This window comes from Planomonospora sp. ID82291, from assembly GCF_015711645.1.
Classification (GTDB): Bacteria; Actinomycetota; Actinomycetes; order Streptosporangiales; family Streptosporangiaceae; genus Planomonospora.
Window position 1 is genome coordinate 1,998,529 of record NZ_JABTEX010000001.1, and the last position, 57,671, is coordinate 2,056,199.

A 57,671-nucleotide genomic window follows, 5' to 3' on the forward strand; every position below is an offset into this window, starting at 1 on the left:
CCGTGCCGAGGCCGCAGGACGGGTTCGAGTCCCGTCACCCACTCGCCGCCCTGGCCCAACCGGCAGAGGCGCCGCGCTCAGGTCGCGGAGGATCCGGGTTCGAATCCCGGGGGCGGCACGACGACCCCGTATCCCGGGTCCCCGCGAATCCGGGATCCGGGATCCGGGATCCGGGATCCGGGATCCGGGGATGTTGGGGATCCGGGGGATGCGGACGCTCGACGAGGCGGGCGGCCGACGCCGCCTACGCGACGTCGGGCCGGGTCATCAGCGGCGACCGCAGATGCACCACCAGATCGGGGCCGGTCAGGGGCACGGTGTTCCACGTCGCGACCGCCGTGCCCGCGGCGGCGTCGAGCGTCAGCCGGACCCGGTGCGGGGTGGTGATGACGTAGAGGTCGGCGGTGAACGTATCCCCCCGCCAGGCGCCGGCCGCGACGACCGGACGGCCGAGTGGCGAGCTCTCCCGCCAGCCGCCATGGCCGGCCTCGACGTCGAAGGACGACCCGAACCGCAGGAGCCATCCGCCGTCCACGGGATCGACGGTCACCGTGGTCCCGTCGGGCAGCGCCGCGTCCTCGGCGGAGGCGTCGAGCCGCGCCTTGGCCGAACGCTCCGGGGCGGCCGAACCCGGAACCGGCGCGAGGGACAGCCGCCGCAGCCGACCGGCGAGGAGCTCGTCGTCGCGGGCGCTCCCCGCCCGGTCCAGACCGGGCAGCAGGCATTCCCACAGAGGACTGAGCACTTCCTCGATCTGCGTCACCGCACCGGTCACGGCGACCACGAGATCGTGCGACGGGACGACCGCGCACAGCTGGCCGAAGGCGCCTTGGCCGTGGTAACCGTGACGCGACATCCAGAACTGGTAGCCGTATCCGCACAGCGCGTCGGGGTTCTCCGACCAGCCCTCGATCTGCGGGGTGTCGATGTGCCGTCGGGTCGCGAGCTCCACCCATTCGCGCGGGACGAGCTCGCGGCCGTCCCAGAGGCCCCCGCGCAGCAGCAGTTCGCCGAAGGCGGCGACGGCCTCGGTCGTGAGGTGCAGCCCGTGGAAGCCGAAGGCGGCGCCGCTCGCCACCCGGTCCCACTCGGCGTGGTCGACGCCCATCGGCCGGAAGAGGCGCTCGTCGAGCAGCTCCGGCAGCCCGCGGCCGGTGACCCGCTCCACCATCCGGGCCAGGACGAAGGTGGTCGCGTTGTCGTAGGCGTGCCGGGTCCCCTCAGGCGCGGGGAACGGTACGCGCAGGAAGCCCTTGACCAGATCGCCCGGTTCCAGCCGCCAGGCCTCGTCGAGGCTGTCCGTGCCGTGCCCGGCCGTCATGGACAGCAGGTGGTGCACGGTCAGGCGGCGTCCCTGCTCGGAGACGTCGGCCGGAACGTGGTCGGGCAGCACGTCCACCACCCGGTCGTCCAGCGAGAGCAGCCCGTCAGCGATCGCGAGCCCCACGGCGACCGAGGTGAACGACTTGGTCAGCGAGTAGAGCAGGTGCGGGCGTCCGGCCGAGTACGGAGCCCACCAGCCTTCGGCGACGACGTGACCGCGGCGCACGATCATGATCGAGTGGAGCTCGACGGACCGCTCTTCGAACCGGTCCAGCAGCGCGGCGATCGAGCGGGACGAGATCCCCGCGGACGCCGGTGTCGAGCGCGGCAGCAGGGCACGCGGAGAGGGCATGCGGGCACATTAACGAATCCGGCCGATACGCCCCATCGATTTACGAGGCGCGGCTCGGGGCCCGCTCATCCGCCCCTGCCGCCCACCCCGCCCTGCCCTCCGCCCCGCCCCGCCACCCGCCCGTCCCGCTCACCCGGCCCTGTCACGACCCTGTCACCCGGCCCTGTCACGGCCCTGTCACGGCCCTGTCACCCGGCCCTGTCACGGCCCTGTCACGGCCCTCCGATCAGTGAGCACTCCCGCACCTCGCCGGCGTCCGGGCGGACCGCCACGTTGCCGCCGGAGAGGACGGCCGCCACGGGCCCGGCGGGCAGCGCGGCCCGGTGGGCGAAGTAGGCCGCGGCGGCCACCGCGCCGCTGGGCTCGGCGCGTTCCCCCAGGTCCCGCCAGAGGACGTCGGCGGCGGCCTCGATGCCGTCCTCGCTCACGGTCACCATGTCGTCCACGTACCGGCTGATGTGCTCCCAGGCCAGAGCGCCCAGGACCGGGGCGCGCAGGCCGTCGGCCCGGGTGCGGTAGGTCTGCTGCACCGGCCACGCGGTGCGCCGGCCCGAGCGGAAGCTGGCCGCGCCGTCGGCGGCCAGCTCGGGCTCGACGCCGATCACCCGGACCGCCGGGGCGACGGCCTTGGCCGCGACCGCGATCCCGGCCAGCAGGCCGCCGTTGCAGACCGGCACCAGGATCGTGCCGACGCCGGACAGGTCCAGGCCGATCTCGGCCCCGGCGCTGCCGTGCCCGGCGATGACGTCGAAATCGTCGGAGCGGACCACCGTCGCCGCGAGCCGGTCGGCCAGGGCCAGGCAGGTGACCTCCCGCAGCGCCGGTGGCACGATCACCACCTCGGCACCGAGCCCGCGGGCGGCCGCCACCTTCAGTTCCGGCGCGGTGTCGGGCAGGACCACGGTCGCCCGCAGGCCGTACCGTCCGGCGGCGTACGCGACGGCCTGGGCGTGGTTCCCGGAGGACTGGGCGATGACGTGCCCGACGCCCCGCTCGGCCAGCCGCCCCACGGCGTTCAGCGCGCCCCGCACCTTGAACGAGCGGGTGGGCTGCCGGTTCTCGGGCTTGATCCAGAGCCGTTCGCCCGGCAGGCGCAGCAACGGCGTGCGCCGTACGAACGGCGCGATCCGGATCGCGGCGGCGGTCACGTCGGCCGCCGCCACCAGGCCCGTCTCCCCGTCCAGCAGGCTCGCCTCTCCCGCCACCAGGCTCATCTCCCCGTCCAGCAGGCTCGCCTCTCCCGCCACCAGGCCCGTCTCCCCGTCCAGCGGCCTCATCTCTCCAGCACCTCGGCCTGGATGGCGTCCAGATCCGCCGCGGCCTCGGGCGGCGGGGCGGCGTCGGGGACCAGGTCCTCCAGGCGGTGCAGCGGGCGGTACCGCAGCCCGAGCAGCCCCCAGGCCACCAGGAACACGCCGCTGACCAGCAGTACCGCCGCCGCGCCCCGGCCCGGTCCGGAGACGTGCTGCTGGGCCCAGTCGGCCAGCGGGCCCGCGGCCAGGAAGCCCAGCGGCTGCATGGCCGTGGCCAGCATGACGTTGACGGCCAGCACCCGGCCCTGCAGTTCCGGCCCCACCTTCACCTGGATGATGGACAGCCAGTGCGCGTTGCCGATGCTCATGCAGGCCAGCCGGAGGAACAGACCGGCCGCGATCAGCCACACCGCCGGCCAGGCGCCCATCAGCACCACGCCGACGCCGGATCCGATCACGAAGCCGACCATGCCGGTGGCGCGGCGCCGGGTCCCGCCCCAGACCAGCACCACCCCGGTGCCCACGGCCGCGCCGAGGCCGCCGACCGCGGTCACCGTCCCCAGGGCGGCCGGAGAGCCGATGGCCAGCACGACCGGGGTGATCAGCACCCACATCAGCGCGGTGCAGAAGTTGACCACCGCGAAGTAGAACGCCATCACCAGCAGCGGCCGGCGCCGGTTCAGGAACCTCCAGCCGCCGGTCAGCGCCGCGCGGAACGTCTCCTCCTGCCGGTGGAACAGCCGGTCGGGGAAGCGGACCGCCAGCAGCGTCACCACGCCCACCCCGAACGAGACCACGTCGATGGCCACCACTGCCGAGAGCCCGAACACGCCGATCAGCGCGCCGCCGGCGAGCGGCGCCACCACGTTGCCGATCCCGAAGCCCAGGTTGGCCAGGGCGTTGGCCTGCGGGAGGTACGGCTTGGGCACCAGCTGTGCGATCGCGGCCAGGTAGGCGGGTTGCTGGAACGCGGTGACCATCGAGGTGACGCCGACGATGGCGCACACGCTCCACAACTCCAGCCGTCCGGTGACCAGCAGCAGCACCAGCGCCGCCGTGACCAGTCCGGAGACCGCGTCGCAGGCCAGCATGACCCGCCGCCGGTCCACCCGGTCGGCCAGCGCGCCGCCCAGCGGCGTGAGGATCACCGCCGGGATCTGGGAGAGCATCACGATCAGGGCCAGGTCCAGGATCCGGCCGCTGAGCTGGTAGGCCCAGACACCGAGGGCGAACGAACTCAGCGCCGTGCCCACCGCCGACACGAACTGCCCGCCCGCCACGGTGTAGAAGGGGCGCAGGCCGGTCCGCTCGGGTGGACGCACCGGGTCGGGCAGCCGTCCCGACGACCAGCGCAGCAGGTGCTCGACCACCAGGGCGGCCAGCGGTTCGGCCTGGTGCCGCAGGAAGTAGTGGCCGGCGCGGGGCAGCACGGCCGGTTCCACCCGGGGCGCGAAGACCGCCCACTCGGCGTACCGCTCCTCGTGCAGCTCGGTGGCCCGGTCCCGTTCCCCCACCACGCACAGGATCGGGGCGCGCAGCGGCGCCCCGCCCCCGGTCAGCTCGCGGCCGAACCACTCCCGCGCCTCGGTCGCGTCGTGGCGCATCGCCCGCACCGCGGCGCGCACCGCGGCCTCGTCCATGTCGTCCTGCAACCCGCCCGTGGCCCGCAGCGCGTCCCGGTACATCCGGTCGGAGACCCAGCGGTCGCCGCGGAAGAACCGCCGGGTCAGGCCGGGCAGCCGCTCGGCGGCGGGGAAGCTGCCGCCCGCGATCACCCCCAGGACGGGGACCCCGTCCGCCTCCAGCCTGCGAGCCAGGGCCACCGCGAGCGCGGAGCCCACGCAGTGGCCGTAGACCGCGATCGGCCGGGACGCCGTACCGGACACCTCGGCGGCCAGGATCTCCACCAGCCGCTCCAGCGGCAGCGGCGCCTCGTCCGGCCGGGCCGGATCGTGTCCGGGCAGCTCCGCCGCGAGCACCTCCACCCGGTCGCCCAGCGCCCGGGCCAGCGGCTGGTACACCGCCGCCGACCCGCCGCCGTACGGCACGCACACCAGGGTGAACTCGCTGGTACGGCCCCCGCCCAGACGGTGCAGGAGCCCGCCCCCGTCCTCGTCCCCGAGGAAGGCCGCCAGCTCCGCGACCGTGGGCCGGGTGAACAGGTCGATCACCCGCAGCCCGCCGCCGATCTCCTTGACCGCGCGCACCGCGGCGAAGGAGTCCCCGCCCAGGGCGAAGAAGTCGTCGTGCGCCCCGACCTCGGCCACGCCGAGCACCCGGGCCCACACCCGGGCGACCAGTTCCTCGGCGGCGGTGGACGGCGGCACGAACGCGACGGTCTCCGGTTGCGGCTCGGGCAGGGCCGCCCGGTCGATCTTCCCGTTCGGGTTGAGGGGGAGCCGGTCGAGTACGACGAACTGGGTGGGCACCATGTAGTCGGGCAGCCGCTCCCGCAGCGCGGACCGGACCGCCGCCGTGTCCACGACGCCCCGGAGATCCCGGACGTCTCCGGCGTCGCCGATCGCTCCGGCGTCCCCGGCCTGCCCGGCGTCCCCGCCGACGTCCTCAGCGCTCCCGGCGCTCCCGGCGCTCCCGGCGCTTCCGGCGTCCCCAGCACTTCCGACACTTCCGGTGCTCTCGGTGCTCCCGGTGCTCCCGGTGCTCCCGGCACTTCCGGCCGACGGGGTCACCCAGGCGGCGAGCTGCCGGGCCCTGCCCTCGCCCACCGGCAGCACCACGGCCTCGGCGATCTGGGGCAGGGCCCGCAGCGCGGTGACGACCTCGCCCAGCTCGACCCGGTACCCGCGCACCTTGACCTGGTCGTCCACCCGGCCGCGGAACTCCACCTGCCCGTCGGCCGTGACCCGCAGCAGGTCGCCGCTGCGGTAGCAGCGCCCCCGCCCGGTCAGCGGGTCGGGCACGAACCGCTCCGCGGTCAGCTCGGGCAGGCCGATGTAGCCGCGGGTGACCCCCGGGCCGCCGACCACCAGCTCCCCCGGCACACCGGGCGGCACCGGCCGCAGCCTCGCGTCCACCAGGTGCCCGTACACCCCCGGCAGCGGCCGGCCCAGCGGGACGATCCCGGCCCGGCGCGCGGGCTCGATCTCCTCGGTCTCGCAGACCAGGCAGATCATCGTGGACTCGGTGTGCCCGTAGTGGCTCTGGATCCGCAGCCCGGGCCGCGCGGCCCGGGCCCGTTCCACCAGGTCCCACGGGCAGGCCTCCCCGGCCAGGATCAGCAGCTTCTCCGGCAGCACCGCGGCCAGGTCGCCGCCCGAGGCCAGCAGCTCCAGGTGGCTGGGCACGCATTTGACCACGTCGACGCGGTGCGCGCTCAGATATCCGGCGAACGCGTCGGGGTCCATCGCGGTCTCCCGCGGCACCAGGTGCACCGTACCGCCCGTGGTCAGCGCACCGAACACGCAGGTGAGCCCGAAGTCGGCGGCGGGTGTGGAGACCACCGCGTACGAGCCGCCCGGCACCCCGATCCGCGGCAGCATGCCGCTCAGGTAGCTCGTCACGCCCGCGTGCTCGACGGCCACGGCCTTGGGCGTGCCGGTGGACCCGGAGGTGAAGATCACGTGGTGCAGGTGCTCGGGCCGCACGTCGGTCTCCGGCCGGGTCTCCGGCAGGGACGGCAGGCGGTCCAGTTCCAGCACCCGGCGGCCCGGCCCGATCAGACCGGCGAACCCGGCCGTGGTGATCACGGCCCGCACCCCGGCGGCGTCGAGCATGGCGGCGATCCTCGCGGCCGGATAGGCCGGGTCCATCGGCAGGTAGCCGCCGCCCGACTTCTGGATCCCGAACAGGGCGCAGGCCAGGCCCGCCCCCGGTTCCAGCAGCACGCCGACCGGCTCGTCGGCGCCCACCCCGGCGGCCAGCAGCCAGTGGGCGATCCGGTTGGCCGCCGCCTCCAGCTCCGCGTAGGTCAGGCTGCGGTCCGCGCCCACCACGGCCGGCGCGTCGGGGGAGGCGTCCACCCAGCGTTCGATCAGCCGGTGCACCGGGACGCCCGTCGCGGTCGGCGGCCGTCCCGCCACCCCGCCGGACACCGTCGGAGCACCGGACACCGTCGGAGCACCGGACACCGTCGGAGCGTCCGCCGCATCCGGCAGCAGGTCCCCGGCGATGACCGGGCCCGTCACCGGCTCCAGCGGCTGCGCGCCCACGGGGGCGTCCAGATCGGCCAGCATCCCGTCCAGCAGCGCCAGGTACCACCGGGTGAGGCGGGCCGCCGTGGCCGCGTCGAACAGGTCGGTGCGGTAGCCGAGCCCGCCGCGCAGCGGCCGGTCGGGCCCGTCGTCGACCACGTACCAGTTCAGGTCGAACTTCGCCGTCCGCTCGGGCGGCTCGATCCCGGTCGCCTCCAGACCGGGCAGCTCCGGCCGTCCCGCGCCGGGGACGTAGTTCAGCATCACCTGGAACAGCGGGGTCGCCGACAGGTTCCGCTCCGGCCGCAGCCGGTCCACCACCCGGTCGAACGGCGCGCTCGCGTGGGCGAAGGCGCCCAGCGCGGACTCCCGGACCCGGGCCAGCAGCTCCCGGCCGGTCGGGTCGCCGCCCACGTCGGTGCGGACCACCACCGTGTTGAGGAAGCACCCCACCACGCCCTCGGTGGCGGGGTGGTCCCGGCCGGCGACCGGCACGCCGACCGCGATGTCGTCACCCGCCGCCAGCCGGGACAGCAGGGCCTGCAGGGCGGCCAGCAGCACGATGAACGGCGTCGCCCGGCAGGCGGCGGCCACCGCCCGGACCCGCTCGCTCAACTCCGCCGGCAGCTCCAGGTCCACCGAGGCGCCGCCCGGATCGGCCACCGCGGGGCGCGGCCGATCGGTGGGCAGGTCCAGCACCGGCGGCAGGCCGCGCAGCCGCTCGGCCCACCAGTCCAGTTCGGCCAGGTCGGGGACCGGTGCCACCTCGGCGTACTGGGCCGGCGGCGGCTCCGGCGGCGGGCGCAGCCCGAGCCGGGCGGCGTACAGCGCGGCCAGCTCGGACAGCAGCAGCCCGCGGGTCCAGGCGTCGGTGGCGATGTGGTGGAAGGTGAGCGAGAGCACGTGCTCGGTGTCGCCGATCTTGAGCAGCACCGCCCGCATCGGCGGTTCGCGGTCCAGCGCGAACGGCGTGGCCAGGTGCGCGGCCACGGCGTCCTCGACGTCCTCGGCGCGCTCGACGTCCTCGGCGTCCTCGACGTCCTCGGCGCGCTCGCCCTCCGGTCGGCCGACCCGGACCGTGGACACCGGCACGTCCTCGGCCGGCCGTACCACCAGGACCGGTTCGGCGCCGGAGTCGTCGATCACGCTGCGCAGCACGTGGTGCCGCTCGGCCAGGTCCCGCACCGCGCCCAGCAGCGCCTCCGCCTGGAGCGGCCCGCGCAGCCGCAGCGCCACCGGCACGTTGTAGGCCGCGCTCTCCGGCTCCAACTGGGCCAGGAACCAGAGCCTGGCCTGCACCCCGGACAGCGGGACCGGCCCGTCCGCCCGCTCCCGGCGTACGGCGGGCGCCGCGACCGGGTGGGGCAGGGCGGCGGCCAGATCGGCGAGCACCGGGTGCTCGAACAGCAGCCGCACCGCCACCGGCGCGCCCAGGCGCTCCCGCAGCCTGCCGACCACCCGGGTCGCGGCGAAGGAGTGCCCGCCCAGGGCGAAGAAGTCGTCGTCCGCCCACACCTGCGGCAGGTCCAGCACCTCGGCCCAGACCTCGGCGACCAGGCGCTCCCGCGGCGTGCCCGGCGGCACCCGCACCGCCGGAGCGGTCTCGGGGACCGGCAGCGCCGCCCGGTCCACCTTGCCGTTCGGGGTGAGCGGCAGCGCGTCCAGCACGCCGATCGCGGACGGCACCATGTAGTCGGGCAACCGCTCGCGCAGCGCGGCCCGGACCGCCGCGACGTCCACGCCGTCCACGCCGTCCGCGACGCCCGCCGCGCTCTCCGCGTCGCCGGCGTCCCCGGCGACCCCGGCGACCCCGGCGACCCCGGCGACCCCGGCGACCCTGACATCCCCGGCGTCCCCGCGGAAGGGAGTCACCCAGGCCGCCAGGCGGCGCCGCGCCCCGGAGCCGACCGGCTGCACGAAGGCCTCCGCCACCTGCGGCAGGGACCGCAGCGCGGCGGTGACCTCACCGAGCTCCACCCGGAACCCGCGCACCTTCACCTGGTCGTCCGTCCGGCCCAGGAACTCCACCAGCCCGGCCGGGTTCACCCGCACCAGGTCCCCGGTGCGGTACCAGCCGTCCGTGAACCGCTGCGCCGTCAGGTCGGGCCGTCCCAGGTAGCCGCGGGCCACCCCGGGGCCGCCGATCCGCAGCTCCCCCGGCACGCCGTACGGCAGCGGCCGCCCGGCGGGGTCCGTCACCCGGCACCGCACGCCGGGCAGCGGCCGGCCCAGCGGCGCCGCGCCGGATGCCGTCTCGGCCCCGTCGCAGCCCAGTGCCGACACCGTGGTCTCGGTGGGCCCGTAGTGGATCTGCACCTCCAGGGACGGCCGCGCCGCCCGCACCTGCTCCACCAGGTCCCGCGGCACGGCCTCGCCCGCCAGGATCAGCAGCCGCTCCGGCAGCACCGCGGCCAGGTCGCCGCCCGAGGCGAGCAGCTCCAGCTGGCTGGGCACCATCTTGACCACGTCCACCGGGTGCGCGGCCAGGTGGGCGGCGTACGCGGCCGGGTCGGTGGCCGTCTCGTGGTCGACGAGGTGCAGGGCGGCGCCCGAGGTCAGCGCGCACAGCACGTTGGTCAGCCCCAGGTCGGCCGCGGCGGTGGACACCAGCGCGAAGGAGGCGGCCCCCTCGGGCAGGCGCCCGGCCACCGCGTCCAGGTAGTGGGTGATCTGCCGGTGCTCGACCGCGACGCCCTTCGGCTCCCCGGTGGAGCCCGACGTGGAGATCACGTACGCCAGGTGGTCCGGCGGCACGGCCACCTCCGGGCGGTGCGCGGGCCCGTCCGCGGCGTCGGCGAGCCCGGCCTCGGTGAGCACCGTCCGGACGCCGGCGGCGGCCAGGACGGCCTCGGTCCGCCGCGCCGGGTAGACCGGGTCCAGCGGCAGGTAGGCCGCACCGGCCTTGAGCACGCCCAGCAGGGCGACCGCCAGCTCCGGCCGCCGCTCCATCAGCACTCCGACCGGCTCCTGGGGCCGCACGCCGCGGGCCAGCAGCCAGTGCGCCACCTGGTTGGCCCGCCGCTCCAGCTCTGCGTAGCGGATCGGCGCGCGGCCGGGCGACACGACCGCGACCGCGTCGGGGGAGGCGTCGGCCGCCCGCTCGATCAGCGCGTGCAGCGGCGCGCCCGCCGGCGGGCGCGCGGCCGGGCCGTGCAGGTCGGGGTCGGCGGGCAGCAGGACCGGCGCGTCCGGGTCCGTGAGCATCCCGTCCAGCAGCGTCAGGTACCAGTCCACCAGCCGCCGGACGGTCGCCTCGTCGAACAGGTCGGTCCGGTAGCGCAGCTCTCCGGCGAACCGGTCCCCCTCGTCGCCGAGCGTCAGGTTCAGGTCGAACTTGGCCGTCGGCACGGCCGGCGGCTCCGGCCGGACCTCCACGCCGGGCAGGGCCGGCGGCGCGCCCGCGTCGTACACGTTGAGCATCACCTGGAACAGCGGGGTGACCGACAGGTTCCGCTCCGGCCGCAGCCGCTCCACGATCCGCTCGAACGGCGTGCGGGCGTGCGCGAACGCGTCCAGCGCGGCCGCGCGGGCCCGGTCCAGCAGTTCGGCGCCGGTGGGGTCGCCGGAGGTGTCGGTCCGCACCACCAGGGTGTTGATGAAGCAGCCCACCACGCCCTCGGTGTCCGGGTGGCGGCGGCCGGCGTCCGGCACCCCGACGGCGATGTCGTCGCCGCCGGACAGCCGGGACAGCAGCGCCTGCAGACCGGCCAGGAACACCATGAACGGCGTGGTGCCCGCCACCGCGCGCACCTTGGCGGACAGCGGGCCGGGCACCGCGAACGCGACCGCGGCCCCCTCCCAGGTGGGGACGGCCGGGCGGGGCCGGGCGACGGGCAGCTCCAGCACCGGCGGCAGACCGGCCAGGCGCCGCGTCCACCAGTCCAGGTCCTCCTCGGACGGCCCGGCCGCGGCCTCCCACGCGGCCACGTCGGCGTACTGCAGGGCCGGGGGCTCCGGCTGCGGCGCCAGGCCGAGCCGGGCGGCGTAGAGCGCCGCGAGGTCCTGCAGCAGCAGCCGTTCCGACCAGGCGTCGGTGGCGATGTGGTGGAAGGTGAGCGAGAGCACGCACTCGTCCCCGCCGAGCCGGAACACCGCCGCCCGCATGGGGGGTTCGGCGTCCAGCCGGAACGGGCGCCAGGCGTGGCCGGCCAGCTCCCGCTCCAGCGCCGCGGGCTCCACGTCGACCACGGAGACGGGCACGCCGCCGACCGGCCGGATCCGCGTCCCGTCGACGACGCCGCGCAGGATCCAGTGCCGCTCGGCCAGGTCGGCCACCGCGGCGGTGAGGGCCGCGACGTCCACCGGCCCGCTCAGCCGCAGCACCAGCGGCACGTTGTAGGCGGGGGTGTCCGGCTCCAGCTGGGCCAGGAACCACAGCCTCTCCTGGGCCGGGGACAGCGGCATGTCCGCCGCCGACAGCGCCGGGATGCCCGCGGCGCCGGGGTATCCGGTGCCCTCCGGAGTCCCGGGGGTGCCGGGGGTCCCGGGGGTGCCGGGGGTCTCTGCGGCGGCGCGGGCCGCGGCGAACCGGGACCGGACCGCGTCGGCGATCCGGTCCTGAGTGACCTCGGTCATGCGTCGCTCCCGTTCGTCAGTTCAGCGAAGATCAGTTCTTCCAGCGCGGCGGCGAAGTCGGCGAGCACCGGCCGCTCGAACAGCAGCCGCACCGGAACGGTCACCAGCAACGTCTCGCGGAGCCGGCCGACCACCCGGGTCGCGGCGAAGGAGTGCCCGCCCAGGGCGAAGAAGTCGTCGTCGGCCCAGATCGGGGAGCGCTCCAGCACGGCGCTCCAGACGGCGGCCACCAGGCGTTCGGGGTCGGTGCCGGGTGCGACGCGCCCGGCACCGGGGTCGTCGGCCGGGTCGGGCAGGGCCCGCCGGTCCACCTTGCCGTTGGGCAGGGTGGGCAGGGCCGGCAGCGTCACCCACCGCCGGGGCACCATGTGGCCGGGCAGCCGCGACCGCAGATGCCGCTCGGCCGCGGCCGGGTCGGCCGTCTCCGGCGCGAGGTAGCCGACCAGGTGGGCCTGCGCGTCCGCACCGGCCACGGCCACCGTCCCGTCGGCCACCTCGCGCAGCACCGCCTCGATCTCGCCCAGCTCGATCCGGTACCCGCGCACCTTCACCTGGTGGTCCCTGCGGCCGTGGAACTCCAGCGTCCCGTCCGGCCGCCGGCGCACCAGGTCGCCGGTCCGGTAGCACCGGCCGCCGGGGGTGAACGGGTCGTCGACGAACGCGGCCCCGGTCAGGTCGGCCCGCCCCCGGTAGCCCCGGGTCACCCCGGCGCCGCCCAGCAGCAGCTCGCCCACCGCGCCCGGCGGCACCAACCGCAGCGCGGAGTCGACCACGTAGGCCCGTTCCCCGGGCATCGGCAGCCCGATCGGCACCGGGCCCGGCTCGTGCGGGCGGACCCGGTGCTGGATCGAGGCGACGGTGGCCTCGGTGGGGCCGTAGGTGTTCCACAGCTCCCGGACCCGGGGCAGGATCCGCCCGGCCAGGGCCGGATCGAGGGTCTCCCCGCCCGCGATGGCCAGCAGCCCCGGGTCTCCCGCCCAGCCCGCGGCCAGCAGCATCCGGTAGGCGGTGGGCACCAGGTCGACCACCGTGGCCCCGCACTCCGCGATCCGCCCGGCCAGCGCGTGCCCGTCCACCGCCGTGGCCCGGTCCACCACCACGCAGGTGCCACCGACGCTCAGCATGCTCCACAGCTCGGACGCGGAGGTATCGAAGGTCAGGGGCGCCACGACCGGCTGGACGTCCCCGGGTCCCAGTCCCAGTTCGGACGTCAGTCCCGCCACGTAGGCGGCCAGGTTGCCGTGGGTGACCTCCACGCCCTTGGGCGTCCCGGTGGAGCCGGAGGTGTACAGCACGTAGGCCAGGTCCCCGGCCCGCACCTCCGGCAGCTCCGCCGACCCGCCGCGGGCGGCCAGGTCGTCCGCGTCCAGCACGATGAGACCGGGCGCGGCCGCCGCGTCCGGCACGCTGACGCCGGGTACGGCCGCCGCGTCCGGCACGCTGACGCCGGGTACGGCCGCCGCGTCCGGCACGCTGAGACCGGGTACGGCCGCCGCGTCCCGCACCTTGACGCCGGGTACGGCCGCCGCCGCCCCGCCCCGGGTGAGCACCACGCGCGCCCCGGCGTCCTCGGCCAGCAGGCGCAGCCGCTCGGCCGGATGCTCCGGATCCAGCGGCAGGTACGCCGCGCCCGCCCGCCAGACCGCCAGCAGCGCCGCCGGCATCAGGTGGTCCCGGGGCAGGCAGACGCCCACCACCTCGCCCGGCGCCACGCCGTACTCCAGCAGCGCCGCCGCCACCCGGCCCGACCACTCGTGCAGTTCCGGATAGCCGATCGAAGCGCCGTCCGGCCCGACCACGGCGGTCCCGCCGGTATGGGCGGCCAGCGCGTGCGGCACCGTCTCGGGGAACTCCGGCACCGCCGGTCCGGCCGCGGTGGCCAGCAGGGCGGCGCGTTCGTCCGGCGTGACGAGTTCGAAGGCCGACAGCGGCCGGTCCGGGTCGGCCGGCGCGCACCGCAGCAGCCACATCAGCCGGTCCAGGTACGCCTCGGCCCGCACCGGGTCGAGGCGGGCCAGGGCGTACTCCAGCTGCAGCTCGGCGCCGTCCGCCGTCCGGTTGACCAGGACGGCGAGCTCGTGGCCGGTGGCGCCCGACCCCAGGTCGGTGAGGAGTTCCAGGCCGCCCAGGCGCACCGGCACCTCGGCGTGCTGCACCGCCAGCAGCACCGGCGCGCGGGGCAGGTCCTCGACGGGGACCTCCTGGTGGACCAGCGCCCGCGTGGCCGCGTCGGCGGCCTGCCGGACCAGGTCCCGGAAGGTCGGCGCGCCGGCCGGCCGCACCCGCACCGGCAGCGTGTCCACCAGCGGGCCGATGACCCCGGTCAGCTCCGGCCGGGCCCGCCGCGCCGCGACCACCCCGACCAGCGTGTCGGGCTCGCCGCCGGCCAGGGCCAGCCCGGCCAGGTACACCGCGAACGGCGTGACCCCGCACTCCCGGGCCAGCGCGTCCACGCCCGCCTCGAACTCCCCGGACAGCGGCCGGATCACCCGGCCGGCCGTCAGGTCCGCCGGCGCCGGGTCCGCCACCGGCGCCCCGGCCAGCTCCTCCCGCCAGAACTCCCGCAGCCGCACCGGGTCCGGCCGCTCCTGCTCCTGCACGGCCACGTCGCCGAACTGGACGGCCGGCCCGGGGACCGGCTCGCCGGCCAGCTCGGCGGCCAGCTCGCCCATCAGCACCGCGACCGAGCCGCCGTCGAAGGCGAGGTGGTCCACCACGACCACCAGCTCGGCCTCCGCCGCGCCCAGCCAGCACAGCTCGGCCCGGAGCAGCGGCACCTCGCCCGTCAGGTCGAACACGTGCGCCGCGGCGGTCCTGGCCACCTTCTCCGGGTCCTCGCCCACGGGGTGCTCGACCAGCGGCACGGCCACCAGCGGGCGCACCACGGCGTACGGCACGCCGTCCGCGTCGACGGCGATCGTGCTGCGCAGCACCTCGTGCCGGCGCACGACCGCGTCCAGGGCCGCCCTCAGCGGCGCGGCCTCCCGCAGACCGCGCACGCGCAGCCGGATCGCCAGCGTGGTGACCGGGCTGTGCGGGTGGAGCCGGCTCAGGGTCCAGAACTGGCGCTGCATGCCGGTGAGCGGATACCGGGTCCGGCCGCTCCGCCGTACCGCCTCCGGACCGGCCCGGTCCAGCGCCGCGGCCAGACCGGCCGCGGTGGGGGCGGCCAGGAAGTCCGCCAGGGGCACGGTCCGCCCCAGCCTGCGGGACAGCTCGGTGACCACTCTGGCCGCGGCCAGGGAGTGGCCGCCCAGGTCGGTGAACCGGTCGTGCACGCCGACCCGGGGCAGGCCGAGCACGCCGGCGACCACCTCCGCCACCAGCCGCTCGTCCTCGGTGCGGGGCGCGACCGGCGCCGCGCCGGCCGGCCGGGCGGCGCCCAGCGCGGGCAGGGCCGCCCGGTCCACCTTGCCGTTGGGGGCGAGCGGGAGCTCCTCGGCCACGCCGATCCGGGTCGGTACCAGGTGGTCGGGCAGCCGGGCGCGCAGCCAGTCCCGCAGCTCCGGCTCGCCCACCCCGGAGGCCGCGACGTGACCGGCCAGGTAGGCGGTCCCGTCGTCGTCCGCGGCGGCCAGCACGACGGCCCGGCGCACCGCGGGGTGGCGGCCCAGCACGGCCTCCACCTCGCCCGGCTCCACCCGGTAGCCGCGGATCTTGACCTGGTCGTCGGCCCGGCCCGCGTAGTGCAGCGCGCCGTCCACCCGGCGGACCAGGTCGCCGCTGCGGTAGACCCGGGCGCCGTCCGGCCCGGTGCGGAAGGCCGGCGACTCGCGCCCGAGGTAGCCGCGGGTCACCCCGGGCCCGCCGATCCACAGCTCACCCAGCTCGCCGTCCGGGACGGGGTTCCCGTCCGCGTCGCGCACCGAGAGCACCGCACCGGCCATCGGCGCGCCGAGCGGCGGGTCGCCCTCGTGGTCCCGGCCCACCTCCGCGACGGTGCAGGAGGTGGTGCACTCGGTCGGGCCGTACAGGTTCAGCACCCGGCGCACCCCCGGGTTGGCGTAGATCCGCCGGACCAGGGCGCCGGTCAGCCGCTCGCCACCGGAGAAGACCGCGCGCACCCCGCTCGGCAGCGGCTCGCGCAGCAGCACCGCCAGCGCGGAGGGGACCCCGTAGACCGTGGTCACCTCCTCCCTCGCCGGCAGGGTCGGCAGCGCCAGCACGTTGTCGGCCAGGATCACCGTCCCACCGGTGATCAAGGGCAGGAAGAGCTGGGTGATCGACGCGTCGAAGCAGACGGAGGCGCCGGCCAGCATGCCGCGCAGCTCCTCGGCGGTGTACGCCGACGCCTCCCAGTTCAGCAGGTTCATGGTGTTGCGGTGCTCCACCACCACGCCCTTGGGCGTCCCGGTGGAGCCGGAGGTGTAGATGACGTACGCCGCGTCCCCCGGGTCCCCCGGGTCCCCCGCCACCCGGAAAGCCCCCCCGCCCGGCTCCACGTCGTCGACGAGTACGGCCTCGGCCCCGGTCAGGGCGGCGGTACGGCGCAGCGCGGCCGAGGTGACCACCGCGGCCACCGCGGCGTCCTCGGCCATGAACCGCAACCGCTCGGCCGGGTAGGCGGGGTCCAGCGGCACGTAGGCCGCGCCCGACTTCCACACGCCCACCAGCGCCGGGACCAGCCACGCGTCGCGTTCCAGGCAGACGCCGACCAGGTCGCCGCGCCCGATGCCGCGCCCGGCCAGGGTGCGTGCGACGTCGTCGGCCCTGCGGTCCAGTTCGGCGTAGCCGAGGCGGTCGGTGCCCGCCACGACGGCGACGCGCTCCGGAGTGCGCCGGGCCTGCGCCTCTATCGCCTCGTGGACGCGACCCGGCGCTCCGGTCCCCGCGGTCCCCGCGGCCCCCCCGGCCTCCGCCGGGGCGGGACGGCCCGCCGCGTCGATGCGTTCCCTGTCAACGGTCACTTCGTCCTCTTCTCCAGCCGAGATCACACCCGGTGATGAGAAATCTCTGGAATCGTCTGATCGATCGGCGCCTATGGCCGAGAGCATGATTCAGCCGACTTGCGGCCGTCTTGCGATCGACTTGGGTTCGCGCCCACGGAGGCGGATATTCGTGTTTTCCCAGATGAACGCATCAGGGACCGTGGGAATGACGGATTCATCCGGCGCGGGACCCGCGCCGACAAGTGTCCATAATATGAGAATCCGGGTTCCGGCGCGATCTCCTCCGCCCCCGTCCGCCACCGGGAGACGGGCGCGCGCGGCAGGTGCCCTCCGTCCAGAACCCCTTGTTCTCCGGGGTTCCAGCGGATGAGGGCCCCGGACGCCGCCCGGCCGCGCGGTCGCACCCGAGGGCCGCCACCCGGGTCCGGCGACCGGGCGGAGGGAAGCGGCATCCGTATCGAGAATGCGGCGTTCACCGCGGCGCCGGTCGTCTCCGGAACGGCGGAAACGACGGTCGGGTGGATGCGTCGATTCCATGGACGACAGCGGGAAAAGGGCGCCCGACAACGGCGGATAATCCGCGCGGACGATTTCGGCCAGCCGCACACGATGACGCTGCGGAATCCATCCCGTACTCGGCGTGGGCCTTCGCGAAAGGCGGATCTACGAGATCGCGGCCGAGCGGGCGGGGGCGGTCACCGCACCCGGCTCTCCTCGAACGGTTCCGCACTCCAGCGGAACCACGCCTCGTCCTCCTCGATGTGCAGGAGGAACTCCGCGACGGGACCGGACGGCGCCGCCATGGAGACGGCCTTCCGGATCTCTTCGTACACCTCCTCCCATTCGTCCCACCTCCCCTCCTCCATCAGTTCGAGATCGCGATCGAACAGCGGCTTCACCTCGGCGAACGCCGGACCGGGAGTGAAGTGCCCGCCCAGCCACGGGAAGTCGGCGTCCTCAATGGTGATCTCCCCGACGAGCTCCCGCCCGCGCAGCACCCGCCAGATCCCGCCCACGAATCCCATGCCCGCCCTCCATTGCAGCCGATCGGGGCCGTCACGGCTCAGCGTCCCAGACGTCTACGACAGCCGAGCGCGCCGATCGGCCCGCCTGGCCGTACCGCCGACCGTTCCCGTTCACGCGATCGACAGCGACGCGATCACGGGCGTCGAACCACCGGCGCCCCAGGTCAGAGTGATGCCTGCCGACGTATGACCAGCTGGTGCGGCTCGTGCGCAGAGGATCGGCTGGGTGCAGGTGAGGACGTTGTACGACGTACGACCAGAGCGCGACTCCAGCCTGTGAACAGCCATGTTTTCGTTCACGAGATCCCGCCGGAGATCCGCGTCCCAGTACGATGACGAATCCGATGTTGAACCTGCAGGATCCCTGGTCGTACCACTTCACCCATGTGGACAACCTGCCGGGAATCACGGCCGAGGGGTTGCTGGCGGATGGCCGCAACCCCCACGTGTCAGTCGAATGCGCCGAGCCGGGAATCAAGGAACGCCGCAGGTTGAACCGTGTGCCGATCGGGCCCGGTGGCGTGGTCGCCGACTACGTCCCTTTCTACTTCGCACCTCGGTCTCCGATGCTGTACCGCATCCACAAGGGTGGCGTGAGCGGATACCAGCGGAGCCAGGACGAGCTGATCTACCTCGTGACCCGGCTCTCCCGAGTCCAGGCGTACAACCTGAGCTGGGTGGCCAGTGATCTCAACGCCGCGCTGGCCACGGCCACGTTCACCGATCAGGTCGCCGGACTCGAGACTCACCTCGACCGCGAAGTCCTGGAGGCCAGGCTATGGGCCAACACACCAGAGGACGGTTCGCGGATACTGAGCCGATCGTAAGTTCTGATACTTGGCCGGGGGCGGCGGGAGATCGGATCCCGGCGGGGGCATGCTGGAAGTATGGCCAGGAAAGGTCGCAGAGCGACGTTCGAGGAGAAGGTCTTCGCCCTCCGGCTGTTGAAGCAGGGAATGTCGCCGGATCGGGTGGCCGACGCGCTGGACGTGGGTCGCGAATCGGTGTTCCGGTGGAAACGCCAGGCGCGGACGGGCGGCACTGAGGCGCTGCGGATCAAGAAGGCGCCGGGTCGGCCGCGGAAGCTGAGGCCCGGCCAGGAACAGAGCGTCCAGGCGGTGGTGCGCGATGCCACGCCCCGCCAGGTGCTGGGCACGGCGGTGGTGCTGTGGACACGGGCACTGGTGGCGATGGTGATCGCGGCCTGGTTCGGCATCGGGATGTCGGTGGCGGCGGCCGGGCGACTGCTGCACGATCTGGGCCTGTCGGTGCAGCGTCCGGTCTACCGGTCGCCGCGGCGTGATGAGGCGGCCGTCACTTCCTGGGTGAGCACACTCTTCCCGCGGGTCCGCCGCAACGCGCAGCGGCGCGGGGCGGTGGTGCTGTTCGCTGATGAGATGAGCATGCGCGTCGATCACCGTTCGGGCACGACGTGGGGGTTGGTCGGGCGGACCCCGATCGTGCAGGCGGGGGCGGGCCGCCGGTCGGTGAAGATGTTCTCGGCCATCGGCGTCGATGGCACCCTGCGTTATCGGTTGGCGCACGGGTCAATGGATCGGTGGGCGTTCCTGGGTTTCTGCGCGCAGTTGCTGCGCACCATCCGTCGGCCGATCGTCCTGATCGTCGACGGCTCCTCCATCCACACCGCCCGAGCGGTGCGCGATTTCGTCGCGCGGACCGGCGGTCGGCTGCGGCTGTTCTTCCTGCCGGCGTACGCGCCGGATCTCAACCCCGATGAGTGGGTCAATCAGAACGTCAAGGCCCGGGCGGCTCGTGAGGCGGTGGCCGATGAGCATGAACTGGCCGCGGCTATGCATTCCAGCCTGCGCCGGCTGCAAAAGTGCCCGGGCATCGTCCGGGCCTTCTTCGCCGACCCGCATCTGTCCTACATCAGGCCGTAGCGCTGATAGTCCCAGAACTTACGATCAGCTCAGTACCAGGACTTGAACCTGGGACCTCTTCCTTATCAGGCAAGGCCGGTGGGAGCGGGACCATGGATCACACCCGCTCCCACCTGCGCGTACGGTCCACGGTGATCCACCGCCGTCCGGCAATGTCCAGGACGGTTGTCACTCAGTTCGTCACCCAGTGACCATCATTCGGCAGGCTCGTCAGAAGCCCGTCTCCGACCGCTCGGCATGGTCCATCTCGTACAAGGTCTTCTCGATGCGATACACGGACCAGCCGTTTCCCGCCCGCTCCACACCCTGTTCGGCGTAGTCGTCCACATCCCACCCGTCCAGGTCGAACAATGTGTTCATCGCCCCTTCGGGAGAGTCGGTGTGGTCCACCGCCTGTTGCTCGTCCCAGTCGTTCTCGATCAGACGCTGACAGACGTAACGCATCAGGGCGTCGGGGTTCTCCACCACGAAGTCCCATCGCGCTTCCAGGCTCACCCTCAGCGCGGCTTCAGGGGCGGTAAACGTCTCCTCACTCTCATCGTCATCTTCGTCTTCATCCTTGTAGATGTCGGCGAAGACGTTGCCCCACCCTGTGGAATCGAAGATCGCGTCCGTGTACGAGCGTGCGGCTGATCTGACCTCTTGGATGGCGGAGGCCACCGTCGCCGATGAGGCGTCGCTCTGGGACAGCACGGCAGCATGATCACGAAGCGCCTTCACGAGTTGCTCGCAGGCAGGGTCGATATCGGTGGACACGACCAGAACCTATCGAAGATCAGGACTCCCTCAGAAGCAATCATCATTCGCCTGTACGGCCGGCAGCCGCGATCGCCTCCTGCAAGAGGATCGCCTGGGATGACTTCCGCTGCTTGAGAAGGGCTGCGACGTCGATCAGTTCCTTACGAGCGTGGCGGTTCAGCTCGACGGCGTCAACCACGACGGGCAGGCTCACCGCCACGGCCGCCGCCGCGTCGCCGGCCTCGGCGTGGGCCTTGGCCAGGCAGGAGCCGTACCAGGCGCGGTCGCGCTTGTAGCTCTCCGGCAGGCCGGACAGCCCTTCCGTCAGCAGGTCGATCGCCTTGGGCCAGTTGCCGAGTTGCAGTTCGGTCATGCCGCGCTGGAGGCGGAACCACGTCTCGTCGTAGAAGTACATCCACGCGGGCTCGTCGTCGGCGTGTTCGGCGGCCCGGCGGATCAGGGCCTCGGCCTCGGCCAGAAGGGTGCGGGCGGGCCGGGCGTCGCCGGCGAGCGCGTGCCCCCGGGCGGCCATCTGCGCGGCCATCCCCCTCACCCCCGGGGTGACCCGGCCGTCGTGCCAGCGGGCCGCGTCGGCGAGCCGTACGCACCTGCGGGCGTTGCCCGCGCTCCACGCCTGGTGGGCCTTCATGCTGAGCGTGGTGGTGGCCATGTTCACATCACCGATCTCCAGCGCCCAGTCGTGCGCGCGGTCGTACCAGGCGAGTGCGGCGGCCTGGTCGTCGACGTCCAGCGACATCCACGCGACGAACTGGGCGTACTGCGCGGCCAGGTCCACCACCGCGTCGGCGAGCGGGCCACGGGCGTGCTGGGCCAGCTCGACCACCACGCCGAGCTGCCGGCGCACGATCCCGAGCAGCGGGCGGGCACCGATGGTGTCCTCGACCTTGCGGTGTTCGGCCAGGCAGGTCTCCAGCCACGCCACGGTTTGCCGGTCGACCCGGCCGGGGTGCTCGACGGTGCGGGTGATCCGCTCGAACAAGTCCGCGTCGGGCGCGATGGTCGGCAGCGGCAGCGCGGGGACCGGCACGCTCAACGTCTCGGTGACCGTACGGTCCCGCACCGTCCGGCGATCGCCGAACAACTCGGCCTCGTCGGTGCCGAACACGCGGCAGTACAGGACGCGGTAGGGGTCTTTGGGCTGGTGCCTGCCCGCTTCCCAGTCCTTGATCATGCGGACCAGGGACTCGCGTTCGGGCAGGCGGTCACGGGTGCGTGCGTCGGCGGCCTCGGCGAGGTGCTTGGCCATGTCCCGCTGCGTCCACAGCCGTTGCCGTCGCTCGTCGCGCAGCCGTACGGCCCAGCCCGGAAGATCGCGCATCGCGTACACCTCGGGGGAGAGTGGGGGATCCGCTCGTCTCTCCCCCAGTCTCCCTTACTCGCACTGTCAGCGGGCGTGTCTGCGGCGATGTGATGGAAGGACCGCGAAAAGCGGGACCCGCAGGCGATCTCAGCGCCGTACGGGTCCCTTGATCGCACACTGGAGGTGCGACCCATGGACAACTGTAGAGCCGCCCCGTCCGTCGTGGACGAGACCACCGCAGAGCACCAGGACAAGGCCCTGGCCGTGGTGCAACGGCTGCTGAAAGAGCGAGGCATCCGCACCCGGTGCCACCACAGGATCAGCCTCGGCTTGTTCGCCGACCGCGCGGCCGACCACTCCTGGCCGGACAAACCGATGCGGCGCTACTGGATGGACCGCTACCCGCCGGAACTGACCGTGCTCGACCCCGAAGGCCGGTGCGATGCCACCGTGACCGTGGATTCCTGCTCCGGTTACCTGGTGTGGCTGCGTACGGCTTCCGGTCTCCAGCCGTTCCGCAACGATGACCCGTACCTGGTGGTGAACCTGATCGCGGCCCTGTGGCCGGAGCAGCGGTGACGCCGGAGGAACTGAGACGGCGCTACGGACAGATGTGGATCATCTCCCCGGCCGTGGTCGGCGGCTGGTACGCCGTGCGGCGGACCTCCCTGTCGGTGTACGCGCAGGAGCACGGCCTGTCCGAGATCCGCTGCGGAACGAGTCCGACCGAACTGGCGCGTCGTCTGGAGGAGGAGACCCGGCTGGAACAGCGGCCCTGGCAGCGCATCGCGACGAGCCGGGATCGCGCCTCGTAGGCGGGCGTGGCGGCGTGGATCTGGAGGGACGGCGCCGCCACGCCTCTACGCACATCACCCGGCTTCGTTCCGGATGCCTCCCCGGCCGGCCGCGTCATCCAATGGCAACCCGACCCGGAGCGCAAGCCCGCCAGGGCTGAGCACCGGAAGCGGGGCGGCAGGCGGCGGCGCGCACCACGTGGGGTGAGTTCGTTCGGTACAGCGGATTTTCAGAGCGGCGGGCGGCGGGCTTACCCCATCTTTCCCCATGGCAGCGGGGGAGCGTAGTCATTCGGTCAGTCACCCAAGAGATCAAAAAGGCCACTTCCCGTCGCGGGAAATGGCCTGTGAACTGTGTGGGGCTACCAGGACTTGAACCTGGGACCTCTTCCTTATCAGGGAAGCGCTCTAACCGTCTGAGCTATAGCCCCTCGTCGTGCGGAAACCGTACCGCATCCCCGGGGGGAAGGCGAATCCGGCCGCTCGAACAGGGAAAAGCCTACCGTGTTCCGGGACCTGCTCGTGCCACGTCCCCGCATTCCCGCCCGGGGACGTGGCACGAGCGGTTACTCGGCCTCGCTGAAGGTCACCTCGACGCCGCCCACGAGGTCGGAGGCGACGTTGTAGATGACCGCGCCCAAGGTGGACAGGGCGGTGATGAGCACCACGTTCACCGCGCCGATCAGCGCGGTGTAGCCGAGGATCCGGACCGGCTCGAACCAGGGGGAGATGTCGAAGCTGGTCTCGGAGGCCTTGCCGTCCGGGACGGTGAACTGGTTCACGATCTGGATGATCGAGTCGAAGACGCCGAGCGCGTTCAGCACCATGTAGAGCACCGCGACCGCGACGAACAGCACCACGAAGCAGACCAGGGAGACCACGAAGCTGAACTTCATGGCCGACCACGGCTCGATCCTGCGCAGGACCAGGTGCGCCTTGCGGGGCGTCCTGGGCGCGGAGGAGTCCGAGGACTTCCTCCCGTCCATCCGCAGCGGGGAGGCCGAGCCCGGGGCCTTCCCGTCGACCGTGCTCACAGGGCTCGCCGCGTTCCCGGCGGTCCCGGTGTTCCTCACGTTCCCGGTGTTCCCGGCGTTCGGCGAGGAGGCGCCGTTGCCGGCCCGGGGAGCCGCTCCCGGGCGGGGAGCGGCGCTCGGGCCCGGAACCGTACCGGCCGGGGCCGCGCCCGCCGCCGGGCCGCCGGAGGCCGGGCCTGCCGGACCGGCCGGGTTCCGCGGCGGGGACGGCGGCGACCCCGCGGCCCCGGGCGACCAGGACGGGCCAGCGTCGGCGGAGGCCGGGCGGATCCGCACCGTGGAGTCGGCCGGCTTCTCGTCGTCGTTCGCCTTGGTCATACCGGACCTGCCCTCGGTGGTCTCGTCGGTCGCCGAACCGCCGGTCTCCGGCGCGGAGGCCCGGCCGTCGGCCGGGGACTCGACCACCTCCACGACATCCGCTTCAGTGGCCTTGTCCATCTTCTCCGTCACCTGCTCGCGTTTCGGTCGGGAAGGCGAGGACGGCCGTCGACCCGAACTGGCCTGAGCGCTCACCGGCTACTCCCCTTCCCCGTTTTCCTCGATCTCCAACGCCTCGGAGCTCTCCAGCGCCTCGGCGTTGCGGGCGAGGGCCACGACGCTGTCCCCCTCGCTCAGGTTCATCAGCCGCACCCCCATGGTCTGGCGGCCCGACTGCTTGATCTCCCCGGCGCTGGTACGGATGACCCCGCCGCCCGACGTGATCGCGAAGACCTCGTCCTCGGCCCGCACCATCACCGCGCCGACAAGCCTGCCACGAGCGCTGACGATCTTCGCGGTCAGCACGCCCTTGCCGCCTCGGCCCTGCACAGGGTACTGATCCGCCGGGGTGCGCTTGGCATAGCCGCCCTCGGTGGCGACCAGCACGTCGTCACCGTCGGCGATCCGGTTCATCGCGAGGAGCTCGTCGCCGTCCAGGAAGCGCATGCCGATCACGCCGCTGGTCGCCCGTCCCATCGGCCGCAGCGCCTCGTCGGAGGCGGTGAAGCGGATGGACTGGGCGTTGCGGGAGACCATCAGGAGGTCGTCCTCCTCCGACACCAACCGTGCTGCGATCACTTCGTCATCTTCGCGCAGATTGATGGCGATGAGGCCACCGGTGCGCGGCGAGTCGTATTCGGCCAGGCGTGTCTTCTTCACCAGACCGCTCCGGGTGGCCAGCACGAGGTACGGCGCGACGTCGTAGTCGCGCATCGCCAGGACCTCCATCACGACCTCGTCCGGCTGCATGGCCAGCAGGTTCGCCAGGTGCTGGCCGCGGGCGTCCCGGCCGGCGTCGGGCAGCTCGTAGGCCTTGACCCGGTAGACGCGCCCCTTGTTCGTGAAGAACAGCAGCCAGTGGTGCGTCGTGGTGACGAAGAAGTGGTCGACGATGTCGTCCTGGCGGAGCTGCGCGCCGCGCACCCCCTTGCCGCCGCGCTTCTGCGCCCGGTAGAGGTCGGTGTTGGTGCGCTTGGCGTACCCGCCCCGGGTGATCGTGACGACCATGTCCTCCTCGGCGAGGAGGTCCTCGATCGACATGTCCGCCTCATAGGCGATGATCTCCGTCTTGCGCTCGTCGCCGTACTTCGCGGTGATCTCGGAGAGCTCGTCGAAGACGATCGTGCGCTGCCGCTCGGGCGAGGCGAGGATGGCCTGGTAGTCGGTGATCTGCGCCATCAGCGAGTCGTACTCGTCGATGATCTGCTGCCGCTCCAGGGCGGCCAGCTTGCGCAGCTGCATGTCGAGGATGGCCTGCGCCTGGATCTGGTCGATCTCCAGCAGCGCCATCAGACCGCCCTGCGCCTCGGACGCCGAGGGCGATCTGCGGATCAGGGCGATGACCTCGTCCATCCGGTCGAGCGCCTTGAGCAGCGCGCTCAGGATGTGGGCCCGCTCCTCGGCCTTGCGCAGCAGGTAGCGCGTCCGGCGGACGACGACCTCGATCTGGTGGTCGATGTAGTGCCGGACGAACTGGTCGAGCCTGAGGGTGCGCGGCACGCCGTCCACCAGGGCCAGCATGTTGGCGCCGAAGGTGGTCTGCAGCTGGGTGTGCTTGTAGAGGTTGTTCAGCACGACCTTGGCGACCGCGTCGCGCTTGAGCACGATGACCAGGCGCTGCCCGACCCGGGAGGAGCTCTCGTCCCGGACGTCGGCGATGCCGCTGATCCGGCCGTCCTTGACCGACTCGGCGATCGACAGCGCCAGGTTGTCCGGGTTGACCATGTAGGGCAGCTCGGTGATGACCAGGCACTGGCGGCCCTTGGCGTCCTCCTCGACCTCGACGATCGCCCGCATGGTGATCGACCCGCGGCCGGTCCGGTAGGCGTCGTCGATGCCGCGGCGGCCGACGATGAGCGCGCCGGTCGGGAAGTCGGGCCCCTTGACCCGCTCGATCAGCGCCTCGAGCAGCTCGTCGTCGCCCGCCTCGGGGTGCTGCAGGGCCCACTTGACGCCCTCGGCCACCTCGCGCAGGTTGTGCGGCGGGATGTTGGTCGCCATGCCGACCGCGATGCCGGCCGACCCGTTGACCAGCAGGTTCGGGAACCGCGACGGCAGGACCAGCGGCTCCTGCGAGCGCCCGTCGTAGTTGGGCTGGAAGTCGACGGTGTCCTTGTCGATGTCACGGATCATCTCCATGGCGATCGGCGCGAGCTTGCACTCGGTGTAGCGCATGGCGGCCGGCATGTCGTTGCCCGGCGATCCGAAGTTGCCCTGGCCGTCGACCAGGGTGTAGCGCAGCGCCCAGGGCTGCGCCAGCCGTACGACGGTCCCGTAGATCGAGGAGTCGCCGTGCGGGTGGTAGGAGCCCATCACGTCGCCGACGACGCGGGAGCACTTGAAGTAGCCGCGGTCGGGCCGGTAGCCGCCGTCGTACATCGCGTAGAGCACGCGGCGGTGGACCGGCTTGAGTCCGTCGCGGACGTCGGGCAGCGCGCGGGACACGATGACGGACATCGCGTAGTCCATGTAGCTGCGCTGCATCTCCGACTGGATGTCGACCGGCTCGATGCGTTCCGCGGGCGCGGGCGGGAGGTTCACGTCCGTCACGGGTGGTGGATCCTTTTCGGGAGTCGGAGAGGGTCGGTACGGCTGCCGCTACACATCGAGGAAGCGCACGTCCCGCGCGTTCCTGATGATGAAGGAGCGGCGGGCCTCCACGTCCTCTCCCATGAGGACGCTGAACAGCTCGTCGGCCTGGGCCGCGTCGTCCAGGGTGACCTGGCGCAGGAGCCGCGTCTCGGGGTTCATCGTGGTCTCCCAGAGCTGGGCGGCGTTCATCTCGCCCAGGCCCTTGAAGCGCTGGATGCCGTCGTGCGCGCGCGGGTCGCGCTTGCCCCGGGCGATGCCGTCCTCGATGATCGCGTCGCGCTCGGGGTCGGAGTAGGCGTAGGAGGCGTCCTCGCCCCGGCGGTCCCACTTGATCTTGTAGAGCGGGGGCTGGGAGAGGTAGACGTGGCCGGCCTCGATCAGCGGGCGCATGAAGCGGAACAGCAGCGTGAGCAGGAGCGTGTTGATGTGCTGGCCGTCGACGTCGGCGTCCGCCATCAGGATGAGCTTGTGGTAGCGGAGCTTGGCGATGTCGAACTCGTCGTGCACCCCGGTGCCCATCGCGGTGATCAGCGCCTGGACCTCGGCGTTCTTGAGCACCCGGTCGATGCGGGCCTTCTCCACGTTCAGGATCTTGCCGCGGATGGGCAGGATGGCCTGGAACTTGGAGTCGCGGCCGCCCTTGGCCGAGCCGCCCGCCGAGTCGCCCTCGACGATGAACAGCTCGCACTTCTCCGGGTCGCTCCACTGGCAGTCGGCCAGCTTGCCGGGCAGGCCGGAACCCGACTCCAGCAGCGACTTGCGCCGGGTGAGGTCGCGGGCCTGGCGGGCCGCGATGCGGGCGCGGGCGGCCTGCAGGGACTTGTTGATGACGTCCTTGGCCTCGCCCGGGTTGCGCTCGAACCAGTCGCGCAGGTGGTCGTTGCAGGCCTTCTGGACGAACGACTTGGCCTCGGTGTTGCCCAGCTTGGTCTTGGTCTGGCCCTCGAACTGCGGGTCGGCCAGCTTCACCGAGATGATCGCGGTGAGCCCCTCGCGGATGTCCTCACCGGACAGGTTGTCGTCCTTGCCCTCCTTGAGGAACTTCTGCTCGCGCGCGTAGCGGTTGACGATCGACGTCAGCGCGGCGCGGAAGCCCTCCTCGTGGGTGCCGCCCTCGGCCGTGTTGATCGTGTTGGCGAAGGTGTAGACCGACTCGCTGTAGGAGTTGTTCCACTGCATGGCGATCTCGACCGAGATGCCGTCGCCGTGCTCCTCGAAGTCGATCACCGAGACGTGGGCGGGCTCCTTCTTGGAGTTGAGGTGCCGGACGAAGTCGGACAGGCCGCCCTCGTAGTGGTAGACGACCTCGGTGGGCCCGTCCTCGACGCCGTGGTCGGGCCGCTCGTCCCGCAGGGAGATCGTCAGGCCCTTGTTCAGGAAGGCCATCTCCTGGAAGCGGCGCGAGAGCGTCTCGAAGTTCCACGTGGTGGTCTCGAAGATGGTCTCGTCGGCCCAGAAGGTGATGGAGGTGCCGGTCTCGTCCGTCGGCTCGCCCTTGACCAGCGGGCCGGTGGGCCGGGTGTCGGCGTAGCTCTGCCGCCAGTGGTGGCCGTCGGTGCGGATCTCCACATCCAGCCGGGTGGACAGCGCGTTGACCACGGAGACGCCCACGCCGTGCAGGCCGCCGGAGACCGCGTAGGACTTGCTGTCGAACTTGCCGCCCGCGTGCAGCACGGTCAGGACGACCTCGACCGCGGGACGCTTCTCGACGGGGTGCAGGCCGACGGGGATGCCCCGGCCGTTGTCGACGACCCTGACGCCGTTGTCGGCCAGGAGCGTGACCTCGATCCGGTCGGCGTGCCCGGCGAGGGCCTCGTCGACGGAGTTGTCCACGACCTCGTAGACGAGGTGGTGGAGGCCGCGCTCCCCGGTCGATCCGATGTACATGCCCGGGCGTTTGCGGACCGCCTCAAGCCCTTCGAGAACGGTGATTGAGCTAGCGTCGTAGGACAAGTGTGAAATCCTCCTGCCGAGGACACGCGGCGAGAGCACATCAGCTCCGCCGTGCCCGTCACCGTCGTGAATGCCCCGATGCGCTCACCCGAGGGAATCGGCGCTCCTGCCGGGGCGACGCGCAAACGGACGTGTCCGGAATCCTGTTTCATTCTAGCGGCTCCGGACACATCGTGCGGCATTGACGGGGCCTGAAAGCCTCCCAGACGAGTCGATCACCGTTTCGAGCATCCCCCTACGGGGATGGAAGTCGGCGCTCCAGAGGGCCGCTGATCCGTTTCGGCCCGGTCGAGCAGGGGAGGGGAGCCCGATCCGCATGCCGTCCGTCCGCGGGCGTCCCGCCGACGGTCACCCGTAGGTGCCGTCCGTCCGCGGGCGTCCCGCCGACGGTCACCCGTAGGTGTCGCCCGGCCCCCGGCTCCCGGTCACCCGCAGGCCCCCGGTGTGCCGCGGGGCGTTCTGCGGCCCCTGCACGTTGATGCGCCGTACGGTCCCGTCCCCGAGTTCCTCGTTCAGCCGCCTGACCACCTGCCCGGCCAGCCACCGCACCTGCGAGGCCCAGGCGGTGGAGTCGGCGACCACCAGGACCTCGCCGTCGTCGAAGCCCTCCGGCGTGGTGTGCGCGGCCATCTCCGGGCCGACGATCTCGTGCCAGCGCCCGAAGACCCCGCCGACCGCCACCGGCTCCTTCCAGCCCCGGTCGGCGAGCAGGTCGGTGATGGCCTGTCCGAAGAGCTGCGGGTCCCCCGACGCCCGGCGCGGTCCCGCGGCCTTGCGCCGGGGCTCGCGCGGCAGCTGACCGCGCTTGGCCGCGTCGGCCTTCGCCTGGGCCAGTTTCTCCCTGGCCAGCGCCGCTCCCCTGGCTGCGGCGTTCCTCGCGGTCCCCCCGCCGGAGCCCGGCGCGGCTCCCGGCGCGGCTCCCGGCGCGGTGCCGGAGCCCGGCGCGGAGGCCTCCCCGTCTCCGGCCGGCGCCGTCTCCGGCTCGGGCGCCCGCTCAGCGGACACGGGTCACGCTCCCCTCCGCCACGTCGAACCGGGCTCCGGCCAGCTCCGCGGGCACGTCGTCGGGGACCGCGGCGGTGATCAGCACCTGTTCGGCGGGGGCGACGAGCTCGGCCAGCCGACGGCGGCGCTGCGCGTCCAGCTCGGCGAAGACGTCGTCGAGGATCAGCACCGGGTCGCCGCCGTCGGCCCGGAGCAGGTCGTAGGCGGCCAGCCGGAGGGCCAGGGCGAACGACCAGGACTCTCCGTGGCTGGCGTAGCCGCGCGCGGGCAGCTCCCCCAGGCCGAGGAAGAGGTCGTCGCGGTGCGGCCCGACGAGGGTGACCCCGCGTTCCAGCTCGGCGGCGCGGACCTCCAGCAGCCCGGCCCGGAGCCCCTCCTCCAGCGCGGCCCGGTCGGGCGCGTGCACGGCCGCGGGCGCTGCGGGTTCCGCGGGCGCTGCGGGTCCCGCGGGCGCTGCGGGTCCCGCGGGTCCCGCCGACTCTGCGGATCCTCCAGATCCCGCGGACCCGGTGGACAGGGTGCCGCGGTACTCCAGGTCCACCGGTACGGAGCCGGGCGCCAGTGCGGCGTAGGAGGCGGCCACCAGCGGGCGCAGCGCCTCGACGAGCTCCAGCCGGGCCGCCAGCAGTTCGGCTCCGTGCCGGGCCAGGTGCGCGTCCCAGACCTCCAGCGTGCTCAGCACGTCACCGGCCCCGGCCGCCGCGAACGCGGCCTCGCTCTCGGCCCGCCGGCCGCTGCGCGCGGGGCTCCGGCCGCCGCGCCTGGCCTGGGCGGCGGTGCGCAGCAGGGCCCCGCGCTGCTTGAGCACCCGGTCGTAGTCGGCGCGGACCCCGGCGAACCGCGGGGCCCTGGCCACCAGCAGGTCGTCCAGGAACCGGCGGCGCTCGGCGGGGTCGCCCTTGACCAGGGCCAGGTCCTCCGGGGCGAACAGCACCGTGCGCAGCAGCCCGATGACGTCGCGCGGACGGGACACGGGGGAACGGTTCAGCCGGGCCCGGTTGGCCCTGCCGGGATTGATCTCCAGCTCGACCAGCGCCCGTCGGTCGTCGCGCACGACCACCGACCGCACGACGGCCCGCGCCGCCCCCTGCCGGACCAGCGGCCCGTCGGTGGCGACCCGGTGGCTCGACTGCGTGGCCACGTAGCCCAGCGCCTCGACCAGGTTGGTCTTGCCCTGTCCGTTCGGCCCCACGAAGGCCGCGGCGCCCGGCTCCAGGGCGAGTTCCACGGCGTCGTAGGACCGGAAGTCGGTCAGCGAGAGGTGGGCTACGTGCACGCCGTTACGTTAGTGCCTTCCCGTTCCTGCGGTGGCTGGAGGCTCCCGGCCGTACCGAAGGGGCATGAGCGACACAGCCGACACCGCCGACACCGTCGGCGCGGGCGGGTGCATCCGGCGGCGGGGATGCCGCGGTCCACGACCTGTGGACGGAGGGGGCCGCGGTCCACCGCCTGTGGACGGAGGGGGCCGCGGTCCACCGCCTGTGGACGGACGCGGGACGGGCGCGCCGCCGCGCCGTACCCGTCCACAGGCGGTGGACCGGAGCGGGACCTAGCCCTGGGCCTCGACCGGGGGGACGACGTCGGCGCCGGGGGCGTCGGCGCCCTTGGCGACCTCGCCCTCCTTGGCGGTGACGGCGTGCCCGCCGAACTGGTTGCGCAGGGCCGCGACCATCTTCATGGCGGGGGAGTCGTCCTGGCGGGAGGCGAACCGCGCGTACAGCGCGGCGGTGATGACGGGCAGCGGGACCGCGTGGTCCACCGCCGCCTGGACCGTCCACCGGCCCTCGCCGGAGTCCTGGGCGTAACCCCGCAGACCCGACAGGTCGGCGTCCTCGTCCAGCGCGCGGACCAGCAGGTCGAGCAGCCACGAGCGGATGACCGTGCCCTGCCGCCAGCTCTTGAAGGCGCCCGGCACGTCCGTCACGATGTCGGCGGCCTCCAGCAGCTCCCAGCCCTCGGCGAAGGCCTGCATCATGCCGTACTCGATGCCGTTGTGGACCATCTTCGCGAAGTGGCCGGCGCCGATCCGGCCCGCGTGGACGAAGCCGTCCTCGCCCTCGGGCTTGAGGGTCTCGAAGACCGGCCGGAGCCGCTCGATGTCCGCCTCGGCGCCGCCGACCATCAGCGCGTAGCCGTTCTCCAGGCCCCAGACGCCGCCGCTCACGCCGCAGTCGACGAAGCCGATCCCGCGGGCCGCCAGCTCGGCGCCGTGCTTCTGGTCGTCCACGTAGTGCGAGTTGCCGCCGTCGACGACGACGTCCCCGGCCGACAGCAGCTTGCCGAGATCCTCGACCGTCGCCTGGGTCGGGGCCCCGGCCGGGACCATGACCCACACCGTGCGCGGCGTCTGCAACCGGTCCACCAGCTCCTGCAGGCTGCCGACGTCGCTGACGCCCGGATCCCGGTCGTAGCCGACGACCTCGTGGCCGCCGCGGCGCAGCCGCTCGGCCATGTTGCCGCCCATCTTGCCCAGTCCGATCATGCCGATCTGCATGTGCCGTCCCCTTCAGGGTCGCCCAAAACCGTCCGTACCGCTGTGCCCTACGAGCATCCCCTTCCCGGGATCCCCTCATCCACCCGGGTCCGGACGGGCGGGAGCGAACGGCCCGGCACGCCGTGGAAGCCCGCACCGGAGGCGCTGAGCGGCTCCCTGCCCGCCCGGCGGACCTGCGGCGGGTTCCCCCCGCCCTCACCCGTCCCGCCCGCCCCAGCGGCGCGCTGGACGGCCTGCCGTCCCCGCGTCAGCTCGACAGCCGGATCGGCATGATCAGGTAACGGTAGGCGGAGGCGCTCTCGTCGTCCACAGGCTTGCCCGGGGTGAGGATGGCGGGCTTGGTGGAGGTGGTCATCTGCAACCGGGCCACGTCGGAGTCGATCGCGTGCAGACCCTCCAGCAGGAACTGGTGGTTGAAGGCGATGTTGATGTCGTCGCCCTCGAAGTCCACCGGCAGGACCTCCACCGCCTGCGCCTCGTCGCCGCTGCCCGCCTCCAGCACCACCTCGCCGCCGCGGAAGGCCATCCGGACCGGGGTGTTGCGCTCGGCGACCAGCGCCACGCGCTTGACGGCCTCGACGAACGAGGCCGTGGACAGGTCCGCGCGGGCGGAGAACTCGGTCGGCAGCAGCGAGCGGTACTTGGGGAACTCCGGGTCGAGCAGCCGGGTGGTGGTGCGCCGTCCGGCGCTGGAGAAGCCGATCATGCCCTCTCCGGTGCCGCCGACGGAGCTCATCGCGATCTCGACCTGCGCACCGGTCGACCCGAGCGCCTTGGCGGTGTCGGCGAGGGTCTTGCCGGGGATCATCGCGATCGCCGAGATGTCGGCCTGCTCCGGCTGCCACTTCAGCTCGCGCACGGCCAGGCGGTAGCGGTCGGTGGCGGCCAGGGTGACGGTCTCGCCCTCGATCTCCACCCGCACGCCGGTCAGCATCGGCAGCGTGTCGTCCTTGCCCGCGGCCACCGCGACCTGGCCGACCGCGGAGGCGAACACGTCGCTGCCGACGCGCCCGGCCGCCGGCGGCATGGCCGGCAGGGAGGGGTAGTCCTCCACAGGCATGGTGAGCAGGGTGAACCGGGCGCTGCCGCAGGTGACGACGGCCTTGGCCCCCTCCACCACGAAATCCACAGGCTGTGCGGGGAGCGCGCGGGTGATCTCGGCGAGGAGCCTGCCGGAGACGAGCACCACTCCGGCCTCGCCCGTCTGCAGTTCGAGGGTCACCTCCGCGGAGACCTCGTAGTCGAAGCCGGAGAGCTTGAGCTGACCGCCCTCCGTGACCTCGAGGCGCATGCCGGCCAGCACCGGCACGGAGGGACGCGCCGGAAGGCTGCGTGCCGTCCATGCGACCGCCTCTGCGAGCACGTCTCGGTCGACCCGGAACATCACGTGGATCTGCCTCCTGTGTATCGAGCGCTGTCCGCTCGGTGCCGTGGGGGTTCAAGTGTTCACTGTCGCGCGCCTGCGCTGGCCCGGAACCCCTCTATGGGTCTTGAGTTTCTTCTTGAGAGATAAGAGAGGTCGTCACAGTAGGGGGTGTGGAAACTGTGGACGGACCTCGTTTTCGCAGCTCACACCCTGTTTTTTCATCCACCGGGGGTGTGGGCGACGCCTGTGGGAAACCGGCCGTCCTGTGGACAGTCGAACTTTACCCACAGGCCATCCCCAGATCAGGGGTCTCCCGTCCACCGGTAAACGATGGTTATCCACGAGGTTTCCACAGGTTGTCCACGGGGTAGGAGACCGTTTTGTCCTTGGGGATAACTCCGTACACAGGGCGTCCACAGAGCGTCCACAGGTTGTCAACAAGTTCTCCCCAGGTTCTCCCCAGAGTTGTCCCCAGGTGGGGAATAAGGTGAGGCTGACTCATCATCGGCTCGGCTGTACGAATTTTCCTGATCGCCCGGGTTTCTGCAGACAGGAGCGCTGATCCACAAGGTTTTCCACAGGCTGTGCATCATCTGTGGGTGAATCCTTCACCCATTGCGGGACTGCTGCTTGATCCTCGTGGTGAGCTCGTTGACCTGGTTGTAGATCGAACGCCGCTCCGCCATGAGCGAGCGGATCTTCCGGTCGGCGTGCATGACCGTGGTGTGGTCCCGGCCGCCGAACTGCTGGCCGATCTTCGGCAGCGACATGTCGGTGAGCTCCCGGCACAGGTACATGGCGATCTGCCGGGCGGTCACCAGGACCCGCGAGCGCGAGCCGCCGCACAGGTCGTCGATCGACAGGCCGAAGTAGGTGGCGGTCGAGGCCATGATCGTGGCGATGGTGATCTCGGAGTCGGCGTCCTCGGTGATCAGGTCCTTGAGCACGACCTCGGTGAGCTGCAGGTCCACCGACTGCCGGTTGAGGCTGGCGAACGCGGTCACCCGGATCAGCGCGCCCTCCAGCTCGCGGATGTTGGTGGAGATGCGGCTGGCGATGTACTCCAGCACCTCCGGCGGGGCGGCCAGCCCCTCCTGGATCGCCTTCTTGCGCAGGATCGCGATGCGGGTCTCCAGCTCGGGCGGCTGCACGTCGGTGATCAGCCCCCACTCGAACCGGTTGCGCAGCCGGTCCTCCAGGGTGATCAGCTGCTTGGGCGCCCGGTCGCTGGAGATGACGATCTGCTTGTTGGCGTTGTGCAGGGTGTTGAAGGTGTGGAAGAACTCCTCCTGCGTCTGCTCCTTGCCCTCCAGGAACTGGATGTCGTCCACCAGCAGGATGTCCACGGCCCGGTACCGGCCGCGGAAGTTGTCGGCCTTGTGGTCGCGGATGGAGTTGATGAAGTCGTTGGTGAACTCCTCCGAGCTGACGTACCGCACCCGCGCGCCGTCGTAGAGGCTCTGCGCGTAGTGGCCGATCGCGTGCAGCAGGTGGGTCTTGCCCAGACCGGAGTCGCCGTAGATGAACAGCGGGTTGTACGCCTTGGCCGGCGCCTCGGCCACCGCGACCGCTGCGGCGTGCGCGAAGCGGTTGCTGGAGCCGATGACGAAGGTCTCGAAGGTGTACTTGGGGTTCAGCCGGGCCGGCTCCCCGGGCGTGCGTCCGCCGCGGGCGTCCCACCTGTTCTGGGCGGGAGCGGGGACGGGACCGGGCGCCGGGCGCTCGAAGGCGCCGGACTCGGCGCGGGGCGGAGCCGGCTGCGGGGGGTAGCCCCGCCCGCCGTACCCCTGGCCGCGGTCCTGCTCCGCGGGCGGCGGCGCGGGAGCGGGGGGCGCCGGACGGTACGGCCGCGCGTTCTCCTCCCGCGGGGGATAGTCGCCCTCGCCCTGCGGATAGGGGAAGGAGAACCCCTGGCCCTGTGGCCGGGCCTGTGGATAGTCGGTGGACGGCGGTGCGGCCGGGTGCGGTGCGGGATAGGGGTGCTGCTGGCCGGAACCCCCGTGGTGCTGGGCGTTCCCGTCCTGTGCATAACCCTGCTGCGCACCGTTGCCCTGGGGATAACCCGTTTTGGCGTCCTGTGGATAACCCGTCCCGGCGTCCTGGGGATACGGCTCCCGCGGGCGGGAGGCGCCGCCGGTCCGCCCGGCGCCGCCGGCGCCCGGGCCCGGATTCGCGTTCGCGCTCGCGGCGGGGTCCACCATGACCGCGAACCGCATCGGGCGGCCCATCTCCTGGGAGAGGGCCTGGGTGACCAGGGGCCGGAGCTTGTTCTCCAGCACGTCCCGGGCGAAGTCGGTGGGCGCGGCGAGCACCACGGTGTCGTTCATGAGCCCGAAGGGCACGGTCTGACCCAGCCACGCCCGGTGGATGGGCGGGACGTCCTCGTGGAGGGAACTCGCCAGTACCCGCGCCCACACCGCGCCGAGTTCCATTTCGTCCATGGCCCGGCTCCCCTCCTTGACGCGGTCCCCGTGAGCTCACCGCGAATCCGCTCTTCGTCCACACCGATGGCCGCCGAGCGCCTCGGATCTCCCGTTGTCCACACGCCGTCCACACGCCGGCGGCCGTGCGGCCCGTCGTGGTCCCGTCTCGAAATCCACATGGAATCCACAGCGGATCCACAAGCCGTGCACAACCCCGCGCATACGGCAAGGCCGTGTTCTCCAGCGGGAAGATGGTCCGGAGGGGCCGACAGTAGTCCGTGTCCACAGGGTGTTCAAGACGTTGTCCACAGCCTAGTGGCTGTGCGGAGGGGGCTGGGTGCACATCCTGTGGATAAAGAAACACCCGTGGAAAGGACGCCGGTGAGGCTGTGGACAACCGCGTCGGCGAAGGCGCCCGGTTTGACCTGGGACGCATCCGCCCCGTAACGTACGACGGTCGGCTTGCCATGCGGCGGCTATTTCGCATGCCCCGCTTCCGGCAGGCCAGCCATGTCGAACATCCCCATGTGCTGGGGATGCGCCTCAAGCCTGGAGCCCACTCGTGAGCAAGCGTACTTTCCAGCCGAACAACCGCCGTCGCGCGAAGACCCACGGCTTCCGGCTGCGCATGCGCACCCGCGCCGGTCGCGCGATCCTGGCCGCCCGCCGTCGCAAGGGCCGCGCCGAGCTCTCCGCCTGACGCGCGTCCGCCGTGCCCGGTCCGCCGGGCCGGGCAGTGAGCGTCCTGTCGCCCGCCGACCGTGAGGCCCGGCGGGCGACAGCCGTACCTGCCCAGGGTTGAGAAGGTCCTCTCGTGCTGCCGTCCAGCTCCCGCATGCGCCGGGGCGAGGAGTTCAACAGCGCGGTCAGGAAGGGCGGCCGCTCGGGCCGTCCCACGCTGGTCGCGCATCTCGGCATGCGCGCCCCCGACCGCCGGGCCGCCGAACCGCCCCTGGTGGGATTCGTGGTGAGCCGCGCCGTCGGCGGCGCGGTCGTCCGCAACCGGGTCAAGCGCCGGCTGAGACACCTCATGCGCGACCGGCTCGGCCGTCTCCCGCGAGGTAGCCTGCTGGTTGTACGCGCCAATCCACCGGCCGCGTCCGCGCGGAGCGAGCGCCTAGCCGCCGAACTCGACGCCGCGCTCGATCGTTTACTCAGGCGGCGAGAGTCCTCCACGACTCGCCTGGAGGGATGACGATGACGGCGCAGCAGACCGCCGGGGCCTCCCCGGCCGCCCGGACCCTGATGGCTCCGATCCGGTTCTACCGGGCCTTCGTGAGCCCGCTGCTGGGTCCCCGCTGCCGGTTCCATCCCTCGTGCAGCGCCTACGGCCTCGAGGCGATCGCCGTTCACGGCGCGTTGCGCGGCACATGGTTGACGATCCGGAGAATCGGGCGTTGCCACCCATTCCATCCCGGAGGTTTAGACCCGGTGCCCCCACGCCCGGTCCGGTCCCACGAAACGCAAGGGAGCTAGCTCGGTGGAGCTGTCCTGGCTCAACTGGCTGTACACAGCCGTCGCCCAAGTCATCACCTGGATTCACCAGGGCTACAGCACCTTCATCCCGAAGGACAACGGGCTCAACTGGGCGCTGACCATCATCACGCTGACCGTGCTGATGCGGCTGCTGATCTTCCCGCTCTTCCTCAAGCAGATGCGCTCGTCGAAGAAGATGCAGGAGCTCGCGCCCAAGGTCCAGGAGCTGCGCAAGCGCTACAAGAACGACAAGCAGCGCATGAACCAGGAGGTCATGGCGCTGTACCAGGGAGCGGGAGCCAACCCGCTCGGCGGCTGCCTGCCGATCCTGGCGCAGTTCCCCATCTTCATCTCGATGTTCACCGTGCTGCAGGCGATGGCGGCGGGCCAGCCGAAGTTCGGCATGACGCAGGAGCTGGTGAACGACGCCCGGGCGGCGCACATCTTCGGCGCCCCGCTCCCGGCCACCTTCTTCTGGGACGCCAAGGAGGTCACCGCCCTCGGCGCCGACCCGGTCGTCGCCAAGGTGGTGCTCGCGGTCTTCGTGGCGATCAGCTCGCTGACCACGTTCCTCACCGTCCGGCAGAGCGTGACCCGCTCGATGGCGCAGATGCCGGACAACCCCATGGCGCAGCAGCAGAAGATCCTGATGTACATCTCGCCGATGTTCGCGATCTTCTCCCTGAACTTCCCCCTCGGCCTGATCCTCTACTGGGTCACCACCAACCTGTGGACGCTCGGCCAGCAGCACTGGTACTACAGCCGGCACCCCATGCCGGTGCTCGACGCCAAGGGCAACATGGTGACGCCCGCCCCGAAGCCGGGCCTGCTGAGCAAGGTGCGCAAGACCGCACCCGAGCCCGAGGCCCCGCCCGCGCCGCCGGCCCCCAAGGTCACCCGCCAGCAGCCGACCCGCCAGCCCCGCAGCAAGCGGACGGGCGGTAAGAAGTAGTCCCGGCGGATGGCGTGGGTCCCCGGATCCACGGCGCTCCCCGACCCATCCCGACAGCACGAAGGAGTGGCTGGACGTGACTGAGGCCCAGCAGGAGACCGCGGCCAAGGCGGCTCCCGATCTCGCAGCCCTGGAGCAGGAGGGCGAGATCGCGGCCGACTATCTCGAAGGGCTGCTCGACATCGCCGACATCGACGGTGACATCGACATGGACGTCGAGGGCGACCGTGCCGTCGTCTCCGTCGTGGACGTCAAGGGCGGCGACCTGGTGGGTCCCAACGGCGAGGTCCTGGAGGCGCTCCAGGAGCTCACCCGGCTGGCGGTCCACCGGCAGACGGGGGAGCGCTCGCGCCTGATGCTCGACATCGGCGGGTACCGCGACCGCCGCCGGACCGAGCTCCGCGAACTCGGCACCAAGGTCGCCGGGGACGTCAAGCGCTCCGGCGAGCCGAAGTCCCTCCAGCCGATGACGCCGTTCGAGCGCAAGATCGTGCACGACGCCGTGGCCGCCGCGGGCCTGCGCAGCGAGTCCGAGGGCGAGGAGCCGCGCCGCTTCGTGGTGGTCCTCCCCGTGTGACCCCGCTCCGGCGGGCGGACGACCGGCCGCCGTCCCTGGCACGCCAGGGACGGCGGCCTTTTTCGTCCCTCTCATCGGCACGGCGGATCCCTCCGGGCGTCGGCTAACGTTGGGTCGCACAGCGCATGTCGGCAACGGCTCACCCCCCGGGAGTGGCCCGCTGATTCTGAGGAGAGAGTGATCATCCAGTGAGCGACCAGTTGCCCGAACCGCCCGAGGTGGCCCGTGAGGTGTTCACCGGCGAGGCCTGGTCCCGAGCGGAGGCGTTCGCGGAGCTGCTGGCCGGTCCTGGAGTGGTGCGCGGGCTGCTCGGTCCCCGCGAGGTGCCCCGGATCTGGGATCGCCACCTGCTCAACTGCGCGGTGGTCGCCGAGGCCGTCCCCCAGAACGTGCGGCTGGTGGACATCGGCTCCGGTGCGGGACTGCCCGGCCTGGTGCTCGCCATCGTCCGGCCCGACGTCTCGGTCACGCTCCTCGAACCGCTCCTGCGCCGGACGGTCTTCCTCCAGGAGTGCGTCGACTCGCTGAAGCTGGAGAACGTCGAGGTGCTGCGCGGCCGGGCCGAGGAGTTCGCCGGCAAGCGCGAGTTCGACGTGGCCTCCGCGCGGGCGGTGGCGCCGCTCGGCCGGTTGCTCTCCTGGGCGCTGCCGCTGCTCCGCGAAGGCGGAGAGCTGCTCGCGATGAAGGGGGAGCGCGCCGCGGAGGAGCTCGCGGAGGCCGAGGCGCAATTGCGATCCAGCGGAGTGCCGACCGCCGAGCTCGTCTCCGTCGGGCACGGTAAGGTCGAGCCGCATGCAACGCTCATTCGGGTGGTCGCCGGCCGGGCCCCCGAGAGAGCCCGGCAGGCCTCTCGCCGAAAGGATCGCGCTCCGCGCCCCCAACGGGCGCGAGGCCAGTAGACGGACCGGAGAAGCGAGTGCGAGGCCAAGGAGATCCGGTGAGTCGAACGCCCCCCGGTGCGAGCGCCGGCTCCTCCGCGCCGGGCGACCGCGGACGCGCGATCACCGGCACGGCGGACGGTCTCGGCTGGCCGGAGAGGCCCCTCTCCGCTCCGCTCGGCAGCCCTTCCGGCCTGGGATGGCCGGCCTCGGCTCCCCCCGCCGGGGCCCGGCCGGTGGAAAGGAAGACGTCCGTGACCCCCAACTCCCTTAATCCCGGCGACTCGCCGCTGGTACGAGAGGCACTCAGCTCAGTGGTTTCACGTGAAACATCGCCCCAGCAGGCCGCGGTCGCTTCCGGGAGCTCCTCGGCGACCCGGGACGGCGACTGGCCCCGGCCGCCCAAGACCCGGATCTTCACCGTCGCGAACCAGAAGGGCGGGGTGGGAAAGACCACCACCTCGGTCAACCTGGCGGCGGCCCTCTCCATGCACGGCCAGCGCGTTCTGGTGGTGGACCTCGACCCGCAGGGCAACGCCTCGACGGCCCTGGCCATCGAGCACCGCGGTGACGTTCCGGACATGTACAAGGTCCTGGTGGAGGACATGCCGCTCGCCGAGGTGGTGAAGGAGGTCCCGGACATGCCCGGCCTCTACTGCGCCCCCGCCACCATCGACCTCGCGGGCGCGGAGATCGAGCTGGTCTCCATGGTGGCCCGGGAGGCCCGGCTGCAGCGGGCGCTGGCGGCCTACGACGTCATCGAGTTCGACTACATCCTCATCGACTGCCCGCCGTCGCTCGGTCTGCTGACCGTCAACGCGCTGATGGCCGCGAACGAGCTGCTGATCCCGATCCAGTGCGAGTACTACGCGCTGGAGGGCCTGGGCCAGCTGCTCCGGAACGTGGAACTGGTCCGCGCCCATCTGAACCCCACGCTCGACCTGTCCACCATCCTCATGACGATGTACGACGGCCGTACCCGGCTCGCCTCGCAGGTCGCGGAAGAGGTACGGTCTCACTTCGGCGACACGGTGCTGAGCACGCTGATCCCGCGGAGCGTGCGCGTCTCCGAGGCGCCCAGTTACGGACAGTCGGTCATGACCTACGACCCGGGCTCCAGCGGTGCGATGGCCTACATGGACGCCGCCCGTGAGATCGCTTACCGCGGCGCGGCCGTGTGAGCGGCCGGGAGGTCCTCGGCCGTGCCGTCGCGGACACTACTGAGGGCGGGACCTTGAGCCTTGGGGAGGGGCAGTGAGCAAGCAGGCGAGAGGACTGGGCAAAGGGTTGCTGGCGCTGATCCCCACGGCGCCCGCGCCCGCGAAGCCCGCCGTATCCGGCGCGACCGGCGCGACCGGCGCGACCGCGACCATGGTGGCCGCGGAGCCGGTCTCTCAGGAGCAGAGCCCCGAGCCGGTCGTGGGCGCCTACTTCCTGGAGATCCCGGTCGAGGCCATCGCGCCGAACCCCCGGCAGCCCCGGGAGGTCTTCGACGGCGGCGCCCTGGAGAACCTGGCCGCCTCGATCAGAGAGGTCGGCCTGCTCCAGCCCGTCGTGGTCCGGCGGGTCGAGGACGACCGGTACGAGCTCATCATGGGGGAGCGCCGTTGGCGGGCCTCCACGATGGCCGGACTGGAGCTGATCCCGGCGATCGTGCGGGAGACCCAGGAGGACAAGCTCCTCCTGGACGCTCTGATCGAGAACCTCCAGCGCGAGCAGCTCAACGCCCTGGAGGAGGCGGCGGCCTACCGCCAGCTCCTGGACGACTTCGGCGCCACCCACGAGCAGCTCGCTGCCCGCATCGGTCGCTCCCGCTCGCACGTGACGAACACCATCCGGCTCCTCAACCTCCCGCCCCGCGTCCAGAACCGGGTGGCGGCGGGCGTGCTCAGCGCCGGGCATGCGCGAGCGCTGCTGAGTCTGGACGACCCCGCCGCGCAGGAACGCCTCGCCGACCGGATCGTGGCCGAGCTGCTGTCGGTCCGCGCGGTCGAGGAGATCGTGGCGATGGGCGACGCCTCGGCGGCCCCCGCTCCGGAATCCCGTGCTCCGCGCGCCAAGCCGGAGGAGGATCCGTCCCTTCGCCGCCTGGCGGACCGGCTCTCGGACCACTTCGAGACCCGGGTGAAGGTGGACTTCGGCCGTCGCAAGGGACGCATCGTGGTGGAGTTCGCGACCATCGACGACCTGGAGCGCATCATCGCGACGATGGCTCCGGGGCCGGTGGAACCGCCGGAGGAGTAGTGGTTCTCCGCTGAGGCTGCATGCGCGGCCGTCGTGTTTCACGTGAAACACGACGGCCGTTCTCATGTCGGGGGCGGTTCCTTGTGCGGTGGCCGTGCGGTGTCCGGGGGCGGGTCGCGTGGTGGCCGGGGTGGCGCGTACGTGGTGGTTGGAGGGGTACGCGCGCCGTTGGGTGGTCGGGGTGGGCGCGTACGTGGTGGTTAAGGAGTACGCACGCCGTTGGGTGGTCGGGGTGGGGGTGCGCGGAGGCGGGCCGGTGGTCCTGCCGGCCGTCGCAGTCGGGCTCTGGTGGTTCCGGCCTCCGGCCGGGGTCGGGCGCGCGGGGTTCGGTGCTTTATACGCCGGCAGGACCACCGGCCCGCCTCCGCGCCTGTCTGGCCCGCCGTACTGATGCGGGCCGTAGCGTCTCGCTTTCCGGCCGCCCGGCGGCCTCGCCGGCGCTGAAGCGATCCGTGCGGTCCGGTCCATGGTGCTCGCCGTGGCTGAAGCCATCCTGGCGGAAAGGAGCGCAGGGCCGGGCACCGCAGGGTGTCATACGGCATCCAGGCCGGCCTGCGTGAAGGCGCGCAGATCGGCGTTCTCGACCGGGTACCGGCGCAGCAGCCGGTTGGTGCTCCCGTTGGCACCCCGCTGCCAGGGGTCGTGGCCTCAGCGCGGATCCAGGACTGCGATGTCGGAACCGAAACCGACCGCCAGGGAGCCTGACACCGTGGCGGCCAGAGTCGCGATCCGCGCCGGGAACACCAGCGCCGGGCCCGTCTGCCGACCGGTCTCCAGATCCCACACCCGTACTCTCCCGTGCCCGTCCCACCATTCTCCGCAGGCGGCGACGGCCCTCCCATGCACGGTGGAGGTGACCAGCGCATGGGCCCTGACGTCGTCGGCCACCGGTGCGCCGGTCTGCCGGCCGGTCAGCGGATCCCAGATGCGCACCGTGTGGTCCCAACCCTTGGTGACGACCACCAGACGCTCCCCGACCGACGCCACCGCGGCCAAGGACACCTCGCACCCATCACCGAACGGCACCCCGATCCGTCGCCCGGTGCCCGCCTCCCAGACGTGCACCGTCCCGTAGTCGTTGTCCCCGTCAGGGTCGGTCACGGTGACGGCCACCGTCCGATCATGGAACGACGCCGCAGCCGCCGACAGCAGACGGCACTCCTCGACGAGCGGGGACCCGAGCGCCTGTCCGGTGGTCGGATCCCACAGCCGCACCGTGTCGTCCAGGCAGCCGGCGATCACCACCGGGCGGCCGTCGAGTGTCGCGGTGGCCAGAGCGGGGGCGTATCCCGCGTCGGTGAGCACCTCACCGGTTCGCCGGCCGGTGACGGGATCCCACATCCGCACGGTTCCCTCCTCACCGCTACCGGTGATCACCAGCGGGCGGTCATCGATGACCACCACGGCCACCTGGCCGACGCCACCGCCGTCATGGACGGGTCCGCCGATTCGCTGCCCGGTCGCCAGATCATGCAGCTGTACCTCGCCCCCGCTGTCGGCGGAGACGAGGTACCGGCCGTCCGCCGTCACAGCAACCGCGCGTACCTCGGCGCTGTGGCTCGCACGGGCATGCGGAAGCGCATCGGCCAAGCCGGACCCGGTGGCCCAGATCGGACCCCACTGTGCGGCGGGATGAGCGTCCAGTCGTGCCGCGACGATCCGGGCGGCCAGCTCGGAGTCACCCAACCGTGCCGCGTCCAGTGCGAGCACCTGCCGCCGGACGGCGTCGGATGCTCCGCGATGGAAGTCGGCAGAGGTGCGGTACACCGCCGCCAGATGCGCCCGTGCGCCGACGGCCGGTTCCAGCACCGCCTCGACCTCCTCGGGTGCTGCTGTGACGAGAAAACGCAGATCGGTCGGCAGCTCGTCTGCTGCCTCCGGATCGGAGGACGACCACTGACCAGGCATGCCCGGCAGAGTACCCGAACCGATCAAGTGCACCGCAGGCCCGTCGACCGATCATGACGCTACGGTGCCCGGCCCTGCGCTCCTTTCCGCCAGGAGGGCTTCAGCCACGGCGAGCACCATGGACCGGACCGCACGGATCGCTTCAGCGCCGGCGAGGTCACCGGGCGGCCGGAAAGCGAGACGCTACGGCCCGCATCAGTACGGCGGGCCAGACAGGCGCGGAGGCGGGCCGGTGGTCCTGCCGGCGTATAAAGCACCGAACCCCGCGCGCCCGACCCCGGCCGGAGGCCGGAACCACCAGAGCCCGACTGCGACGGCCGGCAGGACCACCGGCCCGCCTCCGCGCACCCCCACCCCGACCACCCAACGGCGCGCGTACTCCTCGACCACCACGTACGCGCCCACCCCGGCCACCCAACGGCGTGCGTACTCCTCGACCACCACGCAACACGCGACCCGCCCCGACCGCCGCACGGGAAGGCGACATGAAGACGACTTCTCCGGGCAGACGAGAAGCCGTGTTTCACGTGAAACACCACCCGCTGAGCCGGTCAGGTTTCACGTGAAACACCCGCCCGCAGTCGTGCGGCTTCCCCGGAAGACCGGATGGAGAGGGCCGGTGTTTCACGTGAAACAGCCGGGAGAGACGCCTCAGGAGCGGGAGAGACGCCTCAGGAGCCGGACCGGACGACGGCGCGGATGTCCGCGACGAAGGTGTCGACGTGCTCGGGGGTGGTGTCGAAGGCGGTCATCCAGCGGACCACGTTCTCCGAGGCGTCCCACGTGTGGAAGAGGTAGCGCTGCTGGAGCTCGGCGATCGCCTTCTCCGGCAGCGCGGGGAAGACGGCGTTGGACTGCACGGGATAGCGGAAGGAGACACCGGGAAGGTCGGCGACGCCGTCGGCGAGCCGATGGGCCATCGCGTTGGCGTGGGCGGCGTTCTCCCGCCAGAGGTCGTCGGTGAGCAGCGCGGTCAACTGGGCGGAGACGAAGCGCATCTTCGAGGCGAGCTGCATCCCCTGCTTGCGGAGGAACAGGGTCGGCGCGTCCAGCTCGGGACGGAGGACGACGAGGGCCTCGGCGCCCATGGCGCCGTTCTTGGTGCCCCCGAAGCTGAGCAGGTCCACTCCCACGTCGGTGGTGAGGGCGCGCATCGGGCAGCCGAGCTCGGCCGCGGCGTTGGCCAGGCGGGAGCCGTCCAGGTGCAGGAAGAGGCCGTGGGCGTGCGCGAACTCCGCGAGCTCCGCGAGCTCCGCGGCGGTGTAGACCGTGCCGCACTCGGTCACCTGGGAGACGGAGATGACGCGCGGCTGGGCGTACTGGGTGTTGCCGACGACGGACAGGTGCTCCCGGACGTCGTCCACGGTGATCTTGCCGTCGTCCGTCGGGAGGGGGATGAGCTTGGCGCCGAGGACCCGCTCGGCGGCGCCGCACTCGTGGGTGTTGATGTGCGCGGTGGCCGGGCAGAGCACGGAGTCGTAGGGGCGCAGCACCAGGCCGAGCCCCACGACGTTGGCTCCGGTGCCGTTGAACATCGCGTACGCCCGCGCGTGCGTGCCGAACCGGCTCCGGAAGGCGTCTTCCATCGCCTGGGTCCAGGGATCGGCGCCGTAGGCGGGAGCGTCTCCGGCGTTGGCTTCCGCGATGGCCGCGAGCACCGCGGGATGCACGCCCGCGTGGTTGTCGCTGGCGAAGCTCTTCGGAAAGAGAGTGGAGGTCAGCACAGGGCCAGCGTAGGGGAGCCGCGCTCCCCGCCGATCAGGCGGTGCTCCGGTCCGCCCGGAGGCGGGGGCCGGAGCGAGGGGCGGGGAGGCGCGGAACTCAGGCCGCGCCGCGGGCGGCGGCCTGCTCCAGCAGCGAGCGGCAGAGGGAGCCGAGGTCGTCGTCGGCGGCCTCGACGGCCATGGGGAAGAGCGAGGTCTCGGTCATGCCGGGGGCGACGTTGACCTCCAGGAAGTGCGGCAGGCCGTCTCCGTCGACGATCAGGTCGGTCCGGGAGATGTCGCGCAGGCCCAGCGCGGTGTGCGCGGTCACGGCCATCTCGGCGCAGGCGGTCGCCAGTTCGGGGGACAGGCGGGCCGGCGCGAAGAACTCCGTACGGCCCGCAGTGTAACGGGCCGCGTAGTCGTAGACGCCGTCGTCGGGGACGATCTCCACCGGCGGCAGGGCGACGGGGCCCTCACCGAGGTCCACCACGGAGACGGCCACCTCGACGCCCTCGACGCAGCGCTCGATCAGGGCGGTGTCCCCGTAGGCGAAGCAGCCCACCATCGCGGAGGGCAGGTCCTCGGCCGTGCGCACGACCGAGGAGCCGAGGGCGGATCCGCCCCGGGACGGCTTGACGAACAGCGGGAGTCCGAGGCGTTCGACGATCCGGGCCAGCACGGCGGAGGCGCCCAGGTCGTGGAACGTCTCCTTGGGGAGCGTCACCGACCGGGGGGTGCGCACGCCGGCGGAGCGGACGACCGTCTTGGCGGTGGGCTTGTCGAAGGCGACCCGGCACGCCTCGGACCTGGCGCCCACGTAGGGGACGGAGAGCAGTTCCAGCACCGAGCGGATGGCGCCGTCCTCACCGGCCCCGCCGTGCAGCGTCACGAAGACGGCGCTGGGCGGGTCGGCCAGCACCCGGGGGACGAGGGACGCGTCGATGTCGCGCGTCTCGACGGAGACGCCCGCCGCACGCAGTACCTCGCTCACCCGGCGCCCCGAGCGCAGCGAGACCTCCCGCTCGTAGGACAGCCCGCCTGCCAGGACGAGCACATGGCCGAGATCACTCATCCGAACACCTTCTCCTTAAGGCCCGCGACCGGGCCCGTCGAAACGCTCTTCTCGGTCGCCGGGCCGGCCGTCGGGCCGGTCGCAGGGCCGGGCTCCGGACCGATCACCGGACGACCGCGTCGGAAGTCACCGTACGGCACCGCCCCGGAGGCGGTCCCACGCGGTGGCCCGCCACGGGGGAACCGGCTCCGCGAGGGGCCGCCGCCCCCGGGGAAGAGGGCGGCGGCCCCGGGTCACGCGAGGTCGGGTCCCGGGGTGTCCACCCCGACGTGGTCGGGGAAGGCGCCGCCGCCGAACGTGTCGCGCAGCTGCAGTTCCTGCTCGATCACCCCGGCCAGCCGGCGCACGCCCTCGTGGATGCGCTCGGGCTCCGGGTAGCAGTAGGACAGCCGCATGTGCCGGGCGCCGCTCCCGTCGGCGAAGAACCCGGTGCCCGGGACGAACGCCACCCGCTCGGCGACCGCCCGGGGCAGCAGCGCCTTGGAGTCCAGCCCTTCGGGGAGGGTGGCCCAGACGAAGAACCCGCCGCCCGGCCGCGTCCAGGAGCACTCGGCGGGCATCAGGGACTCCAGCGAGGAGAGCATGGTGTCCCGGCGCTCGCGGTAGAGCTCCCGGAAGGTCTTGATCTGCTCGCGCCAGGGCTGGGTGGCGAGGTACTCGCCCACGGCGAGCTGGGTGAAGGCGGAGTGCGACAGCACGGCCGACTCCATCGCCAGCACCAGTTTGTCGCGGATGGCGTGCGGGGCGAGCGCCCAGCCCACCCGGAAGCCGGGCGCCAGCGTCTTGGAGAACGAGCCCAGGTAGACCACCCCGTCGGGGTTGTCGGCGCGCAGCGCCCGCATGGGCTCGCCGTCGAAGCCGAGCAGGCCGTACGGATTGTCCTCGACGATGAGCACGCCCGCCCGCTGGCAGATGTCCAGCACCTGCGCCCGGCGCGCGGCGTTGAGCGTCACCCCCGCCGGGTTCTGGAAGGTGGGGATCGTGTAGAGGAACTTGATGCGGCTGCCCGCGGTCTGCAGCGCGTAGACGGTCTGCGCCAGCGACTCGGGGATGAGGCCCTCGTCGTCCATCGCCAGGTGCACGACCTTCGCCTGGTAGGCGGCGAAGGTGCCCAGCGCCCCCACGTAGGAGGGCCCCTCGGCGAGGATGACGTCGCCGGGGTCGATGAAGATGCGGGTGATGAGGTCGAGGGCCTGCTGTGAGCCGACGGTCACCACGACGTCGTCGGCGTGCCCCTCGATCCCCTCCAGGCGCATGACGTCGCAGATCTGCTCGCGCAGGTGCGGGTCGCCCTGGCCGGAGCCGTACTGGAGCGCGACCGGGCCGCGGCGGGCCACGAGGTCGGCGACGAGCTCTCCCACGACGTCCAGGGGGAGGGCGGTGACGTACGGCATGCCGCCGGCCAGCGAGACCACCTCGGGCCTCGACGCGACGGCGAAGAGAGCTCGGACCTCGGAGGCGACCATCCCGGTAGCCCGTGCGGCGTACCGGTCGACGTAGGCATCGATGCGCGACCCGTGGGCCGCGACGGTCCGACCGTGATCCGAATCCTGGGGCACGGTCCACCTCCTCGTCGTAGGGGAGCACAACGTGCTCAAGTTAGATAAACCAGGGTACGTCAGCGGTCCCTGTACCCCCCGTGGGGGATCGGAGCCCTGAAACGATGACCTCCGCTGGGCTACGATGCCAGCTGGGGAAGCGGTTTTCGCGGGTTTTCCCACCGTGGCCAGGAAGGCCTGGGCACTCGTCTCGCACGCGATTGGGGCCAACAGGTGTCGCGTCGGTTGGTGAACGTCACTCTCGACAACCTCGACGACCTGCCGCGCCGCTGCCGCCGGTGCATCTTCTGGGAGCTCGATCCGGTCAGCGGAGACCGGGCCCTGGAGGCCGGCGACCCGGGGCTGGAGAAGGAGGCGTGGATCTCCTCCACCCTGCTGGAGTGGGGCGGCTGCGGGAAGATCGCCTATGTGGACGGCGCCGCGGCCGGCTTCGTGCTCTACGCGCCCCCGCTCTACGTGCCGCGCTCGGCGGCCTTCCCCACCTCGCCGGTCAGCGCCGACGCCGTGCTGCTCATGACCGCGCACATCGTCCCGGAGTTCTCCGGCGGCGGTCTGGGCCGGATGCTGGTCCAGGGCGTGGCCAAGGACCTGACCCGGCGCGGGGTGCGGGCGATCGAGGCGTTCGGGGACCTGAAGTGGGAGCAGCCGGGGGCGTGCGTCATGCCCGCCGACTACCTGCTGGCGGTCGGCTTCAAGACGGTCCGGCCGCACCTGCGCTTCCCCCGGCTCCGCCTGGAGCTCAAGACCGCCGTCTCGTGGCGCGAGGACGTCGAGGTGGCACTGGAGCGGCTCCTGGGGTCGATGAGCCCGGAGCGGGCCCTGCGGCCCGTCTGAGATGAGCTGAACCCCCGCCCGGAAGGCCCGGAGATCCGACGCGGCGCCTCCGGACGCGCGAGAGCCCCCTCGGGGGGAGGGGGCTCTCACTTGGGTGGGTGTGCCGCTCGGAAGCGGGTGGTACGGCCCGGCGTCGCCGTGGGGAGCGACCGGCCGCAGGGGGCGTTCCAGGGGTCCGGAGGCCGCCTAGATGATGCCCTCGAGCTCGCGGAGCAGCATGGCCTTCGGCTTGGCGCCGATGATCTGCTTCACGACCTCTCCGTTCTTATAGACGTTCATCGTCGGGATCTGGAGTACGCCGTACTTCTGGGCGATCGCCTGATTCTCGTCGACGTTGAGCTTGACGATGGTCAGCTTCTCGCCCTGCTCTCCGGCGATCTCCTCCAGGATCGGCGCGACCTGGCGGCACGGGCCGCACCACTCGGCCCAGAAGTCGACGAGGACGGGCTTGTCGCTCTTGAGCACGTCGGCCTCGAAGCTGGCCTCGGTCACGTTCTTGATGGCGCCCACTGTTTGCTCCCTGATGGTCCGGGTCTTGCGTCCCTGCCGACCGGCAGCCGACCGGCTGTCGGTTCGCTGTCGGTTCTGGTGGTCACTGCTCGCCGTGCTCGGCCAGCCAGCGCTCGGCGTCCAGCGACGCGGCGCAGCCGGTGCCCGCGGCGGTGATCGCCTGGCGGTAGGTGTGGTCGACCACGTCGCCGGCGGCGAAGACGCCGTCGAGGTTGGTGCGGGTCGAGGGGGAGTCGACCTTGACGTAGCCCTCGTCGTCGAGGTCCACCTGGCCCTTGACCAGCTCGGTGCGCGGGTCGTGGCCGATCGCGACGAACAGGCCGGTGACGGCGAGTTCGCTCTCCTCGCCGGTCTTGAGGTTGCGCAGCCGTACGCCGGAGACCTTCTCCTCGCCGAGGACGTCGACGACCTCGCTGTCCCAGACGAAACGGATCTTGTCGTTGGCGAACGCGCGCTCCTGCATGATCTTGCTGGCGCGCAGCTCGTTCCGGCGGTGCACGACGGTCACCGAGGCGGCGAACCGGGTGAGGAAGGTGGCCTCCTCCATGGCGGTGTCGCCACCGCCGACGACCACGATGTCCTGGCCGCGGAAGAAGAAGCCGTCGCAGGTGGCGCACCAGGAGACGCCCCGGCCGGAGAGCCGCTTCTCGTTGGGCACGCCCAGCTCGCGGTAGCCCGAGCCGGTGGCCAGGATGACGGTCTTGGCGTGGAAGGTGCCGGTGGCGGTCTTGACGACCTTGGGGGTGACGGTCAGATCGACCTCGACCACGTCGTCCGCGACGAGCTCGGCGCCGAACCGCTCGGCCTGCTTGCGCAGGCCGTCCATCAGGTCGGGGCCCATGATGCCGTCGGGGAACCCGGGGAAGTTCTCCACCTCGGTGGTGTTCATCAGCGCGCCGCCCGCGGTGACCGACCCCTCGAACACCAGGGGGTTGAGGTCGGCGCGTGCGGAGTACACCGCCGATGTGTAACCGGCGGGACCCGATCCGATGATGATCACATTGCGGACGTCCATCACGCGTTGCGCCTCTCCCTCTGCTGTTGCCAGTCGCGTCAACAGATCCTAGGCGTCGATGATTCCCCGTGACGCCGGAGCCCGGCACGGACGGGTCCGTGCCGGGCTCCTGAACGGTCCGGGCGGGGCTACCGCCAGTTCGCGAGCGCGGGCTTGCGCACGGTCTCGCAGGACGGGCCGACCACGTGCACCCGCACGCGGTTCCTGGGCTGGTCGTGCCAGAACAGGATGATGTTGGCCTCCTGCCCGTTGTAGAAGCCCCGGTCGACGGCGAACGGCTGCTTGCCGACCTTCGCGGAGACCTGCCGCACGCAGCGGGTCAGCTCGGAGGTGTCCGCGGTGCCCAGGACGGGCGCCGGGCTGATGTACTCCATCAGCGAGCCGCGGAGCTCCTTGTCGGTGTAGTTCCAGTTGCTGTCGGTCAGCTGGTACTTCGGAGCCACGGTCGGCAGGGGCTGCGCGATCAGCGGCTGCTGCTCCGGCCCGGCCGCCGAGAGCATGCCGGTCGCCATCACGGTCGCTCCGGCGACCGCCGCCGCCACGCCCGCCACCGCGGCGACCGACGCCCAGCGGCGCCGTCCGGCGGTCCTGCGCCGCCGGGCCGGGGTCACCGGGATGACGGTGCCGTCGTCGCCGACGACCCCCAGCACCGGCACCGGCACCGGCTCGGGCTGGATCTCACGCTCGGGCTCCGGCTCCGGTGCGGTGAGCGCGGGCTCCGGCGCCGGGGGAGGTGCGGCCTCCCAGGGCGCGTCGCGCATCATGTCGTCCCAGGCCGGTGCCTCCACCAGCCCGATTCCACCTCCACGGAAGTTCTCGGCCTCGGCGGCCAGCGCCCGGTCGATGCGGAGCGCGACCCCCATCGGCATCGCCGGGGTGGGCGTCGCCGCCAGAAGCTCACGGACCGCTGCGAGGTCGGCGAGGCTCTCACCACAGGGATCGCAGATCGCGAGATGCTCGCGGACCCGCATGGCCGTGGCGGCGTCGAGGAGGCCCTCGGCCAGTTCGGCCAGGACCTCCAGGTCGTAGTGCGTATCACCCGTCACGAAGTTCTGCTCCCTTCGCCGATGAGACGCGAGACAGGTCGGATCGGTTCCGCAGATGCGAAAGAATGGGGACAAGTTTCGCGCGACCACGTGCGCACCGGCTCTTCACGGTACCGCTCGGCACCTGCAGGACCTGGGCCGCGTCCTCGACCGAGTAGCCCATCATGTCGACGAGCACCAGGGCCGCCCGCTGGTCGGCGGGGAGCAGCTTGAGCGCCGACGAGACCTCCATGGAGACCTCGCGCTCGGCCGTCCGGTCGGGCACCGGGCTCTCGCGCTCGGCGGCCTCGATCAGCTCGTCGTCGGCGACGGGCCGGACGGACTTGCGGCGCATGCGGTCCAGGCAGGCGTTCACCACGATGCGGTGCAGCCACGTGGTGACGGCCGCCTCGCCGCGGAAGCTGCCCGCCTTGCGGTAGGCGGAGACGAACGCGTCCTGCACGGCGTCGGCCGCCTCGTCGGGATCGCCCAGCGTGCGCAGGGCGACCGCCCACATGCGGTCGCGGTGGCGCTTGACCAGCTCACTGAAAGCGTGCGGATCCCCGGCGATGTGCCGGGTCAGCAGATCGGCGTCGGACGTGGCCGCCCGCGCCTCCTGCTGATCCGCCATCGGCGGGGTATCGGGTGGGGAATTCACAAGGAAAGTCCTGCTATGCCGATCCGGGAGAACACCTCTACGGAGTAGATGGTGCCACGAAATCTCTCATGATCGGCAAGAAGAGCGGTAAAACAGATCAAATCGCACCGCTTTCGCCTCGCCGCATCCACCGGTCACTTGACCGCGCGGACCTCCACCTCGTTCACCTGCGCGCGGAACCCCCCCTGGTAGTTGGGCACCTTGGTGAACCAGAGCACGACGTACCGGCCCGGCTTCGGGGACTTGACGGTGAACGTCTCCTTGCCTCCGAGATCGGATGCCTTGTCCACCACGCTGAGGTCCTTCAGACTCCTGGAGTCCCCCACCCGCAGCTCCACCGTGCCGCCCGAGACGGGCCCGAAGTCGGCGGTGACCTCCTTGACCGGCACGCTCTCCTTCAGGTCGAGCAGGATGCCGACGCCCTCCTTCAGCCGGCCGAAGTCGGAGGAGTTGTAGGTGTGCGAGTGCCAGTCGGTGGAGGGCTTGCCGTCGACCGCGTCGCGGAGGCGCTGGTTCTGCTCCGCGCCGTCGCCCATGGGGTCGAAGAGCTCGACCGCGGGGGACTTCACCTCGCGGGTGGAGACGGTCCCCGCCGTGGGCGTGGGCGAGGAGCCGCCGCCGGCCTGCGGGGCGTCGCCCGCCTTGCCGATGCTCCGGCCGAGCGTCCAGGCGCCCAGGCCGACCGCGGCCATGACCAGCAGGACGACCACCCCCACGGCCACCTTGCCGAGCGCCCCGCCGCCTCCGGAGGGGGGCGGCTGGTGGACCGGCCGGTACGGCGGAGGCGGGACGTGGCGCTGCGGGGGCGCGGCGGTGTCCAGACCCTCGGAGCGGGAGACCTCCACCGGGGGGGCTGGCGGCGGCGTGGGCATGGGCATGGGGGCGGGCCGCGGCACCGAGCTGAGCGCCTCGGCGACCTCCGCGGGGCTCGTCAACGGGATCTGGCCGCGCTTGCTCTCCGGCAGCAGCGCCCGGCAGACGATGGTGTCGAGGTAGCCGGGCACGCCGGCGGTGACCTGGCGCGGCGTGCAGTAGTTCCCGTTGTCCGTCGGGGCGACGGGCAGCCCGCCGGGGGCGTCCTCGCCCGGCCAGTGGCCGGTCAGCCCGGCGTACAGCAGGCGGCCGAGGCCCTCGGCGTCACCGCGGGCGGCGTCCTCGACCCGCATGTTGTCGTGCACCACGTCGGCGAGGACCGCGTCGACCCCGAGACCGAGCAGCTTGACCGTGCCGCCCGCCGTCCACACCAGGTGCTCGGGGGTCAGGCAGAGGTGGGGGACCCCGGCCTCGTGGGCGTGGGCCAGCGCCTCGGCGACCTCCGCGACCAGCGCGGCGGCGCGCTCGGGCTCCATCGGCCCGGCGGCGACGAGGTCGGCGAGGTTCTCCCCCGTCACCCACTCGCTGACGACGTAGGAGCAGCCGTCGTCCTCGGTGGCGTCGAAGACCTGGGTCAGCCGCGGGTCGGTGAGGCGGCTGGCCGTGCGGGCGGCCGAGATGACCTCGTTGAGGCGCGGGAAGTCGGGATCGAAGGTGTGGACGGCGACGGGCCGGGCGAGCACCTCGTCGATCGCCTTCCAGAGCGTGGCCCCGTTGGACTCCTGGACGCGGTCTTCGAGCCGGAACCGTTCGGCCAGCTTCGTGCCGGGCTCGATCGCCGAGGAGGTGCTCATGAACTCTCCGAAACTGGGAACGCGTCAGCGTCGCGCCCTGCGGGCACGTCAGGCCTCATCACACGATGCCGGGTGGATCCGCCCACGCCCTCCTGCTTCCACTCACCGCGCGTCGTCACACGCGTCGCACCATGGTAGTGCCGCACCGTTCCACCCGTGTTCTCCCTACCGGACGGGCGGGGAAAACATCGGAGTCACCGGTGTCCTCGCCGTGTGACCATTCCAACGATCGAACGCACCTCGGGGATGCGCATGCGGTGCGCGACGACCAGGTAGAGCGCCATACCGGCCCCGCCGCCCGCCACGAGCATGACGGCCGAGCTGAGCGGGGTCAGGTCGGCCAGTTCGCGGGTGAGCCAGAGCACCCCGAGAGCCGCCAGCGTACCCGGAAGGGCGGCGGTGTACATCCGGGAGAGCCCGGAGGCCACCGCGCGCCCGTTCAGCCCCTGGGCGCGGCGTGCGGCGAGCACCCAGGCGACCACGGTGCCCGTCGCATAGGCGGCGGTGAGCGCGCAGGCCAGTCCCATCACCACGTAGCGCGGCGGCAGGACGGCGGCGGCCAGGAGGCTGAGACCGATGCTCACCGCGGTGTTGCCCGCCCCGATGAAGACCGGGGTGCGGGTGTCGCCGAAGGCGTAGAAGACCCGCAGCAGGAGCTGGAAGAGCGAGAACGGGAGCAGTGCCAGGCCGAAGACCTGGAGCACGTTGCCGATGTAGACGGCGTTGTCCAGGCTGTTGTTGCCCCAGGAGTAGATCAGCACGGTGACCGCCGGGCCCAGCACCATCAGCAGCAGCCCGGCCGGGACCAGCAGGACCGCGACGAGCCGCACGCCGGAGGCGAACTCGTCGCGGACCGTGCCGAGGTCGCCCTCGGCGACCGACCGGCTCATCCGGGGCAGCATCGCGGTGATCACCGAGACGGCGATGATCCCGTAGGGGAGCTGGAAGAGCTGGAACGCCTGGGCGTAGGCGGTGTTGCCCGCGCCCTCGACCTCCCCGCCCGCACCGGAGGCGATCATGGTGGTGACCCAGAAGCCGACCTGGGTGATGAGCACGTAGACGATGCCCCAGCCGGCGGTCCGGCCCATCTCGCCCAGGCCCACGCCGCGCAGGCCGAACCGGGGCCGGAAGCGGAAGCCGGCCCGGTGCAGCGCGACCATCAGCACCAGGCACTGGGCCACGATCCCGGCGGTGGTGCCGAGGCCGAGCAGGGCGAGGTCGGCGTCGCTCACCGCCTCCACGTCCGCGCCCGAGCGTCCCGCCGTCACCAGGTAGAGGACCAGGACGCCGATCATCACGACGTTGTTGAGCACCGGCGCCCACATCGGCGCGGCGAAGCGGTCGCGGGTGTTGAGGACGGCCCCGGCGAGCGCCCCGACGCCGACGAAGGCGATCTGCGGCAGCACGTACCGGGCGAGCATGACCGCGACCTCGGTCTGCCGGGCGCTCCAGTCGTCGTCGGTGTACAGGCCGATCAGCGGCCGGGCGAGCAGCACCGCCGCCGCGGTGAGCACCACCAGCGCCACCGTGCCGATCGTCATCAGCCGCTGCTCGTAGGACCGTCCGCCGTCGGGGTCGCTCTTCTGCCGCCGCACGATCGACGGGACCACGACGCTGCTCAGGATCCCGCCGATGAGGAAGTCGAACAGGATGAACGGGATCGCGTTGGCGACGGTGTAGGCGTCGCCCATGTGCGCGCTGCCGAGCGCGGCCACGAGCACCGCGGCCTTGACGAAGCCGGTGACGCGGGAGACCATCGTGCCCGCGGCCATGATCGCGCTTGCACGCAGGACCCTGCTCATGCTTCTTCCTCCGCTGGGTGGACGCCTGCCGGGTGGGGGTGGGGGAGCCGGGACCTCGCCGGCCGGGATCCGGACGTCAGGACTCGGTTCCGGCCGGCACGCCCGCCCGACGGGACGGGACGGCGCCGGCGGCGGCCCGGCGGGCCCCCCGCCGACGCAGGACGCGCAGGCCCACGGCGGCCAGCATCACCAGCAGGGCCGCCCCCGCGATCACCAGCGCGATCCCGGTGTAGCCGGTGCTGCGCACGGTGAGCTTGACCCGCTGGCCGTACGCGCGGCCGTCGGCGGTGGCGAGCTGGACCGTCACCGAGGTCTGACCGCCGGAGCTGCCCGTGATGGTCATCGGGATCCGCACGGTCTGCGTCTGGCCGCCGGCGATGACGAGCACCTCGTCCCGGTACGACTCGATCTTGAGCCGGGCGGGCTTCAGCGAGGTCACCGCGATCCGGAGCCTGACGGTGCTGCTGCCCCCCTTGCGCTCGTTGCGGACGCTGATCGGCACCTCGCCGTCGTTCCCGGCCAGGGTGCGGATCTGCTCCGCCTGCTCGCTGCCGACGATCCTCACCTGGTCGATCCGGTCCTCGACGGTGCTCCGCACCCGCTCGACGTACGGCTCCGCGGCCCGGGCCCTGTCCCGCCAGGCGGAGGAGGTCAGCCGGAGCAGCGCCAGGTCGAACCGGGCGGAGTCGTCGGTCTCCGGGGCGCCCGCGGGGACGTGGGTGACGGAGGTGGCCAGGTTCGCGCGCTCGGCGATCCGCCGGACGCCCGTCAGGTACTTCTTGCCGAGCTCCCTGCCCCGGTCCTGATCGGTGTAGGTGAGCCCGGCGCGCGCGGTGACCACCTTGCCGGGCTTGACCGCGTCGAGCGTGGCGGGGGAGAGCCAGGGCAGGGACGCGGCGGTCTCGATCAGGCCGGTGACGTAGGCCGGGTCGGGCGACCAGCGGCGCGGCGGGGCGGCCACGACGGTCCTGCGGCCGGTGACGGGCTCCGCGCTGATCACCGCGGTCTCGGCGATGAAGCGCCGGCGGTTCAGCAGGGCCCAGTCGGGGCTGGAGGCCGTGGCGCCGACGATGTCGCTCAGCACCGGGTCGGCCACCAGCGCCTGGACCGGGCCGCTCACGCTCTGCAGGGTGGCGACGGCGTTCGGGGTGGTCGCGGGAGGCGGGGCGACGGCCCCCGGGACCGTGACGGCCGGGACGGCGGGCGGCAGGCCGGCCTCGCTCAGCAGCACGCTGCGGACCCCGGCGACGGCCAGGACGTCCAGCCCGTCGTGGTCGACCATCCCGTCGGCCGGCCAGGCGACGTCGGTGACGACGTCGCGACCGAGGAGCTCCCTGCCGGTCCGCGCGGCCGCCGCGACGCCCTTGCGGGTGGTGCCGTCGAGGCCGTTGTGGGCCAGGGCGGCCACGTCCGGGTCGGCGTAGGGGGTGGCCACGACCGGGGAGCCGGCCAGGGCCGTGCGCAGGGCGCCGAGCCACCGGGCCGCCGTGGCGTCGGCGGGACGGCCCGTCGTCCCGGCAGCGGTCCCGGTCCCGGTCCCGGTCTCGGTGCCGGTCTTCACCCGGTGCGCCTTGCCCAGCGCCCGCACGTCGTCGAGGAGGGCGGGGTCGACCACCCAGGTGACCCCCTTGGCCGCGCCCTTGGCCGCGGCGACGCCCTCGGCGGTCTTCAGCAGGTCGTCGAGGCGCCTGCCCTCCGCCAGGCCGGCGGGCAGGTCGTCGTCGAGGAAGGTGTCGTCGTCGGCCCGGTGCGGCTGGTCGATGACCGGCAGGACCACGGCGAGGCGGGTGCGCGGGATCCGCGGGGCCCCGGTCTCCTCCGGCAGGTAGGTCAGGAAGGTGCGCTGCACGGCGACCTGCACGCCTGCGGCGTCGACCGCCTCGACCGTCAGCGGGTAGACGCCGAACCGGTACAGGCCCAGCTGCTGCGGGGTGAAGACGAACTCCCACGGCAGCTTGGCCGAGGCCGCCAGCGGCTGCTGGAGCCAGCTCTCGTCACGCAGGCCGCCCGGCTGGACGTGCTCCTGACCGCTCAGATAGGCGGCCATGTCGGCCCGCCGGACGAAGGGCCGGGCCGAGTAGCGCAACCGGTAGCGCAGGCCGGTCCGGGCCTCGGTGCCGGT

39 protein-coding genes and 3 tRNA genes (2 of these 42 only partly in view) are annotated in these 57,671 nt (G+C 72.4%); 15 read left to right on the forward strand and 27 right to left on the reverse strand.

Annotated elements, in window-relative coordinates; genetic code table 11:
• A tRNA-Gly gene (locus tag HS045_RS08940) sits at window positions 1-43 on the forward strand; it begins 29 nt to the left of the window's first position.
• Window position 44: 1 nt separating this feature from the next.
• Window positions 45-118, forward strand: a tRNA-Leu gene (locus tag HS045_RS08945).
• Window positions 119-244: 126 nt separating this feature from the next.
• On the opposite strand, the gene HS045_RS08950 is transcribed toward HS045_RS08945, so the two are convergent.
• The 5 genes from HS045_RS08950 to HS045_RS08975 form a co-directional block, all read right to left on the reverse strand.
• The gene (locus tag HS045_RS08950; RefSeq protein ID WP_196450632.1) at window positions 245-1,675 is read right to left on the reverse strand and encodes a serine hydrolase; all 1,431 of its coding nucleotides are present in this window, start codon (window positions 1,673-1,675) and stop codon (window positions 245-247) included.
• Between the two features lie 212 nt (window positions 1,676-1,887).
• Complete coding sequence (locus tag HS045_RS08955; RefSeq protein WP_230883495.1) at window positions 1,888-2,952, reverse strand: threonine/serine dehydratase; 1,065 nt, start codon at window positions 2,950-2,952, stop codon at window positions 1,888-1,890.
• Window positions 2,949-11,654 (reverse strand): non-ribosomal peptide synthetase/MFS transporter, encoded by an 8,706-nt coding sequence (locus HS045_RS08965; protein ID WP_230883496.1) that lies wholly within the window; start codon window positions 11,652-11,654, stop codon window positions 2,949-2,951. Before HS045_RS08965 ends, HS045_RS08955 begins: the two co-directional genes overlap by 4 nt.
• On the reverse strand, window positions 11,651-16,561 hold the full coding sequence (locus HS045_RS08970; protein WP_196450633.1) for a non-ribosomal peptide synthetase: 4,911 nt from the start codon (window positions 16,559-16,561) through the stop codon (window positions 11,651-11,653). Before HS045_RS08970 ends, HS045_RS08965 begins: the two co-directional genes overlap by 4 nt.
• 677 nt (window positions 16,562-17,238) lie before the next feature.
• Complete coding sequence (locus HS045_RS08975) at window positions 17,239-17,568, reverse strand: hypothetical protein (protein WP_196450634.1); 330 nt, start codon at window positions 17,566-17,568, stop codon at window positions 17,239-17,241.
• 344 nt (window positions 17,569-17,912) lie between these two features.
• Between HS045_RS08975 and HS045_RS08980 the strand changes: the two genes are divergently transcribed.
• Window positions 17,913-18,395 (forward strand): DUF4433 domain-containing protein, encoded by a 483-nt coding sequence (locus HS045_RS08980; protein WP_196450635.1) that lies wholly within the window; start codon window positions 17,913-17,915, stop codon window positions 18,393-18,395.
• A gap of 60 nt (window positions 18,396-18,455) precedes the next feature.
• Window positions 18,456-19,469, forward strand: a complete 1,014-nt coding sequence (locus HS045_RS08985) for an IS630 family transposase (RefSeq protein WP_196450636.1) — start codon at window positions 18,456-18,458, stop codon at window positions 19,467-19,469.
• A gap of 210 nt (window positions 19,470-19,679) precedes the next feature.
• Here the strand turns inward: HS045_RS08985 and HS045_RS08990 are convergent, their stop codons facing one another.
• Together HS045_RS08990 and HS045_RS08995 are read right to left on the reverse strand one after the other, a co-directional pair.
• The gene (locus HS045_RS08990) at window positions 19,680-20,225 is read right to left on the reverse strand and encodes a hypothetical protein (protein ID WP_196450637.1); all 546 of its coding nucleotides are present in this window, start codon (window positions 20,223-20,225) and stop codon (window positions 19,680-19,682) included.
• A 43-nt stretch (window positions 20,226-20,268) separates the two neighbouring features.
• A complete protein-coding gene (locus HS045_RS08995) occupies window positions 20,269-21,546 on the reverse strand; it encodes an XRE family transcriptional regulator (protein WP_196450638.1) in 1,278 nt (425 codons plus the stop codon).
• A 174-nt stretch (window positions 21,547-21,720) separates the two neighbouring features.
• Here HS045_RS08995 and HS045_RS09000 point away from each other — a divergent pair, with 174 nt between their 5' ends.
• Both HS045_RS09000 and HS045_RS09005 read left to right on the forward strand, forming a co-directional pair.
• Entirely contained in the window at window positions 21,721-22,107 is a 387-nt protein-coding gene (locus HS045_RS09000; RefSeq protein ID WP_196450639.1) for a hypothetical protein, read from the forward strand.
• Window positions 22,104-22,343, forward strand: a complete 240-nt coding sequence (locus tag HS045_RS09005) for a hypothetical protein (protein ID WP_196450640.1) — start codon at window positions 22,104-22,106, stop codon at window positions 22,341-22,343. Before HS045_RS09000 ends, HS045_RS09005 begins: the two co-directional genes overlap by 4 nt.
• A gap of 336 nt (window positions 22,344-22,679) precedes the next feature.
• Here the strand turns inward: HS045_RS09005 and HS045_RS09010 are convergent.
• The 9 genes from HS045_RS09010 to dnaA all read right to left on the reverse strand — a co-directional run bounded on the left by HS045_RS09010 (window position 22,680) and on the right by dnaA (window position 35,684).
• Window positions 22,680-22,753, reverse strand: a tRNA-Ile gene (locus HS045_RS09010).
• A 135-nt stretch (window positions 22,754-22,888) separates the two neighbouring features.
• Entirely contained in the window at window positions 22,889-23,674 is a 786-nt protein-coding gene (locus HS045_RS34305) for a DUF3566 domain-containing protein (RefSeq protein WP_374191374.1), read from the reverse strand.
• 198 nt (window positions 23,675-23,872) lie between these two features.
• Window positions 23,873-26,383 carry a DNA gyrase subunit A gene (gene gyrA / locus HS045_RS09020; RefSeq protein ID WP_196450641.1) on the reverse strand — a complete coding sequence of 837 codons (2,511 nt, stop codon included), beginning with the start codon at window positions 26,381-26,383 and terminating at the stop codon, window positions 23,873-23,875.
• A 48-nt stretch (window positions 26,384-26,431) separates the two neighbouring features.
• Window positions 26,432-28,378, reverse strand: a complete 1,947-nt coding sequence (gyrB, locus tag HS045_RS09025) for a DNA topoisomerase (ATP-hydrolyzing) subunit B (RefSeq protein WP_196450642.1) — start codon at window positions 28,376-28,378, stop codon at window positions 26,432-26,434.
• A 390-nt stretch (window positions 28,379-28,768) separates the two neighbouring features.
• Entirely contained in the window at window positions 28,769-29,383 is a 615-nt protein-coding gene (locus HS045_RS34310) for a DUF721 domain-containing protein (protein ID WP_196450643.1), read from the reverse strand.
• On the reverse strand, window positions 29,373-30,659 hold the full coding sequence (recF, locus tag HS045_RS09035; protein ID WP_196450644.1) for a DNA replication/repair protein RecF: 1,287 nt from the start codon (window positions 30,657-30,659) through the stop codon (window positions 29,373-29,375). Before recF ends, HS045_RS34310 begins: the two co-directional genes overlap by 11 nt.
• Before the next feature lie 273 nt (window positions 30,660-30,932).
• Window positions 30,933-31,877, reverse strand: coding sequence for a phosphogluconate dehydrogenase (NAD(+)-dependent, decarboxylating) (gene gnd / locus HS045_RS09040; protein ID WP_196450645.1), 945 nt, complete (start codon window positions 31,875-31,877; stop codon window positions 30,933-30,935).
• A 247-nt stretch (window positions 31,878-32,124) separates the two neighbouring features.
• Complete coding sequence (gene dnaN / locus HS045_RS09045) at window positions 32,125-33,264, reverse strand: DNA polymerase III subunit beta (RefSeq protein ID WP_196450646.1); 1,140 nt, start codon at window positions 33,262-33,264, stop codon at window positions 32,125-32,127.
• A 587-nt stretch (window positions 33,265-33,851) separates the two neighbouring features.
• Window positions 33,852-35,684, reverse strand: a complete 1,833-nt coding sequence (dnaA, locus tag HS045_RS34315; protein WP_196450647.1) for a chromosomal replication initiator protein DnaA — start codon at window positions 35,682-35,684, stop codon at window positions 33,852-33,854.
• A 544-nt stretch (window positions 35,685-36,228) separates the two neighbouring features.
• On the opposite strand from dnaA, the gene rpmH reads away from it, so the two are divergent.
• The 8 genes from rpmH to HS045_RS09090 all read left to right on the forward strand — a co-directional run bounded on the left by rpmH (window position 36,229) and on the right by HS045_RS09090 (window position 41,793).
• A complete protein-coding gene (gene rpmH, locus HS045_RS09055; RefSeq protein ID WP_010849920.1) occupies window positions 36,229-36,366 on the forward strand; it encodes a 50S ribosomal protein L34 in 138 nt (45 codons plus the stop codon).
• Window positions 36,367-36,480: 114 nt separating this feature from the next.
• On the forward strand, window positions 36,481-36,861 hold the full coding sequence (gene rnpA, locus HS045_RS09060; RefSeq protein ID WP_196450648.1) for a ribonuclease P protein component: 381 nt from the start codon (window positions 36,481-36,483) through the stop codon (window positions 36,859-36,861).
• A gap of 2 nt (window positions 36,862-36,863) precedes the next feature.
• Window positions 36,864-37,142, forward strand: a complete 279-nt coding sequence (gene yidD / locus HS045_RS09065) for a membrane protein insertion efficiency factor YidD (RefSeq protein ID WP_084008698.1) — start codon at window positions 36,864-36,866, stop codon at window positions 37,140-37,142.
• A 4-nt stretch (window positions 37,143-37,146) separates the two neighbouring features.
• Window positions 37,147-38,094 (forward strand): membrane protein insertase YidC, encoded by a 948-nt coding sequence (gene yidC, locus HS045_RS09070; protein ID WP_196450649.1) that lies wholly within the window; start codon window positions 37,147-37,149, stop codon window positions 38,092-38,094.
• Window positions 38,095-38,170: 76 nt separating this feature from the next.
• The gene (locus HS045_RS09075; protein WP_374191365.1) at window positions 38,171-38,671 is read left to right on the forward strand and encodes a protein jag; all 501 of its coding nucleotides are present in this window, start codon (window positions 38,171-38,173) and stop codon (window positions 38,669-38,671) included.
• A gap of 188 nt (window positions 38,672-38,859) precedes the next feature.
• The gene (gene rsmG, locus HS045_RS09080; RefSeq protein ID WP_196450650.1) at window positions 38,860-39,570 is read left to right on the forward strand and encodes a 16S rRNA (guanine(527)-N(7))-methyltransferase RsmG; all 711 of its coding nucleotides are present in this window, start codon (window positions 38,860-38,862) and stop codon (window positions 39,568-39,570) included.
• 293 nt (window positions 39,571-39,863) lie between these two features.
• Window positions 39,864-40,730: a ParA family protein gene (locus HS045_RS09085; RefSeq protein ID WP_374191366.1), complete on the forward strand. Its 867-nt coding sequence runs from the start codon at window positions 39,864-39,866 to the stop codon at window positions 40,728-40,730.
• A gap of 73 nt (window positions 40,731-40,803) precedes the next feature.
• The gene (locus tag HS045_RS09090; protein ID WP_196450651.1) at window positions 40,804-41,793 is read left to right on the forward strand and encodes a ParB/RepB/Spo0J family partition protein; all 990 of its coding nucleotides are present in this window, start codon (window positions 40,804-40,806) and stop codon (window positions 41,791-41,793) included.
• Between the two features lie 648 nt (window positions 41,794-42,441).
• On the opposite strand, the gene HS045_RS09095 is transcribed toward HS045_RS09090, so the two are convergent.
• From HS045_RS09095 to HS045_RS09110, 4 genes are all read right to left on the reverse strand, one after another.
• Window positions 42,442-43,734 carry a WD40 repeat domain-containing protein gene (locus HS045_RS09095; protein ID WP_230883500.1) on the reverse strand — a complete coding sequence of 431 codons (1,293 nt, stop codon included), beginning with the start codon at window positions 43,732-43,734 and terminating at the stop codon, window positions 42,442-42,444.
• 638 nt (window positions 43,735-44,372) lie between these two features.
• Complete coding sequence (locus HS045_RS09100; protein WP_196450653.1) at window positions 44,373-45,425, reverse strand: low specificity L-threonine aldolase; 1,053 nt, start codon at window positions 45,423-45,425, stop codon at window positions 44,373-44,375.
• Between the two features lie 97 nt (window positions 45,426-45,522).
• Window positions 45,523-46,479, reverse strand: a complete 957-nt coding sequence (locus tag HS045_RS09105; RefSeq protein WP_196450654.1) for a D-alanine--D-alanine ligase — start codon at window positions 46,477-46,479, stop codon at window positions 45,523-45,525.
• A 233-nt stretch (window positions 46,480-46,712) separates the two neighbouring features.
• Window positions 46,713-48,038 (reverse strand): PLP-dependent aminotransferase family protein, encoded by a 1,326-nt coding sequence (locus tag HS045_RS09110; RefSeq protein ID WP_196450655.1) that lies wholly within the window; start codon window positions 48,036-48,038, stop codon window positions 46,713-46,715.
• 213 nt (window positions 48,039-48,251) lie between these two features.
• Between HS045_RS09110 and HS045_RS09115 the strand changes: the two genes are divergently transcribed.
• On the forward strand, window positions 48,252-48,872 hold the full coding sequence (locus tag HS045_RS09115; RefSeq protein WP_196450656.1) for a GNAT family N-acetyltransferase: 621 nt from the start codon (window positions 48,252-48,254) through the stop codon (window positions 48,870-48,872).
• A 186-nt stretch (window positions 48,873-49,058) separates the two neighbouring features.
• On the opposite strand, the gene trxA is transcribed toward HS045_RS09115, so the two are convergent.
• The 7 genes from trxA to HS045_RS09150 all read right to left on the reverse strand — a co-directional run.
• A complete protein-coding gene (gene trxA, locus HS045_RS09120) occupies window positions 49,059-49,382 on the reverse strand; it encodes a thioredoxin (RefSeq protein ID WP_196450657.1) in 324 nt (107 codons plus the stop codon).
• An 82-nt stretch (window positions 49,383-49,464) separates the two neighbouring features.
• Window positions 49,465-50,400 carry a thioredoxin-disulfide reductase gene (trxB, locus tag HS045_RS09125; RefSeq protein WP_196450658.1) on the reverse strand — a complete coding sequence of 312 codons (936 nt, stop codon included), beginning with the start codon at window positions 50,398-50,400 and terminating at the stop codon, window positions 49,465-49,467.
• A gap of 125 nt (window positions 50,401-50,525) precedes the next feature.
• Window positions 50,526-51,443 carry an anti-sigma factor gene (locus HS045_RS09130; RefSeq protein ID WP_196450659.1) on the reverse strand — a complete coding sequence of 306 codons (918 nt, stop codon included), beginning with the start codon at window positions 51,441-51,443 and terminating at the stop codon, window positions 50,526-50,528.
• Complete coding sequence (gene sigM, locus HS045_RS09135) at window positions 51,433-52,053, reverse strand: RNA polymerase sigma factor SigM (protein ID WP_196450660.1); 621 nt, start codon at window positions 52,051-52,053, stop codon at window positions 51,433-51,435. The genes HS045_RS09130 and sigM overlap by 11 nt, the downstream gene beginning before the upstream one ends.
• A 161-nt stretch (window positions 52,054-52,214) precedes the next feature.
• Window positions 52,215-53,747 (reverse strand): protein kinase family protein, encoded by a 1,533-nt coding sequence (locus HS045_RS09140; protein ID WP_196450661.1) that lies wholly within the window; start codon window positions 53,745-53,747, stop codon window positions 52,215-52,217.
• A gap of 194 nt (window positions 53,748-53,941) precedes the next feature.
• Window positions 53,942-55,549, reverse strand: a complete 1,608-nt coding sequence (gene murJ / locus HS045_RS09145; RefSeq protein ID WP_196450662.1) for a murein biosynthesis integral membrane protein MurJ — start codon at window positions 55,547-55,549, stop codon at window positions 53,942-53,944.
• A gap of 76 nt (window positions 55,550-55,625) precedes the next feature.
• Window positions 55,626-57,671, reverse strand: partial view of a DUF6049 family protein gene (locus HS045_RS09150; RefSeq protein WP_196450663.1) — the 3' portion only. Its footprint extends 198 nt past the window's final position; only the last 2,046 of its 2,244 coding nucleotides appear in the window; its start codon lies beyond the right edge, outside the window; it ends in the stop codon at window positions 55,626-55,628.

Bases quoted from the DNA above. Each gene is read 5' to 3' on its own strand.
- HS045_RS08975 (WP_196450634.1), bottom strand. From the start codon at position 17,568: ATGGGATTCGTGGGCGGGATCTGGCGGGTGCTGCGCGGGCGGGAGCTC.
- HS045_RS08980 (WP_196450635.1), top strand. From the start codon at position 17,913: ATGTTGAACCTGCAGGATCCCTGGTCGTACCACTTCACCCATGTGGAC.
- HS045_RS08965 (WP_230883496.1), bottom strand. From the start codon at position 11,654: ATGACCGAGGTCACTCAGGACCGGATCGCCGACGCGGTCCGGTCCCGG.
- HS045_RS08985 (WP_196450636.1), top strand. From the start codon at position 18,456: ATGGCCAGGAAAGGTCGCAGAGCGACGTTCGAGGAGAAGGTCTTCGCC.
- sigM (WP_196450660.1), bottom strand. From the start codon at position 52,053: ATGGCGGATCAGCAGGAGGCGCGGGCGGCCACGTCCGACGCCGATCTG.
- gnd (WP_196450645.1), bottom strand. From the start codon at position 31,877: ATGCAGATCGGCATGATCGGACTGGGCAAGATGGGCGGCAACATGGCC.
- yidD (WP_084008698.1), top strand. From the start codon at position 36,864: ATGACGGCGCAGCAGACCGCCGGGGCCTCCCCGGCCGCCCGGACCCTG.
- HS045_RS08955 (WP_230883495.1), bottom strand. From the start codon at position 2,952: ATGAGGCCGCTGGACGGGGAGACGGGCCTGGTGGCGGGAGAGGCGAGC.
- HS045_RS08950 (WP_196450632.1), bottom strand. From the start codon at position 1,675: ATGCCCTCTCCGCGTGCCCTGCTGCCGCGCTCGACACCGGCGTCCGCG.
- HS045_RS09140 (WP_196450661.1), bottom strand. From the start codon at position 53,747: ATGAGCACCTCCTCGGCGATCGAGCCCGGCACGAAGCTGGCCGAACGG.
- HS045_RS09000 (WP_196450639.1), top strand. From the start codon at position 21,721: ATGGACAACTGTAGAGCCGCCCCGTCCGTCGTGGACGAGACCACCGCA.
- murJ (WP_196450662.1), bottom strand. From the start codon at position 55,549: ATGAGCAGGGTCCTGCGTGCAAGCGCGATCATGGCCGCGGGCACGATG.
- HS045_RS09105 (WP_196450654.1), bottom strand. From the start codon at position 46,479: ATGAGTGATCTCGGCCATGTGCTCGTCCTGGCAGGCGGGCTGTCCTAC.
- HS045_RS34305 (WP_374191374.1), bottom strand. From the start codon at position 23,674: ATGACCAAGGCGAACGACGACGAGAAGCCGGCCGACTCCACGGTGCGG.
- HS045_RS08995 (WP_196450638.1), bottom strand. From the start codon at position 21,546: ATGCGCGATCTTCCGGGCTGGGCCGTACGGCTGCGCGACGAGCGACGG.
- dnaA (WP_196450647.1), bottom strand. From the start codon at position 35,684: ATGGACGAAATGGAACTCGGCGCGGTGTGGGCGCGGGTACTGGCGAGT.